55 protein-coding genes, 6 tRNA genes and 1 pseudogene (2 of these 62 running past the window's edge) are annotated in these 56,142 nt (G+C 59.1%); 21 read left to right on the plus strand and 41 right to left on the minus strand.

Going from position 1 to position 56,142, the window contains the following annotated elements:
- The 3 genes in view from dapA to dapD are tightly spaced (at most 39 nt apart) and all read left to right on the plus strand, a layout consistent with a single transcriptional unit that may run on beyond the window.
- Positions 1 to 26, plus strand: partial view of a 4-hydroxy-tetrahydrodipicolinate synthase gene (dapA, locus tag ACTQ1E_RS00820; protein ID WP_441564393.1) — the final stretch only. Its footprint begins 2,284 nt before the window's first position; only the last 26 of its 2,310 coding nucleotides appear in the window; its start codon lies beyond the left edge, outside the window; it ends in the stop codon at positions 24 to 26.
- Positions 19 to 759: a 4-hydroxy-tetrahydrodipicolinate reductase gene (gene dapB, locus ACTQ1E_RS00825; protein WP_441564394.1), complete on the plus strand. Its 741-nt coding sequence runs from the start codon at positions 19 to 21 to the stop codon at positions 757 to 759. Before dapA ends, dapB begins: the two co-directional genes overlap by 8 nt.
- Positions 760 to 798: 39 nt before the next feature.
- Positions 799 to 1,518 (plus strand): 2,3,4,5-tetrahydropyridine-2,6-dicarboxylate N-acetyltransferase, encoded by a 720-nt coding sequence (dapD, locus tag ACTQ1E_RS00830; RefSeq protein WP_441040967.1) that lies wholly within the window; start codon positions 799 to 801, stop codon positions 1,516 to 1,518.
- A gap of 246 nt (positions 1,519 to 1,764) precedes the next feature.
- Here the strand turns inward: dapD and ACTQ1E_RS00835 are convergent, their stop codons facing one another.
- From ACTQ1E_RS00835 to ACTQ1E_RS00850, 4 genes are all read right to left on the minus strand, one after another.
- Positions 1,765 to 2,769 carry a nucleoid-associated protein gene (locus ACTQ1E_RS00835; RefSeq protein ID WP_118377194.1) on the minus strand — a complete coding sequence of 335 codons (1,005 nt, stop codon included), beginning with the start codon at positions 2,767 to 2,769 and terminating at the stop codon, positions 1,765 to 1,767.
- Positions 2,770 to 2,941: 172 nt separating this feature from the next.
- On the minus strand, positions 2,942 to 3,892 hold the full coding sequence (locus ACTQ1E_RS00840; protein ID WP_441563179.1) for an L-lactate dehydrogenase: 951 nt from the start codon (positions 3,890 to 3,892) through the stop codon (positions 2,942 to 2,944).
- A gap of 201 nt (positions 3,893 to 4,093) precedes the next feature.
- A complete protein-coding gene (locus tag ACTQ1E_RS00845; RefSeq protein ID WP_427718501.1) occupies positions 4,094 to 5,257 on the minus strand; it encodes a pyridoxal phosphate-dependent aminotransferase in 1,164 nt (387 codons plus the stop codon).
- 118 nt (positions 5,258 to 5,375) lie between these two features.
- A complete protein-coding gene (locus tag ACTQ1E_RS00850; protein ID WP_441564395.1) occupies positions 5,376 to 7,355 on the minus strand; it encodes an NAD(+) synthase in 1,980 nt (659 codons plus the stop codon).
- A gap of 203 nt (positions 7,356 to 7,558) precedes the next feature.
- Between ACTQ1E_RS00850 and ACTQ1E_RS00855 the strand changes: the two genes are divergently transcribed.
- Both ACTQ1E_RS00855 and ACTQ1E_RS00860 read left to right on the plus strand, forming a co-directional pair.
- Positions 7,559 to 8,521, plus strand: coding sequence for a hypothetical protein (locus tag ACTQ1E_RS00855; RefSeq protein WP_441564396.1), 963 nt, complete (start codon positions 7,559 to 7,561; stop codon positions 8,519 to 8,521).
- 138 nt (positions 8,522 to 8,659) lie between these two features.
- Entirely contained in the window at positions 8,660 to 9,973 is a 1,314-nt protein-coding gene (locus ACTQ1E_RS00860; protein WP_441564397.1) for a hypothetical protein, read from the plus strand.
- A gap of 59 nt (positions 9,974 to 10,032) precedes the next feature.
- Here ACTQ1E_RS00860 and ettA read toward each other — a convergent pair whose 3' ends face one another.
- From ettA to ACTQ1E_RS00875, 3 genes are all read right to left on the minus strand, one after another.
- Positions 10,033 to 11,712 (minus strand): energy-dependent translational throttle protein EttA, encoded by a 1,680-nt coding sequence (ettA, locus tag ACTQ1E_RS00865; protein ID WP_055251458.1) that lies wholly within the window; start codon positions 11,710 to 11,712, stop codon positions 10,033 to 10,035.
- A 184-nt stretch (positions 11,713 to 11,896) separates the two neighbouring features.
- The gene (locus ACTQ1E_RS00870; RefSeq protein ID WP_427718513.1) at positions 11,897 to 12,598 is read right to left on the minus strand and encodes an SdpI family protein; all 702 of its coding nucleotides are present in this window, start codon (positions 12,596 to 12,598) and stop codon (positions 11,897 to 11,899) included.
- Complete coding sequence (locus tag ACTQ1E_RS00875) at positions 12,591 to 12,869, minus strand: autorepressor SdpR family transcription factor (protein ID WP_154517353.1); 279 nt, start codon at positions 12,867 to 12,869, stop codon at positions 12,591 to 12,593. Before ACTQ1E_RS00875 ends, ACTQ1E_RS00870 begins: the two co-directional genes overlap by 8 nt.
- Before the next feature lie 298 nt (positions 12,870 to 13,167).
- On the opposite strand from ACTQ1E_RS00875, the gene ACTQ1E_RS00880 reads away from it, so the two are divergent.
- A complete protein-coding gene (locus tag ACTQ1E_RS00880; protein WP_441564398.1) occupies positions 13,168 to 13,965 on the plus strand; it encodes a tRNA threonylcarbamoyladenosine dehydratase in 798 nt (265 codons plus the stop codon).
- 14 nt (positions 13,966 to 13,979) lie between these two features.
- Positions 13,980 to 14,762: a TatD family hydrolase gene (locus ACTQ1E_RS00885; protein WP_441564399.1), complete on the plus strand. Its 783-nt coding sequence runs from the start codon at positions 13,980 to 13,982 to the stop codon at positions 14,760 to 14,762.
- Positions 14,763 to 14,822: 60 nt separating this feature from the next.
- Here the strand turns inward: ACTQ1E_RS00885 and ACTQ1E_RS00890 are convergent, their stop codons facing one another.
- Together ACTQ1E_RS00890 and ACTQ1E_RS00895 are read right to left on the minus strand one after the other, a co-directional pair.
- Positions 14,823 to 15,482, minus strand: coding sequence for an HAD family hydrolase (locus ACTQ1E_RS00890; protein ID WP_338404326.1), 660 nt, complete (start codon positions 15,480 to 15,482; stop codon positions 14,823 to 14,825).
- Positions 15,483 to 15,546: 64 nt separating this feature from the next.
- Positions 15,547 to 16,389, minus strand: a complete 843-nt coding sequence (locus ACTQ1E_RS00895) for a Cof-type HAD-IIB family hydrolase (protein WP_427747959.1) — start codon at positions 16,387 to 16,389, stop codon at positions 15,547 to 15,549.
- 489 nt (positions 16,390 to 16,878) lie between these two features.
- Between ACTQ1E_RS00895 and ACTQ1E_RS00900 the strand changes: the two genes are divergently transcribed.
- The 3 genes from ACTQ1E_RS00900 to ACTQ1E_RS00910 all read left to right on the plus strand — a co-directional run bounded on the left by ACTQ1E_RS00900 (position 16,879) and on the right by ACTQ1E_RS00910 (position 19,747).
- The gene (locus ACTQ1E_RS00900; protein ID WP_441564400.1) at positions 16,879 to 17,769 is read left to right on the plus strand and encodes a hypothetical protein; all 891 of its coding nucleotides are present in this window, start codon (positions 16,879 to 16,881) and stop codon (positions 17,767 to 17,769) included.
- Between the two features lie 63 nt (positions 17,770 to 17,832).
- Complete coding sequence (locus ACTQ1E_RS00905) at positions 17,833 to 18,450, plus strand: ATP-dependent Clp protease proteolytic subunit (RefSeq protein ID WP_427718549.1); 618 nt, start codon at positions 17,833 to 17,835, stop codon at positions 18,448 to 18,450.
- Positions 18,443 to 19,747 (plus strand): VirD4-like conjugal transfer protein, CD1115 family, encoded by a 1,305-nt coding sequence (locus tag ACTQ1E_RS00910; protein WP_427718552.1) that lies wholly within the window; start codon positions 18,443 to 18,445, stop codon positions 19,745 to 19,747. The genes ACTQ1E_RS00905 and ACTQ1E_RS00910 overlap by 8 nt, the downstream gene beginning before the upstream one ends.
- Positions 19,748 to 19,888: 141 nt before the next feature.
- Here ACTQ1E_RS00910 and pgi read toward each other — a convergent pair whose 3' ends face one another.
- A complete protein-coding gene (pgi, locus tag ACTQ1E_RS00915; RefSeq protein WP_117817172.1) occupies positions 19,889 to 21,583 on the minus strand; it encodes a glucose-6-phosphate isomerase in 1,695 nt (564 codons plus the stop codon).
- Between the two features lie 199 nt (positions 21,584 to 21,782).
- On the minus strand, positions 21,783 to 22,286 hold the full coding sequence (locus tag ACTQ1E_RS00920) for an iron-containing alcohol dehydrogenase (RefSeq protein WP_441554831.1): 504 nt from the start codon (positions 22,284 to 22,286) through the stop codon (positions 21,783 to 21,785).
- Positions 22,287 to 22,521: 235 nt separating this feature from the next.
- Here ACTQ1E_RS00920 and ACTQ1E_RS00925 point away from each other — a divergent pair, with 235 nt between their 5' ends.
- Positions 22,522 to 24,093 (plus strand): Y-family DNA polymerase, encoded by a 1,572-nt coding sequence (locus ACTQ1E_RS00925; RefSeq protein WP_441564401.1) that lies wholly within the window; start codon positions 22,522 to 22,524, stop codon positions 24,091 to 24,093.
- Entirely contained in the window at positions 24,086 to 24,511 is a 426-nt protein-coding gene (locus tag ACTQ1E_RS00930; protein WP_441564402.1) for a hypothetical protein, read from the plus strand. The genes ACTQ1E_RS00925 and ACTQ1E_RS00930 overlap by 8 nt, the downstream gene beginning before the upstream one ends.
- Positions 24,512 to 24,531: 20 nt before the next feature.
- On the opposite strand, the gene ACTQ1E_RS00935 is transcribed toward ACTQ1E_RS00930, so the two are convergent.
- The 6 genes from ACTQ1E_RS00935 to ACTQ1E_RS00960 all read right to left on the minus strand — a co-directional run bounded on the left by ACTQ1E_RS00935 (position 24,532) and on the right by ACTQ1E_RS00960 (position 30,329).
- Positions 24,532 to 24,750: a heavy-metal-associated domain-containing protein gene (locus tag ACTQ1E_RS00935; protein WP_427747961.1), complete on the minus strand. Its 219-nt coding sequence runs from the start codon at positions 24,748 to 24,750 to the stop codon at positions 24,532 to 24,534.
- A gap of 175 nt (positions 24,751 to 24,925) precedes the next feature.
- On the minus strand, positions 24,926 to 25,678 hold the full coding sequence (locus tag ACTQ1E_RS00940; protein ID WP_022094423.1) for an amino acid ABC transporter ATP-binding protein: 753 nt from the start codon (positions 25,676 to 25,678) through the stop codon (positions 24,926 to 24,928).
- Positions 25,679 to 25,690: 12 nt separating this feature from the next.
- Complete coding sequence (locus ACTQ1E_RS00945) at positions 25,691 to 27,052, minus strand: ABC transporter permease subunit (RefSeq protein WP_441564403.1); 1,362 nt, start codon at positions 27,050 to 27,052, stop codon at positions 25,691 to 25,693.
- A 116-nt stretch (positions 27,053 to 27,168) separates the two neighbouring features.
- Positions 27,169 to 28,029: an ABC transporter substrate-binding protein gene (locus ACTQ1E_RS00950; protein ID WP_118345556.1), complete on the minus strand. Its 861-nt coding sequence runs from the start codon at positions 28,027 to 28,029 to the stop codon at positions 27,169 to 27,171.
- 147 nt (positions 28,030 to 28,176) lie between these two features.
- The gene (locus ACTQ1E_RS00955; RefSeq protein ID WP_441015815.1) at positions 28,177 to 29,043 is read right to left on the minus strand and encodes a deoxyribonuclease IV; all 867 of its coding nucleotides are present in this window, start codon (positions 29,041 to 29,043) and stop codon (positions 28,177 to 28,179) included.
- Between the two features lie 95 nt (positions 29,044 to 29,138).
- Positions 29,139 to 30,329, minus strand: a complete 1,191-nt coding sequence (locus tag ACTQ1E_RS00960) for an aldo/keto reductase (RefSeq protein WP_441564404.1) — start codon at positions 30,327 to 30,329, stop codon at positions 29,139 to 29,141.
- Positions 30,330 to 30,491: 162 nt separating this feature from the next.
- On the opposite strand from ACTQ1E_RS00960, the gene ACTQ1E_RS00965 reads away from it, so the two are divergent.
- Together ACTQ1E_RS00965 and ACTQ1E_RS00970 are read left to right on the plus strand one after the other, a co-directional pair.
- Positions 30,492 to 31,262 (plus strand): cyclase family protein, encoded by a 771-nt coding sequence (locus ACTQ1E_RS00965; RefSeq protein ID WP_441564405.1) that lies wholly within the window; start codon positions 30,492 to 30,494, stop codon positions 31,260 to 31,262.
- Positions 31,263 to 31,378: 116 nt separating this feature from the next.
- Positions 31,379 to 32,293, plus strand: a complete 915-nt coding sequence (locus ACTQ1E_RS00970) for a ketopantoate reductase family protein (protein ID WP_441031659.1) — start codon at positions 31,379 to 31,381, stop codon at positions 32,291 to 32,293.
- Between the two features lie 97 nt (positions 32,294 to 32,390).
- Here the strand turns inward: ACTQ1E_RS00970 and ACTQ1E_RS00975 are convergent, their stop codons facing one another.
- From ACTQ1E_RS00975 to ACTQ1E_RS00985, 3 genes are all read right to left on the minus strand, one after another.
- Positions 32,391 to 32,603: a hypothetical protein gene (locus ACTQ1E_RS00975; RefSeq protein WP_427795948.1), complete on the minus strand. Its 213-nt coding sequence runs from the start codon at positions 32,601 to 32,603 to the stop codon at positions 32,391 to 32,393.
- 185 nt (positions 32,604 to 32,788) lie between these two features.
- On the minus strand, positions 32,789 to 33,565 hold the full coding sequence (locus ACTQ1E_RS00980) for a hypothetical protein (protein WP_441564406.1): 777 nt from the start codon (positions 33,563 to 33,565) through the stop codon (positions 32,789 to 32,791).
- A 312-nt stretch (positions 33,566 to 33,877) separates the two neighbouring features.
- Positions 33,878 to 35,188 carry an O-acetylhomoserine aminocarboxypropyltransferase/cysteine synthase family protein gene (locus ACTQ1E_RS00985; protein WP_441564407.1) on the minus strand — a complete coding sequence of 437 codons (1,311 nt, stop codon included), beginning with the start codon at positions 35,186 to 35,188 and terminating at the stop codon, positions 33,878 to 33,880.
- Positions 35,189 to 35,462: 274 nt separating this feature from the next.
- Between ACTQ1E_RS00985 and ACTQ1E_RS00990 the strand changes: the two genes are divergently transcribed.
- The 5 genes from ACTQ1E_RS00990 (at position 35,463) to ACTQ1E_RS01010 (ending at position 39,073) form a co-directional block, all read left to right on the plus strand.
- On the plus strand, positions 35,463 to 36,410 hold the full coding sequence (locus ACTQ1E_RS00990) for a LysR family transcriptional regulator (RefSeq protein ID WP_427718589.1): 948 nt from the start codon (positions 35,463 to 35,465) through the stop codon (positions 36,408 to 36,410).
- A gap of 141 nt (positions 36,411 to 36,551) precedes the next feature.
- Complete coding sequence (rnhA, locus tag ACTQ1E_RS00995; protein ID WP_427727777.1) at positions 36,552 to 37,037, plus strand: ribonuclease HI; 486 nt, start codon at positions 36,552 to 36,554, stop codon at positions 37,035 to 37,037.
- A 74-nt stretch (positions 37,038 to 37,111) separates the two neighbouring features.
- The gene (locus tag ACTQ1E_RS01000) at positions 37,112 to 38,218 is read left to right on the plus strand and encodes a Gfo/Idh/MocA family protein (RefSeq protein WP_154517400.1); all 1,107 of its coding nucleotides are present in this window, start codon (positions 37,112 to 37,114) and stop codon (positions 38,216 to 38,218) included.
- A gap of 2 nt (positions 38,219 to 38,220) precedes the next feature.
- The gene (locus ACTQ1E_RS01005) at positions 38,221 to 38,631 is read left to right on the plus strand and encodes an acylphosphatase (RefSeq protein WP_427795950.1); all 411 of its coding nucleotides are present in this window, start codon (positions 38,221 to 38,223) and stop codon (positions 38,629 to 38,631) included.
- Positions 38,632 to 38,692: 61 nt separating this feature from the next.
- Positions 38,693 to 39,073 (plus strand): Fur family transcriptional regulator, encoded by a 381-nt coding sequence (locus ACTQ1E_RS01010; protein ID WP_154517406.1) that lies wholly within the window; start codon positions 38,693 to 38,695, stop codon positions 39,071 to 39,073.
- A 77-nt stretch (positions 39,074 to 39,150) separates the two neighbouring features.
- Here the strand turns inward: ACTQ1E_RS01010 and ACTQ1E_RS01015 are convergent, their stop codons facing one another.
- From ACTQ1E_RS01015 to ACTQ1E_RS01025, 3 genes are all read right to left on the minus strand, one after another.
- Complete coding sequence (locus ACTQ1E_RS01015; RefSeq protein ID WP_427747975.1) at positions 39,151 to 39,948, minus strand: HAD-IIB family hydrolase; 798 nt, start codon at positions 39,946 to 39,948, stop codon at positions 39,151 to 39,153.
- 83 nt (positions 39,949 to 40,031) lie between these two features.
- The gene (locus ACTQ1E_RS01020; protein WP_441564408.1) at positions 40,032 to 40,610 is read right to left on the minus strand and encodes an urease accessory protein UreE; all 579 of its coding nucleotides are present in this window, start codon (positions 40,608 to 40,610) and stop codon (positions 40,032 to 40,034) included.
- A gap of 3 nt (positions 40,611 to 40,613) precedes the next feature.
- Complete coding sequence (locus tag ACTQ1E_RS01025) at positions 40,614 to 41,042, minus strand: FKBP-type peptidyl-prolyl cis-trans isomerase (RefSeq protein WP_055286916.1); 429 nt, start codon at positions 41,040 to 41,042, stop codon at positions 40,614 to 40,616.
- 120 nt (positions 41,043 to 41,162) lie between these two features.
- Between ACTQ1E_RS01025 and ACTQ1E_RS01030 the strand changes: the two genes are divergently transcribed.
- The gene (locus ACTQ1E_RS01030; RefSeq protein ID WP_441564409.1) at positions 41,163 to 42,176 is read left to right on the plus strand and encodes a dipeptidase; all 1,014 of its coding nucleotides are present in this window, start codon (positions 41,163 to 41,165) and stop codon (positions 42,174 to 42,176) included.
- A 74-nt stretch (positions 42,177 to 42,250) separates the two neighbouring features.
- Positions 42,251 to 43,027 (plus strand): M48 family metallopeptidase, encoded by a 777-nt coding sequence (locus ACTQ1E_RS01035; RefSeq protein ID WP_441564410.1) that lies wholly within the window; start codon positions 42,251 to 42,253, stop codon positions 43,025 to 43,027.
- Positions 43,028 to 43,033: 6 nt separating this feature from the next.
- Here the strand turns inward: ACTQ1E_RS01035 and folB are convergent, their stop codons facing one another.
- The 18 genes and pseudogenes from folB to ACTQ1E_RS01125 form a co-directional block, all read right to left on the minus strand.
- Positions 43,034 to 43,519, minus strand: a complete 486-nt coding sequence (gene folB, locus ACTQ1E_RS01040; RefSeq protein WP_022094401.1) for a dihydroneopterin aldolase — start codon at positions 43,517 to 43,519, stop codon at positions 43,034 to 43,036.
- Positions 43,520 to 43,562: 43 nt separating this feature from the next.
- Entirely contained in the window at positions 43,563 to 44,144 is a 582-nt protein-coding gene (locus tag ACTQ1E_RS01045) for an HD domain-containing protein (RefSeq protein WP_195838586.1), read from the minus strand.
- A 2-nt stretch (positions 44,145 to 44,146) separates the two neighbouring features.
- Positions 44,147 to 44,704 carry a GTP cyclohydrolase I FolE gene (gene folE / locus ACTQ1E_RS01050; RefSeq protein ID WP_441564411.1) on the minus strand — a complete coding sequence of 186 codons (558 nt, stop codon included), beginning with the start codon at positions 44,702 to 44,704 and terminating at the stop codon, positions 44,147 to 44,149.
- 67 nt (positions 44,705 to 44,771) lie between these two features.
- Positions 44,772 to 45,353, minus strand: a complete 582-nt coding sequence (gene nrdG / locus ACTQ1E_RS01055) for an anaerobic ribonucleoside-triphosphate reductase activating protein (protein WP_427727760.1) — start codon at positions 45,351 to 45,353, stop codon at positions 44,772 to 44,774.
- Positions 45,354 to 45,779: 426 nt separating this feature from the next.
- On the minus strand, positions 45,780 to 48,002 hold the full coding sequence (gene nrdD / locus ACTQ1E_RS01060) for an anaerobic ribonucleoside-triphosphate reductase (protein ID WP_427718616.1): 2,223 nt from the start codon (positions 48,000 to 48,002) through the stop codon (positions 45,780 to 45,782).
- Positions 48,003 to 48,564: 562 nt separating this feature from the next.
- Positions 48,565 to 48,759, minus strand: coding sequence for a hypothetical protein (locus ACTQ1E_RS01065; RefSeq protein WP_195838587.1), 195 nt, complete (start codon positions 48,757 to 48,759; stop codon positions 48,565 to 48,567).
- Positions 48,760 to 48,963: 204 nt separating this feature from the next.
- Positions 48,964 to 49,038, minus strand: a tRNA-Val gene (locus ACTQ1E_RS01070).
- Positions 49,039 to 49,041: 3 nt separating this feature from the next.
- Positions 49,042 to 49,117 (minus strand) — tRNA-Gly (locus ACTQ1E_RS01075).
- Positions 49,118 to 49,150: 33 nt separating this feature from the next.
- Entirely contained in the window at positions 49,151 to 49,417 is a 267-nt protein-coding gene (locus ACTQ1E_RS01080) for a hypothetical protein (RefSeq protein WP_427727887.1), read from the minus strand.
- Positions 49,418 to 49,449: 32 nt separating this feature from the next.
- Positions 49,450 to 50,049 (minus strand): annotated as a pseudogene (locus ACTQ1E_RS01085) (alpha-amylase family glycosyl hydrolase); the annotation flags it as partial.
- A gap of 154 nt (positions 50,050 to 50,203) precedes the next feature.
- A tRNA-Gly gene (locus ACTQ1E_RS01090) sits at positions 50,204 to 50,279 on the minus strand.
- A 42-nt stretch (positions 50,280 to 50,321) separates the two neighbouring features.
- Positions 50,322 to 50,395, minus strand: a tRNA-Cys gene (locus ACTQ1E_RS01095).
- A 35-nt stretch (positions 50,396 to 50,430) separates the two neighbouring features.
- Positions 50,431 to 50,506 (minus strand) — tRNA-Gly (locus ACTQ1E_RS01100).
- A gap of 105 nt (positions 50,507 to 50,611) precedes the next feature.
- Positions 50,612 to 51,358, minus strand: a complete 747-nt coding sequence (locus ACTQ1E_RS01105; protein ID WP_154517428.1) for an anti-sigma factor antagonist — start codon at positions 51,356 to 51,358, stop codon at positions 50,612 to 50,614.
- Positions 51,359 to 51,439: 81 nt separating this feature from the next.
- Entirely contained in the window at positions 51,440 to 53,785 is a 2,346-nt protein-coding gene (locus ACTQ1E_RS01110; RefSeq protein WP_441564412.1) for a GAF domain-containing SpoIIE family protein phosphatase, read from the minus strand.
- A 59-nt stretch (positions 53,786 to 53,844) separates the two neighbouring features.
- A tRNA-Leu gene (locus ACTQ1E_RS01115) sits at positions 53,845 to 53,934 on the minus strand.
- Between the two features lie 596 nt (positions 53,935 to 54,530).
- A complete protein-coding gene (locus tag ACTQ1E_RS01120) occupies positions 54,531 to 55,559 on the minus strand; it encodes an ABC transporter ATP-binding protein (protein WP_427795958.1) in 1,029 nt (342 codons plus the stop codon).
- On the minus strand, positions 55,560 to 56,142 hold the 3' portion of the coding sequence (locus ACTQ1E_RS01125) for an ABC transporter ATP-binding protein (protein WP_154517437.1). The gene runs 509 nt beyond the window's last position; the window shows 583 of its 1,092 coding nt (coding positions 510-1,092); its start codon lies off the right edge, out of view — the gene reads right to left on this strand; its stop codon occupies positions 55,560 to 55,562.

Here is a 56,142-nt window from a genome sequence, read left to right on the forward strand (position 1 = left end):
TGAAGGGAGCTGGTCTACTTGATTAAGACCGTCATTATGGGAACGGGCCGCATGGGCTCGCTCATCCGCACTACCGCCGAGGGTATTGTCGACGCTGCCGGAGAGCCCGTTTTTGACATCGTCGCCCAGATCGGCTTCGACTTGTCCGAGCTCGAGAACGCTCCGGCAGCCGACGTCATCATCGACTTCTCGAACGTTGCGACCTTCGACGCCGTCGTCGCCTATGTCGAGCGCACGGGCGCGGCGTTGGTCTCGGGCACCACAGGCTATACGCCCGAGCAGATGGATCGCCTGCGCGAGCTGGGTCAGAGCACCCGCGTCATGCACTCCGGCAATTACTCCATCGGTATCGCAGCCCTGCGTCATCTGGTGGCACAGGCCACGCGAGAGCTGCCCGGCTTTGACTGCGAAATCGTCGAGACGCACCACAACCAAAAGGTCGACGCCCCCAGCGGCACTGCCAAGTTGCTGCTCGACGCCGTCGTCGAAGCCGAACCCGAGGCAGGCTACCACCCCGTCTATGGCCGCGAAGGCATGTGCGGAGCGCGCGACCCCAAGGAGATCGGCGTGCACTCGCTGCGCGGTGGCACTGTCGCCGGCGTGCACGAAGTGAGTTTCTTTGGCCAGGACGAGGAGGTCACGCTCACGCATCGCGCCACGAGTCGTCAGATCTTTGTCAACGGCGCCTTGGCAGCCGCGCAGAAGCTCGTCACCCGCGAACCCGGCTTCTATACGTTCGACCAGGTCATGTTTGCCTAACCAGGCATCAACCGGATCCACCCAAAGGAGAGACCGCAAATGAGCAACGCAGCCGAAATGGATGCACAGGAGATTATCAACTATATCGCCACCGCGCCCAAGAAGACGCCCGTCAAGCTGTACGTGCGCGAAAAGCCGGGCATGAAGGTCCAGTGGGGCAGTGCGCATGTCTACGGCGGCCGCCGTGGCAAGACCGTCTTTGGCGACTGGGATGAGCTCAAGGCAATCCTCGACGCCAACGTCGATTCCATCGACTACTACGATGTGGAGAACGACTGCCGCAACTCCGCCGTGCCCATGCTCGACCTCAAGGGCATCAACGCCCGCATCGAGCCGGGTGCGATCATCCGCGACCGCGTCGAGATCGGCGACCGTGCCGTCATCATGATGGGCGCCATCATCAACATCGGCGCCGTCATTGGCGAAGGCTCCATGATCGATATGGGCGCCGTGCTGGGCGGTCGCGCCACCGTGGGCAAGAACTGCCACATTGGCGCCGGCACCGTGCTGGCAGGCGTCGTGGAGCCCGCCAGCGCCACGCCCGTCATCATCGAGGACGACGTTATGATCGGCGCCAATGCTGTGGTCCTGGAAGGCGTGCGCGTGGGCAAGGGTGCTGTCGTTGCCGCCGGCGCCGTGTGCGTCGAGGACGTCCCCGCCGGTGCCGTCGTGGCCGGTGTCCCCGCCCGCGTCATCAAGATGCGCGACGAGAAGACCGACAGCAAGACCGGTCTCGAGGAAGGCCTGCGCCAGCTGTAGGGTTACGCGGTTTTACCAAACCGCGTAACGGCTCGACGCTCCAAACGACCCAGAGCGGCAATCTGACGTTCAATCGTCGGGCATGGCCAGAAGGTCAATGCCCTCCTCTTTCACGTCACCTTGCTCGCTCTGGGTCGTTTTCGCTGACTTATGCGCAACCTGCAACGTGATTAAGCCCCAAGTAAAAAGGCCGAAACCCCATCCAGGGCTTCGGCCTTTGCTTTCCCGCTGTAGGCGCAACGCAACTTATCGGTTCTCGATGCTGCCGATGTTTTTGAGCTCGATGGAGATGAGGCCGTTGGGCTCGTTGACAAACTCGATGTACTCGGAATTCGAACCCATCTCGGCCGGGAAGCTGATCTCGATGCCCGTGTCGGTACGAATCTTGTGATTGCGTACGGCCGCGCGTTCGACCTGCTTGCGCTCCACGGGCACGCGCTCGGGCACCTTCTCCTCGGTCAGCGCCGCACGCACGCTCTCCTTGATAACCGGCTCGTCCTCAAAGACCTCATCGACGATATCCCAAGGCGGCAGCTCCTCGTCGTCTTCAACCTTCTCGGCAACGGCGGCTTTGACCTTGGCGAGCGCTACGGCCGTGTTGGCGCCGTGCTCTTCGGCGACTTCCTCGACCACGCGCGTCACCGTGTCGATGACCTCCTTACCCGAAACCCCCGTGTCGCACTGCAGCAGGCCGTCGGGAATGAGCATGCGATCCTCGCCGGCAATCTTGCGCTTCTTGTCCACGTAGCCGATCTCCATGGTGCTCGCGCGCACGATGGCATAGCTCGGCACCTTTTGCGAGGGGTTTGGCAAAATGGCGTAGTGGCGCGCGATGTCGTTACGAACCTCGCCCTCTTCGCGACCCACCTCGTGCATGAATGCCTGCTTGGAGCCCAGCAGCATCACGGCAAACCAGCGGGCATCTTCATCATCGTCAAAGTCCGCCACCAGCACGTCGGTGGACTCGGCTTTCTCGGCCTTGGTGAGCTCGGAGGAAATAAACTCCGCAATCTGCTGAGACAAGTCCACGAACTCACGCTCACCAAAGAAATAGCCCTTGAGCTCGCCGCCAAACGCAGAGTTCTCCGCAAACGTGGCGCGCTTATTATCGGCCGAGGTACGTGCGCGGCGCAGATGCGTGGTCACAAAGCTGCGCACGGTACGGCTTTCGATATCCAGCTCGCGCTGGCTCATGACGTTGACGGCAGAGTCAAAGTCCAGGATATGCAGAATCGCGTGATTGATTTTCATATACGGCATTCCGTTCTAGATCGCTTTTGGCACGAACCAGTATAGCGGTCGAGTCCGACCCAGGCGCATCGAAGATTGGTGCAAACAAGCCTGTCCCCTTTGCATAAAAAAGCGCCCGGGTCACATGGGCCCGGACGCCTTCGTTGTAGCCTGTTGCTTATACGAGCCGAATTTAGCAGGAAAAGTCGACGCTGTCGATAATGTCCTTGAGGGCCTTTGCGGAGGCGGTGAGCTCATGCTGCTCGTCATCGTTCAGCGGCACGGGAACGCGGCAGATGACACCGTCGCGACCGACGACCGTCGGCATGGAGATGGCAAGATCGGACAGGCCGTACTCGCCCACCATGAGCGAGGAGACGGGCAGAACAGTCTGCTCGTCACGCATGACGGCAGTGCAGATGCGCTTTACCGCCATAGCGACACCGTAGTAGGTGGCGTGCTTCTTCTCGATGATGGTGTAGGCGGAGTTCTTGACGTCCTCGGCAATGCGCTTCTCGGCAGCCTCATGCTCCAGATGGCCGTGAAGCTCGCAGAAGGTGTTCAGCGGCACGCCGGCAACCTGAGCGCTGGACCAGGCGACAAACTCGGAGTCGCCGTGCTCGCCCATGACGTAGGCCTGAACGTCGCGCGGGTCAACCTCGACGTGAGCGCCGAGCATCTGCTGCAGACGGCCGGTGTCGAGCACGGTGCCGGAGCCGATGACATGGCCCTCGGGCAGACCGGACATCTTGATGGCGGCGTAGGTCAGAACGTCGACCGGGTTGGAGACGATGAGCAGAATGCCGTCGAAGCCAGACTTCTTAATCTCGGGAATAATGGACTTAAAGATGCTGACGTTCTTGTTGACCAGGTCCAGGCGGGTCTCACCGGGCTTCTGAGCAGCGCCAGCGGTGACGACGATCATGGCGGCGTCGGCGACATCAGAATAATCGCCGGCGTAGATCTTCATCGGCTCGGCAAACGTCATGCCGTGCGCAATATCCAGGGCCTCGCCCTCGGCGCGGTTCTTGTCCACGTCGATGAGAACCATCTCGGAGAACAGACCACTCTGCATCAGCGCGAACGCCGAAGACGAACCGACGAAACCGCAGCCGACAATAGCGACCTTCTTCTCGTTAACCATTAGAAACTCCCATCTCTCTCCACAAACAAGCCGCCCGGGAACGACCCGAACGGCTTGCCGTGATCCCAATACATCCAATCGGGACTTTGATTATGCTCCTATACGCAGCCAAAAATCGACCGTTTACCGAAATTGTTTGCAGGATTCGTAAAATAACTGCACGAAATCGGTTTCGGGCTATTGACGAGCCCAAATAGTCTTCTAATACAGGCCCGCCTCACGGATGGCCTCGACAGCCAAAGCGATCTGATCGGGCGGCAGGACCAGCGCCATGCGCACGTGCCCCTCGCCCGAAGGGCCAAAGCTCGCGCCCGGCGTCACCACAACGCCGGCCTTCTCCATAAGCTCCTCGCAAAACGCCATGGAATCGGTGCGGCCACCGGGAAGCTTGGCCCACACAAACATAGAGCCATGCGCGTTGGGACGCTCCCAGCCCAGGTCCTCAAGACCGTCGCACAGGGCATCGCGGCGCTCCTGGTACTTCAGACGTTGCGCCTCGACCTCATCGCGCGGACCATTGAGGCAGGCGATGGCGGCCTTCTGAATCGGGAAGAACATGCCAAAGTCGATCTGGCTGCGCAGCTTGGCAAAGGCAGAGACCACATCCTCACGGCCGACCAAAAAGCCGATGCGCGCACCGGTGACGTTAAACGACTTGGAAAGCGAGAAGAATTCCACGCCCACCTCGAGCGCGCCGGGATACTGCAAGAAACTGCCGCCGGGCTCGCCGTCAAACACGATGTCGGAGTACGCGTTGTCATGGACGATCAGCAGGTCGTGCTCGCGGGCGAAGGCGATGATCTCCTCGTAGACCTCGGGCGTGCCCACCGAGCCCACCGGGTTGGCGGGCAACGACACGATCATGTACTTGGCACGATCGGCCACCTCGGGATCGATGCCCGCCACATAGGGCAGGTAATTGTGCTCCGCCACCAGCGGATAGTACTCGAGCTTGGCATCGGCGATCTTGGCGCCCGCCTCAAAGACCGGATAGCACGGATCGGGAACCAGAATGGTGTCACCCGGATCGAGCAGGGCCAGGCCCAAATGACCCACGCCCTCCTGCGTGCCGTTGCACGACTGCACCATGGACGGCGTAATGCCCGAAACGCCAAAGCGACGCTCATAGTAATCGCACACGGCCTGCTTAAGCTCGGGCAGGTCGCGCAGGGAATACTTCCACATCTCGGGATTTTGGGCGGCCTGCGTGAGCGCGTCGACCACGTGGTCGTACGGCTTAAAGTCGGGCGTTCCCACGCTCATGTTGTAAATGGTCTTGCCCTGAGCCTTCAGCGCAAGAAGTTTGTTGTTGAGCGAGGCGAAGACCTCCGCGCCAAAGCGGTCGAGACGCTGCGATGCCTGCATGGTGCCACCTTTCGATATAAAAAATACGGCGCTCCGACAAGAGCGCCGCGCGATACGGGCCATCAGATTGCAAAAGTGTAACGCTTGCAACCCCCGTATTGGTTCAATTTAGCCAACCTTAGTCAATTGGATTGAGCGCGTCGATCCGCGCAAGCCACAGACGCGAGCTGGCGTCACTCGGCATACGCCAATCGCCGCGCGGGCTGAGCGTCACCGAGCCCACCTTGGGACCATCGGGCAGACAGCTGCGCTTAAACTGCTGGGCAAAGAAGCGACGATAGAACGTACGCAACCACGTGTGGACGGTCTTGGCGTCATAGACACCCTCAAAGCTCTTGAGCGCCATACGGTAGATCTTGCCCGGCTCAAAGCCAAAACGCAGCAGGTAATAGAGGAAGTAATCGTGCAGCTCGTACGGGCCCACCAAATCCTCGGTCTTCTGAGCAATCTCACCGTCGCCCGTCGGCGGCAGAAGCTCGGGGGACACCGGCGTATCGAGGATATCGAGCAAGACCTCGGCAATACGCCCGCCAAAGACATCAGCGGCATAACGTACCAGATGGCGCACAAGCGTCTTGGGCACGCTCGCGTTGACGGCGTACATGCTCATGTGGTCGCCGTTATAGGTAGCCCAGCCGAGCGCCAGCTCTGACAGGTCGCCCGTGCCGATAACAAAACCGCCAGCCTGGTTGGCCAGATCCATCAGAATCTGCGTACGCTCGCGGGCCTGGCTGTTCTCGTAGGTCACGTCCTGAACTGCCGGGTCGTGCTCAATGTCCTTGAAGTGCTGCTCCACGGCCGTGTGGATCGAAACCTCGCGGAAGCTCACGCCCAGGTCGCGAGCGAGCGACTCGGCATTGGACTTGGTGCGATGTGTCGTGCCAAAGCCGGGCATGGAAACCGCCGTGATACCCGTGCGCGGCAGCCTCAGCGCATCGAAGGCACGCGCGGTCACAAGCAGTGCCAGCGTGGAATCCAGGCCGCCCGAAAGGCCGATGACCGCAGCCTTGGTACCCGTGTGGGCAAGGCGGGTCTTGAGGCCCGCAGTCTGCAGATCGAGGATCGTCTCGCAGCGCCCGGCCAGGTCACCATGGTCGGCCGGCACAAAGGGCGCGCGGGGGAAGACACGGTCGATGTCGAGCGCATCACGCAGGACAGGTTCTTCGGCCAGCACGCCCTCAAACGAAAACTCAACAATCGTGGCCTCCGGCCCATCGTCCGCGCGTCTCCACGTGGTCGAACGACGGCGCTCGGCAACCAGACGGTCGAGGTCAACGTCGGCCACCGCCATATCGCAGGTGAGGAGCTTCGTGGCGGCGAGCTTCGAGCCGTTTTCGTAGACGAGGTTCTCGCCTGCAAAGACCATGTCGGTCGTGGACTCGCCCTCGCTCGCGTCTGCATAGGCATAGGCACAGTACAGGCGCGCACTCTGATTGGAGATGAGGCTGCGGCGATAGTCTGCCTTACCGATAATCTCGTCCGAGGCCGACAGATTGAGGATCACCGTCGCACCGGCAAGCGCCATCTCGGTCGAAGGGGGCGCCGGCACCCACAGGTCCTCGCAGACCTCAATACCGAGTACCAAATCCTCGGCGCCCTCATCACAGCAGCGGTAGACAAGCCCCGAACCCAGCGGAACCGGACCCTGACCGGCAAACTCAACCCACACGGGATCGGCGGGCGCCGGAGCAAACCAACGGCGCTCATAGAACTCGCCATAGTTGGGCAGATACTTCTTGGCCGTGAGGCCCAAAAGCTCGCCCGCACAGCACACGGCGGCACAGTTGTAGATATTCTCGGCCACCGCAACGGGAAGACCGATGGTAAAGACAATCGGCAGCTCGCGGGTTTCATCGAGAATATGTGCCAGTGCGGTCTCGCAGGTATGCAGTAATGTGCGGTTATGAAACAGGTCGGCCGCGGTATAGCCGCACAAGTTGAGCTCGGGCAGCACCAGAGCACGGACACCGCGCTCGACCGCCTCGCGAACAGCCGCCAACGCAACCTCGGCATTGCCCTCGACATCGGCCACGCGAATCCGCGGCGAGGCCGCCGCCACACGCAAAAAGCCATCAGACTGAGAAAGGTGAAGATTCATAAGAATGCTCCCGTGCGTAGACGCCATTCACAACAATTAGCAAGCCCTATTGTAGTTCAACCGCCGGGTGTAACCGCATCCCACCAATTTGGTGAGCTATTGATGAGTTGATGGTATCTGTTAAATGTCACGTACGATTCACATCTGGTGGGTACCCTGATGGCTACACGAAACGAAGCAGATTTACACCGGGAGGGCCCCGTATGACAACCAAGTACACCGACGCGCCGCGCACGCGCGTCATGACACCGGCCGCGCTCAACAACGGCGTTCACGAAAACCATTCCATCGGACAGACCATGGCCATCGCGCCCAAAAAGGGCCTGTTCGACGACATTTCCATTCCCCAAATCATCGCCGGCGCCGCAGCTGCCGCCACGAGCGTCGCACTTGCTTCCAAGATCGGCATCGCCGGATCGGTGATCGGTGCCGCCGTGAGCTCGGTCATCACCGTTGTGTCCTCGCAGGTCTACCGCCACTTTATCTCTGCCAGCGCTAACGCCCTCAAAGGCACGCACGCCGCCGTCGACTACCCTGCCGGCGCCTATGAGCCCGTTGACCTTAATGCCGAGGAGCACCTGGGCGGCGCCGCGACTACGCAGGAGATGCGCCAGGTTGCGGGGCGCGCGACCACGGCGCGCGTCGCCCCCAACAGTCTGCGTGCCAAGGCGGCGGCAGAGCGCAGCCAGACGCAAAAGAAGGTCATCGTCTTCTCGATCGCCATCGCCATCGTCGCGGTCATCGCCTGCGCCGGCGCCATCCTTATCACCACCGCCGGTGAAGGTCTGGGCGAGCGCCCCGAGCCAATCCTATCGTCGCGCACGACCGAGCACGACGCGGATAGCACTGGTCAATCGCAAAGCCAGCAGGACGACTCGCAGGACACCTCCGCATCCACCGACTCGTCCTCGAACACCCCCGATCAATCGCAGGGCGCCGATTCCTCTGTGAACAACAGCGGCACGCAATCCGGCACGACTGACTCAAGCCAAACGACCGACGGCTCTCAACCGAGCACGGGCGACCAGACGAGCGGCAATACATCGGGCACAAGCTCCACCGACAACAGCAACACCAATAGCTCGAACAGTTCGAACAGTTCGAGCGGATCCGCGTCCGACACGGCATCTGACAGCTCGAGCCAAAGCACGGCATCGGGCAACTAGGCACGTTTGCCTCTCATAGATAACCGACCTGCATAACGGGCGCGAACCGGCAACGGTCGCGCCCGTTTGCCTTGGGCGACGAGATGGCAAGCCCCATGCGATGGTAAGATGCTTTGGTGTGTATAGAGGAGATTTGCCATGAGCAAGACAATAGTTAGGCCCACGCTTTCGCTGGGCAACCACATCTATCTGTATCGCCTGCTGCGCGATGCGATTGGATGCGGCAAGCAAACGTTTATGACGCAGGTCGAGGAGGCGCTCGCCGCTGGTGACATGGCCGCTTATGACCTGGGCTTCGAATCCACGCGCGAGCTGCTCGAGGAGCTCGACGACTGCATTAAGCTGACCGTCTTTAAGGGCGGTCGCCTGTATGCCACCGTCATCGCCAACGAGGCCTGGGATGCCGCCCTTGCCAAGGGCGAGGACAAGCCCAAGGCAGCCAAGGGAGCCAAGCAGTCCTATAAAAAGAAAAAGCGCGGCGAGAAGGACCTCAAGGCCGTGCGTCCCAAGCACGTTAAGCGTCCCGAGCCAGAGCCCGTGGCCGAAGTCGCTCCGGAGCCAGAGCCCGAGCCCGAGGCGGAGATCGAAGTCGCTATTGAGGTAACGGCAGAAGCCGAAACCGAAATCGACGCCACGACCGATCCCGAAGTCATATCAGAGCAGGAAGCCACTGCGGAGCTCGACGAGACTCCCAAGTCGACAACCGAAGAAGCCGCCAACCAACCCGAGGCGTCTGCGTTCCAAAACAGCGATGTCTTTGGCGACGAGCCCGAGGACGATCAGTCCAACGAGCCCGCGGATCAAGACGCTACCGAGTCGACGCCAGAGCCCGAGACACCGCAGCCCGCCATCTCGCTCACGGTCGTCTATGACCCCGAGAACGCAAACGCCGGCATCACCACCATGGCATCCACGCCAGCCGAGGCAAAGCCATCTGTCGAGGCAGAGGATGCCCCGCGAGCCGATGCCAAAACCGAGACCGCAGACACGTCCGTCTCCGTGGAACCGACGGATTTCGCAGTTAAGCCGGAAAAAGCGCCTGAGCCTGAGCCTGCCATCGAGTCCGCATCCGCATCTGCCTGTGACCAGATTCCCGCACCTGCACCGGCTCCGGTCCCCGTTGCAGCACCTGTCACCACACCCGCAGCACCGACCATCCCCGAGGACTTCCCCGTCGATTTCACAACCGAGGTCTTCTGCCCCGGCCCATTGCTACACCAGCTGTCGACCTATCTCCCCTACGGCGCCGACACCCTCGGCATCGTCGGCGAGTACTACTGGATCGCCCGCGAGCGCGGTACCATCGAGGCCGCGCGAAACCGCGCAAGCTTCCCCCTGCGCTACACGCAGGCCGGCGAGCGCCACGAAGTCACCGTGCGCATCCGCCGCAACACCACCGGCGGCCTCGGCGCCACCTGGACCATCGATAAAGTCGAACCTTCTACCAAGTAAAAAAGGGACGATAACCCTCAAGGTTATCGTCCCTTTCTCGTTAGGTCACCTGAGCTCGACTAATCGCGCGTCAGCTTGCGGTGAATACGATGCGGCTGGGCTGCGTCCTCGCCCAGGCGCTCGATGCGGTTGGCCTGATAGGCCTCGAAGTTGCCCTCAAACCAATACCAGTTGCCCGGATTCTCGTCGGTGCCCTCCCACGCCAGAATGTGCGTGGCGACGCGGTCCAGGAACATACGGTCGTGGCTAATGACCACCGAGCAGCCCGGGAACTCGAGCAGTGCCGCCTCGAGCGAGGACAGCGTCTCGACGTCGAGGTCGTTCGTGGGCTCGTCGAGGAGCAGCAGGTTGCCGCCCTGCTTGAGCGTAAGCGCCAAGTTCAGACGGTTGCGCTCGCCACCGGAAAGTACGCCAGCGCGCTTCTGCTGGTCCTGGCCCTTAAAGCCAAAGCTCGCCACGTATGCGCGGCTGGGGACCTCGGTCTCGCCGACCATCATGTGGTCCAGGCCGTCCGAGACGACCTCCCACAGGTTCTTGTCGGGGTCGATGCCGGAGCGGTTCTGATCGACATAGGAGATCTTGACGGTCTCGCCCACCTCGAGCTCGCCCGAAGTCAGCGGCTCCAGGCCCACGATGGTCTTGAACAGCGTGGTCTTGCCCACACCGTTGGGGCCGATGACGCCCACGATGCCGTTGCGCGGCAGGGTGAACGATAGGTCGTCGATGAGCACGCGACCGTCGAACTCCTTGTGCAGGTGATGGGCCTCGAGCACCTTGTTGCCCAAACGCGGGCCCACAGGGATGCGGATGTCGGTCCAGTCGAGCTTCTGGCTTGCGCGGGCCTCGGCCTCCATCTCCTCGTAGCGAGCCAGACGGGCCTTGTTCTTGGCCTGACGGGCCTTGGGGCTGGAGCGCACCCACTCGAGCTCGGCCTCCATGCGCTTGGCGAGCTTGGCGTCGCGGTTACCCTGAGCCTCGATACGGGCGGCTTTGGTCTCCAGATACGTGGAGTAGTTGCCCTTGTAGGGATAAAGGTGGCCGCGGTCGACCTCGCAGATCCACTCGGCAACGTTGTCCAGGAAGTAGCGATCGTGTGTGACGGCAAGCACCGCGCCCTGGTAGTTGTGCAGGAAGTGCTCGAGCCACAGGATCGACTCGGCGTCCAGGTGGTTGGTGGGCTCATCGAGCAGCAGCAGGTCGGGAGCTTCGAGCAGCAGCTTGCACAGGGCCACGCGACGGCGCTCGCCGCCGGAAAGCACGTTGACCGGCATGTCGGAATCGGGCAGCTGCAGGGCATCCATAGCCTGGCCGAGCTTGGAATCGATATCCCAGCCGTCGGCGGCGTCGATCTCGTCCTGGAGCTTTCCCATCTCGGCCATGAGGGCATCCATGTCGCAGTCCGGGTCGCACATCTCCTCGCCGATCTTATTGAAGCGATCGACCTTGGCGATCATGTCGCCAAATGCCATGCGCACGTTCTCGATGACGGTCTTGTCGTCGTCGAGCGGCGGCTCCTGCTGCAGGATACCCACGGTGTAGCCGGGGGTAAGTCTGGCATCGCCGTTGGAGACTTCCTCGATGCCGGCCATGATCTTGAGCAGGGTCGACTTGCCCATACCGTTAGGGCCCACGACGCCGATCTTGGCACCGGGATAGAAGCTCAGGGTCACGTCGTCAAGGATCACCTTGTCGCCATGAGCCTTGCGAGCCTGATACATCTGGTAGATAAACTCTGCCATTTGCCTGTTTTATCCTTTCTACCTGCTGTTTCCCTATTCTTGTTTCGCTTTAGTGGAAACGAGATGAGAAAACCAGCTCTAAAACGTAACGAAAAAGGGGCACGGTTACCCATACCCCCTAATACTACCTGGGAAAAGTCCCCCGGAACATACTATGAACTGCGTACGCTAGTTTTCCGCAACCTTAACGAGCAGCTCGCTGCGATTTGCGCCACAGCAGATACGAGTAGACGTAGACGACTCCGACCGAACCAAACGCCAGAACCGCAATCACCGCGGCGACAACTTCACTTGAAAGCACGCTACCCGCAACGCCCATCACAATCAGACCAACACCCAGCACCATAAAGCAGGCACCGCCAAAACGCTGCGTACGGCGCCAGTTCTCGGGATCGGCAAGCGCCCAGGGCGTCTTGATACCGAGCGTATAGTTCTGCTTCACACGCGGCAAGTAGTTGCCTACGCCAATGAACAGCAAACCGACAGCACCGGAAATCAGCACGTTGACCGAACCGACCGCCGGCACCACGCCCCAGACCGTAAGCTCTCCCAGCCAGCTTATACCACAAATGAACAGGGTGAAGGCGATTACGAAGCCCTGATAGAACTTGCCCGAGGTTCGATATGCCTCACCTTTGGGATCGATGCGCGGCACCACGTAGAACATTGCGAGAAGCACCAGGGGCAGCACGCCGTGCGCGGAGGCCATCCAGCTGGGACCCCAACCGTCAACGCCGTTCGCGCCCCAGTGCGTGGGAATCTGCGCAGGCAAGCTCGGCATCACCATAAGGTGAGCTACGATATTGGCGACGCACAGAGCGACCAGCGCGATCCACACGCGTGGCGATACCCCCGTGGCGTGAATGCCCTTGTTTTCGTTATTCATCCTTATCACCTTCAGTGTTTGTAAAGCCCATAAACCAACCGATCAAGTCCTGCATGACGGTGGTGTTTAAGCTGTAAACGATGTTTTGGCCATGACGTTCATCGGTCACCAACCCGGCGTTTTTGAGCGTCGCCAAATGATGGCTCAACGACGGCTTGCTGATGTCAAAATGCTCGGCAAGCTCCCCAGCCGTGCGGTCGCCCTCGCGTAGTAGTTCCAAAATGCGCCGCCGCGTAGGATCGGCCAGCGCTTTAAAACCCTCTCCCGGCATAGGACCTCCTCTCATCATTTCGTTCGACGCGCACACTATACTCGATATTTAGATATTTGTCTAACTATCTAATCTTGTACTCAAAAAAATAGCCGCCCCGCGTAATGCGAAGACGGCCACTTCTCACGCCATAAACGTGTTTCGGAGTTGGCTAACCCGCGGCAACGGGCGCCATCTGCTTCAATCTTATGCGAATCCCGATCCCATTTCAACAAGCTCCAAGGGCTCAAATGGAATCGCAATAATACCTATAATGGCGATAGCTAAAACACGACCGAATCCCCATCGGAGGATATCTATGACCGAAACCGCTGCCGCAGCCGCCATCGAGACACGCGACACCAAGCTCGAGATCATCATGGGCCGCGAGGCACTCGATAAGCTCGCCGATGCTACGGTGCTGGTGCTCGGCTGCGGAGGTGTGGGCTCCAATTGCTGCGAGGCACTCGCCCGCGGCGGCATCGGTCATTTCGTCATTCTGGACAAGGACATCATCGCGCCCAGCAATATCAATCGCCAGGCCATCGCCTTCCACAGCACCGTCGGCAAGCGCAAGGTAGACGTGATGGAAGCCATGATTCGCGATATCAATCCCGCCGCCACCGTTATCAAGCGCACCGAATACCTGTTGAGCGACAACATCGACGAGTTCTTTGCGAGCGTTTTTGAGCAGACGAGCGGCAAGCTCGACTACGTCGTCGACGCCATCGACACCATCTCGGCCAAGCTCACTATTGCCAAATATGCTCAGGACCACGACATTCGTTTGGTTAGCTCCATGGGCGGGGCCAACAAGCTCCATCCCGAGTGCCTCCGCTTTGCCGACATCTTCGATACGGTACGTGACCCCATGAGCCGCATTATGCGCAAAGAATGTAAGAAGCGCGGAATCAAGAGCCTACATGTATTGTTTAGCTGCGAGGAATCGGTTAAGACACAGCCCCGCGACCCTTCCAACATCCACGAGCGTACCGAGCTCGGAACCGCCAGCTTTATGCCGCCCATCATGGGTCAGATGATTGCCGGCGAGGTTATCCGCCAGATCAGTGGGCGCGGCACCGAGCGCGTGCGCGCCGATGGCCAGCGCCTGGACTAGCGGAGTGCGCCGAGATGGAGCCCCGGTTATTTGATGCACACTGCCATCTTGATTTGATGGCTTACCCGAATGCTGTTGCCGACGAAACTGCGGCTATAGGGTTGGGGGTCTTTGATTGCGGGGTCGACCCACGCGACTTCGCGGCAGCAAAAAAGCGGGCCAGCCGTTACCCAAACATTATCGCGGGCGTCGGGCTCCATCCCTGGTGGCTCGCCGACGGCCGCTGCGGTCCTGCCGAAGTCAATCTGCTTTGCAAAGTTGCTGCCCAAGAGCGCTACATCGGCGAGGTGGGACTCGACTTTTCCGCGCGCTTTGCCGGAAGCGAACCGCTGCAAATACAGGCACTTGACCGGCTCTGCGATGCGCTCGTGCAGTGTCCTCTTGCCGGGCGCGTGATATCAATTCACGCCGTTCGTTCGGCAGGAACCGTACTGAACGTCCTCGAATCGCATGGTCTACTCATCCCAAGCCCCGACTCCCCCGCTATCATCTTCCACTGGTTTAGCGGCACTTCGGACGAACTCGTCCGCGCGCGTAATGTGGGCTGCTATTTTTCTGTCAACGAACGCATGCTCGCGTCTAAACGAGGACGCGAATACGCACGACAGATTCCGCTCGACCGCTTACTGCTCGAGACCGATGCGCCAGCCGAATCAAACACAGAAACAAGCACGCAGTCGCTCATCAAATCGCTCACAAGGACCTCGATGCGCATCGCCTCGCTCAAAAATTGTGACGCAAAGCGCATCGAATCGGCAGTTTTAGCAAATGCGCACTCTATTTTTGGCCTTCGCTAACCCCTGTATGCAAAAAGACGACAACGATACCATTATGACGGTAGACGTGCCGTCCAAGTCCTACGCAAGCTCCAGCAGCTCCGGCAGCTGGTCGATAATCTTGTCCGCGGCATCTTGGCTAAAGCCGAAGCGTTCCTCGCGCTTGGCAATGACTGTCAGGCCGGCTCGCTTGCCGGCAGTGATACCAGGCACCGAATCCTCAACGCAGCAGCAGCGATTCGCGGGCAGTCCCAGCAGGTCCAGCGCATGCAGGTAGATGTCGGGCTCGGGCTTGCTCTCCTTAAACTGCTCGCCGCTCACCACATACTCAAAGGCATCCGACAGCCCGCACGCATTGAGCACTTCCTCGATGCTATCCATGGGAGACGAGCTGGCAAGCGCCACGCGAACGCCGCGGCGCGGCAGCTCTCGAATCGTATCCACGGCGCCTGGGTTAATCAAAGCCTGATAGTCGCGCGGACGCTTATGCGCCCACTCGTCCCAACGGGCCAACGCTTCCTCGCCAGTGAAATGCCCCTTACCGGCGCGCTCAAACCAATCGACCAGCATATGCAGGAAGAACTGATGTGAGGTACCGACCTGTCCGTTCAACTCCTCTTGAGTCAGGTTAAGCCCAAGCTCCTTGGCAAACGCGGCAGTCTCGCCCAGGTAGTAATACTCGGTATCGACAATGACGCCGTCCATGTCAAAGATAACGGCGTCGAACGGAAATGCGGACACGGCACCCTCCCTAACAAAAGGGCGCCTGTAAGCAGGCGCCCGAACCATGCATTAATCGGCGATTCTAACCCAGCAGCTTATCCAGCGCCACCGCAATGCCGTCCTCGTTGTTATTGGCAGTCACCATCTGGGCCACGGCCTTAACCTCGTCAACCGCGTTGCCCATAGCAACACCGGTGCCGGCCCACTCAATCATGGACTTGTCGTTCTGGCCGTCGCCAAACGAGACGACCTCGCTGGCATCGATGCCGAGCTTGGGCAGGGCACCCTCGAGCGCGCGGGCCTTGTCGATACCGGACGCCGTAAACTCAAAGTACCAGTCGGCCGTAAACATACCCGAAAGCGTCTGAGTAAAGGGCGCATACATCTCCTCGTGATGCGCTTGCAGATAGGCCGGGTCGCCCGCAGTGAGCAGCTTGTCCACGGGATAAGTGTCCACGACCTCATGCAGGCTCTCCACCTCGCGAATCTTAAGATCGCACGCGTCGCGCTCATACTTGACGATATTCTTCTGCGAGCCATCCGGCAGCGTAATCATGCAGCGGTACGAGTCCTCGACGTGCAGATCGCGACCAAGCGAAATCATAGGGATCACGTCAAAATTACGCAGATGATCAATCAGACGGTGCAGTTCGTCAGCCGGCATGGCCTGGTCAAAAAGGACCTCATCGGTCTGAGCGTCGACCACATGCGCGCCATTAAAGGCCACCAGCAGACCGTCATGGTTATGAAGGTCGAGCTCCTGCGCCAAGGCGTGCAGCCCCCATGCGGGACGGCCCGAAGCCAAAATGAGCTTAATGCCCGACTCCTGCGCCGCGAGCAGCTTCTCGCGCGTACGCGGGCTGATGACCTTTTGGTCGTTGGTGAGCGTACCGTCGATATCCATTGCGATGGCTTTGATTGCCATATAAGCCTCCTTGCATCGTTTTTATCGCGCACTATCTTATCCGAGCCGGGGCACGTTCGCACAGCGCACGTATGACGGTTGCAAAACCACCCCATTTGAAACAAAGGCAAAAAAGTACTTGCAAAGACGCGTTCCGACATATAAGTTGATAAAAGACCGCCGTTGCGGTTTTAAGTAGATCGAGCATATGAAGTTTGAGTTTTAGCGTGTAAGAGAAGGAAGATCGGCAAAGTACAACCCCAAACGTAATGACAACTTAATGAGGTAACTGCCACATGTGAGGCACCCAGGGCATTGCTGTCTCGATTTTGAGCACGATGCCTTCCGCCTTGCATGGGCCGTTCCATCCCGCCCCTGCAGCAACTGTCTCACGGGCTCATTGAAAACCGCATAGCACCCCAACGTCAGCACATCACCCACGGCAAGCACATTACTCACGACAACCAACACATCAACAAACAGCACGAACATCAACCGATTGGAGAAGCTATGACAAACCACCACGCTGAAGACGGCGATAAGAAAAGCATTCTGGATGCCCGCATTGAGCGAGCATATGCAAACGAATATGACGCCGCCTTTGCCGCCGCGACCATCAAGAACTACGCGTCGCTACCGCTCGCGACGATCTTGGCCGACCACCCTCAACTGCTGAAGCGCTGCACAAAGATCATGGGCGACCCCGACATTCGCAAGCTGACAGGCCCCTATGCCCCAAAACGCGGCAACGATTCGTACGTTCTTGCCGTAGGCTGCCTAGCCCATATGCTTACGGCGCTCGACACGAAACTCAAGCTCGAATGGGAACCCGACGAGCGTCATGAACTCGAAAGCAAGCGGAACACCCTGCGCACCGCACTGTTCCTTCCGTTGGACGGCCTCAAGCGCTGCAACGTCGAGCTCAATACACAGGCGCGGCAAAAGCCCGGGACCACGGGGCAGAAAACTCCAAGACCCCATGCGGCCATCGTCGACCGCAACCGATATAACCGCATGACCGCGCACTTTTCCGCCGAGGGAGCAGCCATAAGGACGCTGATCGACCTGCTGTGCCTCCTGAGCATCAACGAGCTATTTGAGGGCTATCTCGCCCTTGTTCCCGCGACGGCACCCAAGTCGGTAGCAAAGATCATCGAGACCTGCAGACGCCAGTTTGAGCGCCATCGCAATGGCAGCGAGATGAACGCCAGCATCGCGCAGTACTACGCGGCTCATTACAAAAATGACGGATGTGCCCCTGTCGAGCATCAGCTGCGGCTCGCCTACACCACGCCCGTCGCAACGCTCCATCGCTTTGGAGCCCTTGGCGCTTGCGAGCCGTACGAACAGGCAGCCTGCCCCACAACCGAGCTCGATCTCAGGCTCGGACGAACCCTGTAGCCCGCCAGCCCCTCCGCGGGCAACAATCCTATTCCACAACACAACCAACAGAAAGGAGTCCTCATGGACACCAATCATTCCCCCATCATCAGCCCCCTCACCATGCGTGAATCCGCCCGAGGTATCACGCTCACCAGCATTTACGATGAGATGCTCGCCCGTCGCGAGCTCTCCGTCATGGGAAACATCGAAACCCCGATGGCCCACGACCTATGCCAGCAGATCCGCCTGCTCGATGCCGCCGACCCCAGCCGCCCCATCACCATATTTGTCGCCAGCGCCGGCGGAAGCGTGCGATCGGGTCTTGCGATCTATGACGCCATGCGCCTCGCATCGTGCCCCATCCGCACCGTCTGCCTGGAATTCGCCGCGTCCATGGGCGCCGTGATCTTTATGGGCGGCGACGATCGCCGTATGGCGCCCCATGCAGAGCTCATGATTCACGACCCGCTGATCCCCCAGGGGGCAGGCGGCTCGGCACTTGCGCTGCAGGAAACCAGCCGGCGTCTCATGCAGACCCGCAAGACCCTCACGCAAATCCTCTCGGACCGCAGCGGCCTCACGCCCAAGCGCATCCAGTCCCTCACCGCAAAAGACACCTACCTTTCGGCCGAGCGCGCCGTCGAGCTCGGCTTTGCCCACGAAATCCTCTCGACCACCAAGGAGGTCGCCCATGTCTAACCTCACCAGCCGCCTCGCCGCATCTGAGTCCGCATCGTCCACCATCCTCGCCAAGGATCGAATGCTTTCCTGCGACACCCGCCAAACGGGACTCAACAACAACGCACTTGTGATCGGCCCCTCGGGAGCCGGCAAGACCCGAAACGTCCTCAAGCCCAACCTGCTGCAAATGAACGCAAGCTACATCGTGCTCGACACCAAAGGCACGCTCTGTCGCGAAGTGGGACCCGTGCTGGCAGCCCACGGCTACCGCGTGCAATGTCTCAACTTCGCCGACCTCAACACCGTCCCGGCCCTTGCGCCCGGCATCGAGCGCTGCGGCTACAACCCCCTGAGGCACATTCGCCGCAAGGCGGACGGCAGGCCCAACCAGCAGGACATCCTCTCGGTGGCAAAGGCCATCTGCCCCATCGAGGACAACAACCAGCCTTTTTGGGATCATGCGGCGGCAAACCTGCTGTCGTGTCTTATCGCCTACGTCACCGAACAGCTACCCGCCGACGAGCAGACGATCAGCTCGGTCATCAAGCTGATCGAGCACCTGCAGGACGGTGCCACGGGTCGATTGTTTGACGACCTGATCACGATCGACCCCCAAAGCTATGCCCTCTCGCTATGGCGGCGCTACGCCATTACGCAAAATGCCGAGCGCATGCACGCGAGCATCGTCGGCATCCTTGCCGAAAAGGTCATGTGTCTGGGATTCGACGGTGCGGCACAGCTCTATCGTGAGTGCCATCAGGTGGACTTCGCTTCCATGGGACACACCCCCTGCGCCCTATTTGTAACCGTGAGCGATATTGACCGCAATCTCGATCCGCTGACCGGCCTCTTTATTTCGCAGGCGTTTATGGGCCTCATTCGTGAGGCCGATAGGCAGCCCGACGGCAGCCTGCCCGTGCCCGTGCGCTTTATGCTCGATGACTTCGCAAATCTGCAGATCCCCCAGATCGACAACGTGCTCTCGATTATCCGAAGCCGCAACATCTGGGCAACGCTGCTGCTGCAGTCGACCAACCAGCTCGATGCGCTCTATGGCGAGGCACGCGCACGCTCCATCATGGGCAACTGCGACACGCATCTGGTGCTGGCGTTCCAGGATCCCGAGAGTGCCCGGGTGTTTTCCGAACGCGCCGACGCGCTGCCCAGCACGCTCATGGCGACGCCGATCGATCGCTCGTGGCTCTTTGTGCGCGGCCACACTCCCGAACAGGTCGAGCGCTTTAGGCTCGAAGACCATCCACTCTACGGGGAGCTGCCCGAGGCGCAGCGAGACCATGCGGAGGCCGAGATCTAGGCGCAGGGTTCTCGCGGCGCGCGGCGCCCCGGCGATGTTCCACAAAGGCCGTGCGCCCCGGGACTACGGCAAAGCAAAGGGGCCCGCATCCGATAGGATACGGGCCCCTGACTATAAGGCGCGATGCGTTAACAGCAGCGACTACTTACGATGCGCGCGATAGAACTCGATGAGCGCCTGGGTCGAAGCGTCCTGCTCGGCCTTGGCGGCGTCGTCGTGGAAGGCCGGGGTAATCTGCTTGGCAAGCTGCTTGCCCAGCTCGACGCCCCACTGGTCGTAGGAGTCGATGCCCCAGACCGTGCCCTCGACAAACGTGATGTGCTCGTACAGGGCGATGAGCTCGCCGAGTGCGAACGGGGTCAACGTATCGCCGAAGATCGAGGTCGTCGGACGGTTGCCCTCAAAGCAGCGGGCCGGGACGATCTGCTCGGGCGTGCCCTCGGCGCGCACCTCATCGGCCGTCTTACCAAAGGCGAGTGCCTTGGTCTGGGCCAGGAAGTTGCCCAGGAACAGCTCGTGAACATCCTGGCCGCTGTCGGTTGCGGGGTTGGCAGTGTTGGCGAAGGCGATGAAATCGGCCGGGACCACCACGGTGCCCTGGTGCAGCAGCTGGTAGAAGGCGTGCTGACCGTTGGTGCCGGGCTCGCCCCAGAAGATCTCACCGGTGTCGGAGGTCACGGCGCTGCCGTCCCAGCGGACGTGCTTGCCGTTGGACTCCATGGTGAGCTGCTGCAGATAGGCCGGGAAGCGGTGCAGGTACTGGCAGTACGGCAGCACGGCGTGGCTCTTGGAACCGAAGAAGTTGACGTACCAGACGTTGAGCAGGCCCATCAGCGCGACGGCGTTGTTCTCGAGCGGGGTATTGCAGAAGTACTCGTCGATGGCGTGGAAACCCTCGAGGAACTGCTGGAAGCGCTCGGGACCGAGCACGACGATCAGCGACAGACCCACGGCGGAGTCGACGGAATAGCGGCCGCCGACCCAGTTCCAGAAACCAAAGGCGTTAGCGGGGTCGATGCCAAAGGCCTCGACCTTGTCGAGTGCGGTGGAAACGGCAACGAAGTGCTTGGCCACGGCCTCGGCGTTCTGCTCATCGGAGCCGTCGATGGCACCCTGAGCCTTGAGCTGCTCGAGCATCCAGGTCTTGACCTCGCGAGCGTTGGTGAGGGTCTCGAGCGTGGTGAAGGTTTTGGAGACGATAATCACGAGCGTGGTCTCGGGATCCAGGCCCTTGAGCTTCTCGGCTTGGTCGTTGGGGTCGATGTTGGAGATATAGCGGCAGTCGATACCGGCGTCGGCGTAGGGACGCAGGGCCTCGTAGGCCATGACCGGGCCCAGATCGGAGCCACCGATGCCGATGGACACCAGATGCTCGATCTTCTTGCCGGTAACGCCCTTCCACTCACCGGAGCGCACGCGCTCGGCAAAGGCGTACATGCGGTCGAGGACCTCGTGCACGTCGGCGACGACGTCCTGGCCGTCAACGATGAGCTGGCCCTTCTCGCTTGCCGGACGGCGCAGCGCGGTGTGCAGGACGGCGCGGTCCTCGGTGGTGTTGATGTGCTCGCCGGAGAACATGGCGTCGCGGCGCTCCTCGAGCTTCACCTCGCGGGCAAGATCGCACAGCAGCTTGACGGTCTCATCGGTCACCAGGTTCTTGGACAGGTCGAAGTGCAGGTCACCGGCGTCAAAGCTCAGCTTGTTCACGCGCTCTGCATCGGCAGCGAACCAGGCCTTGAGGTCGATACCTTCGGCCTCGAGCTTCTCCTGATGAGCCTCGAGCGCCTTCCAAGCGGCGGTCGACGTAGCGTCGATAGGTGCGGCAACAGTTGCCATAAAGTCCTCCTCAACATACGGGCGCAAACCTCCATGCACCCGGATAATCAGATGCCCCTATTCTAGCGCAGGTCAAGACCGTAATCAGCCAGTGTTGCCAATCCGCCCCCAAACGGCGACCGACCAAAAAGGGACAGGTTTATTTTGGCAGGTCAAACGCTTTACCTACCAAGAATAGCCCATCTCTTTATGGCAGACATTAGGCCGCAGCGCACACGCTGCCGAGCAACTCACGCAGAGGAGACCCAATGCCCTCAAGCAGTTCGGGCGCGATGATGGCAAAAACGGGAACCTCACCGGCCCCCACGACGGCAGGCACTTTGCCCTCCGAGACAATACATCCATAAGGGACAAAACCGTCTTCGCCGGCATCGAGCGCCGCCATGCGACGCGCGAGTTCGCGCGCAAAGCCAGCAGTATCGGCATCGCCGATCGCCAGGACAAAGTCCACGCCTTCGTCGGTCGCCAGGGCCACAGCTTCGTCGATCAGATCGTCTCCCCCGTCGCCCTCAACCGAGCCGCAACGAAAAAGCACGCGCTCGAGCAGAGCTCGGTCAAGCGAGCCGAGCGCCGCCGAGACAAGCTCATCGCGCGTATGTTTGTCGCCACCCAGCACCACCAGCGCCTTGGTGCCGCCGTAGTGAGCGACCAATCGTCCACACCAGCGAGCCACGTCTCCATCCGCAACAAGGCGCGTCGGCATACCAAACCCATAGTTGACCATTATCCCCACAACCCTTCCGTGCTTTATGGTGGTATCGATCGTTAGGCTCATGCTACGAAGCGAGGTTTTCCGAGCTGTTTCGCGCTCTTTAGAGCTGCGTTAAAACCCGATGCAACCGCCCGACCATACCTGCCAAAAAGGGACAGGTTTGTTTTGGTCGGTCAAGCGTTTTACCTACCAAAATAAACCTGTCCCTTTTTGGCAGGTTTTGACGATGTCCGGACGAGCGGGTATTATCGAACATGTATTCGATAAGAACATGTGTTTGATGGGAGGACGCGTGGGGCACGGGTGTCACACCTATATCTGCATCGACCTCAAGACGTTTTATGCCAGCGTCGAGTGCGTCGACCGCGGGCTCGATCCGCTCACCACCCACCTGGTCGTTGCCGACGAATCACGCGGGCGTACGACCATCTGCCTCGCCATTACCCAGGCCATGAAAGACCTCGGGATACACAACCGCTGCCGCCTGTTTGAGATTCCCGACGGCATCGACTACATCAAGGCCGTACCGCGCATGCAGCACTACATGGAGGTGTCGGCGCAGATCTACGGTATCTACCTGGAATACGTCAGTCCGCAAGACGTTCACGTCTACTCAATTGACGAGTGCTTTATCGACGTGACACCCTATCTAGAGCTCTACCATACCAATGCCAAAAGCTTTGCCTGCATGCTGCGCGATGAGGTCCTCGCGCGCACCGGCATCACGGCGACAGTCGGCATCGGCCCCAACCTATTCCAGGCCAAGGTGGCGCTCGACATTACCGCTAAGCACGTACCCAGCCGCATCGGCATACTCGACGACGAGACCTTTCGCAAGGAGATCTGGCCCCATCGCCCCATCACCGATATCTGGGGCATCGGCCCCGGCGTGGCAGCCCGCCTCGAAAAGTACGGGGTATACGATCTGATGGGCGTCGCCGCGCTCGACGAAAACCTGCTTTACGACGAACTCGGCGTCAATGCCGAGTATCTCATCGACCACGCCTTTGGGCGCGAGCCGACAACTATCGCCGATATTCAGGCCTATCGCCCGCAGGCAACTTCAACCACCACAGGACAAGTGCTCTCGAAGGGTTATGCCTACGAGCAGGCCTACACCGTCTTGCGCGAGATGGTCGATGCCGCCGTACTGGACTTGGTCGATAAGCACGTGGTCTGCGACAGCATCTCGCTCTTTGTGGGCTACGCGAGCGAGCGCGCCGACATACGCCGCCTCGACGCCAGCGGCACAGCGCAATATGTAGACGGATGCGGACATTTGCGTTCGAGCACGTCGAGCATCGAACCCGCCGCAACCGCCGGCCCCGAGCTCACACCCCGTGCACCCAAGCCCGTCCAGCGCGATGACGAACGACGCCGTCTGGTGCGCGAGGCACAGGCAATCGACGGCATCTTTGTGGGAGAGCATGGCGGCAAACCGCGTGGCGGCTATGCCGCGCTCTTTGCGCACTCTAACGCTTCGCGCAAGCTGCCCGAGCGCACCAATTCGTTTAAGAAGATCATGGGCCATTTCGATGAGCTCTGGGCGCAGACCGTCGATCCCAAACGACCGGTCAAGCGCATCAATTTGGGCTTTGGCAACCTCATGCCCGAGGAATTTGCCACCATCGATCTGTTTAGCGATGTTAAGGCCGATGAACGCGAGCGCGACCTGGCCCGCGCCGTTCTGGCCGTGAAGGGCAAGTACGGCAAGAACGCCCTGGTCAAGGGATTAAGCTTTACCGCCGGCGCCACCGCACGCGAACGCAACGATCAGGTAGGAGGACATCGTGCCTAAGTCCCAACAACAGCCGATGCGGCCACCGACGCCTTTTGAACGCCTGGCGGACCCCGATGGAAGGCGTCGCGCCGCCGACCCCAGGCTCACCGCTAACGGTGCCGTTCGCGCCAACCGCGCCGCGCAGTTTATGCCCTTTGCCGCCCTCACGGGATACTATGAGCTCGTGCGCAAACAAGAGATCTCTGTTGAGCCCAAATGCGAACTCACGGAAGAAAAAGCCCTCGAACTTTCAAAAAAGCTCGAGGGCCTCAAACGCGGCGACTTGGTGCGCGTCACTTATTACGATACATACGGCTATCGTAGCCGCACCGGCATTCTCGACGAAGTGCTCCCCGCGTTCAAGCTGCTCAAACTCCGAGACATCGCCATCGGCTTCGACGATATCCAAAACATCGAGCTGCGCGGCCGAGCCTAGGCGCAAGCGCACGCCCGGCCCTACGGCTTTATGACGTAATAGCCCGCATCCCTCACGGCAGCCTCAAGCACCTCACGATCGATCGGGTTTTTAGAACGGATGCACGCCGTGTGGTCTGTATACGTCACCGTGGCCCAAATGCCATCGAGAGCGTTGAGGGCGTTCGTCACATTTTGCGCGCAGCCGCCGCAGCTCATACCGCCAATAAGCAGCTCATCGCTATAGGGGTAGTGAGACACATCGGTGTCCGCGACCGCGACCCTCTTGACCTTCTTTCTGCCCGCCCCATCGCCGCAACAGCATGTGCCATGCGTCGATGCGACAATACGCCGGAATCCAAAAAATAAGCCGGCGGCAATTACGGCAAGCACAATGATGTTTACAGTTTTCTGCTATGTCAGCCACATAAAGCAGCTACGAGATGTTGCCCAAAAACGCCTTGGTGCGTTCGCTCTTAGGATGGTCGAAGACCTCGCTCGGCGTGCCCTCCTCCACGATAACGCCGCCGTCCATAAAGACGACGCGGTCGGCGACGTCGCGGGCAAAGCCCATCTCGTGCGTCACCACGATCATCGTCATGCCGTCACGCGCAAGATCGCGCATGACGCCAAGGACGTCGCGGACGAGCTCGGGATCAAGCGCCGACGTAGCCTCGTCAAAGAGCATCACGTGCGGATTCATCGACAGGGCGCGGGCGATGGCCACGCGCTGCTGCTGGCCGCCCGAAAGCTGGCTCGGCATAAAATCGATGCGCTCGGCCAGACCGACCTTGGTCAGCTCCTCGACGGCAATCTTCTCGGCCTCTTCTTTGCTGCGCTTGAGCACCTTTTGTTGCGCAAGCATGACGTTCTTTTTGACCGACAGGTGCGGGAACAGATTGAACTGCTGAAACACCATGCCCAAGTGCGTACGCACCTTATTGAGGTCGACGCCCTTGGCGCACACATCCACGCCCTCGACGACAATCGAGCCGCTCGTGGGCTCCTCAAGACGGTTAATGCAGCGAAGCATCGTCGACTTACCCGAGCCCGAGGGGCCCAGGACCACGACGACCTCACCCTTGTGCACATCCAGATCGATGTCGCGCAGGACCACGTTATCGCCAAACGCCTTCTGGAGATTCTTGATGCTGACGACGACCTCGTTCGAGTTATTGGTTTCGCTCATAATAGAACCTCCTTACAGACCTGCAATATGATCGGCGGGTGTCGCGACAACCTGTCCGGCGCTCTTGGTGGGACGCTTCTTTTTGGTTTCGGCCGTCCCCAGAAGTCTCGCCTCAAGACCGCTCACCAAGCGCGCAAGCGGCAGGGTAATGACCAGATAGAACAGGGCGGCAACCACATACGGCGTGATGGAGCCCGTCGTCGCCACGATGGTGCGGGCGTTCATGACGATCTCGACCACGCCCACGGCGGCGAGCAGCGACGTATCCTTGTAAAGCAGGATAAACTCGCTGGTCAGCGTAGGCAGGACATTGCGGAACGTCTGCGGAATCATAACGTAGAGCAACGTCTGGAAAGCATTCATGCCCAGCGAGCGGGCAGCCTCGTTTTGGCCCTTGGGGATTGACTGAATACCGGCACGGAAGATCTCGCACAGGTACGCAGACGAGTTCATGGCCATGACGATAACGCCCAAGACGTAGTCGTCAACCTTGACGCCGGCAAGTGGCAGGCCAAAGAACGCGATATAGATCTGCAGGAACGCCGGCGTACCACGGATGATATTCACGTAGATGCCGGCAAGACAGCGCAGGATGCGCGACTTGGAGATGCGCATGAGCGACAAGGCAAAGCCAAAGGGGATTGCCAGCGGAAACGCCACAAGCACGATCGAGAGCGACATAAGGAAGCCCTTAAATACGACCGGCAGGCTCTGGACCAAAATGACCGGGTTCAAGAACAGACGCAGGAACATATTGGAATTCCAAGCCTCGACCCACGGCTGTTCCTTAAGATCGGCCTGGAAGTTATCGAAGGCCGTCACGCCCTTAATCTCGACGGAAGGAATCTTGGAAATCTTCTTGGTCGAACCGTCGGCGAGCGTATAGGTGCCGCTAAAGGCCTCGTCGCCGCCTTCGACGGGGAAGGTCACGCCGTACACCTCGACACGGAAAAAGCCGCCGGCAGGCGCCGTCTCGCCAAAGTCGATCTTGAGCGTCTGGCCATCAGCCGTGCACGTGGGCTTCATGGGTGTGCGATCCATGAGGTCCTCGCCCGAGAGCATCGTCAATCGCGTGTCATCGGTACCAAACGTCGTGCCGTCGACAAACGTCAGCGAAAGACCGCTCAGCTCCTCGTCGGCATCGGCCTGAACTTCCCAGGTAATGCGTGTCTCGGTGCCGCCGACCACATCACTGCCCGAACCGGTGTTGGGTCGGGCGGTAATCTTTGCGGTCTCAAGCGCTTGGGCAGTCGAGGGCGCAGATGCCCCCACGCACACCAGCGCGAGCGCCACGGCCATGACACGGGCTAGCTTTTGGAGCAAGGCGGGTAGTGAAGAACGCTGCTCCGCGGCCCCTTTGTTCAGTCGAGACAAGGTGGCTCCTATCGTAGAAGTTGCCGGCAAAAAGAGACGGAAACACTCTCCGTCGAGAGAAGCGCAAAGGCCCTTTCCGCTAAACGGAAAGGGCCCACACGCAATCTAGTATCTGTTTACTTGATGTTGTACTTAGCCATGAGGGCGTCAACGGTACCGTCGTCGGTCAGGTCCTTGATGGCCTGGTTGATGTCGTCCTTGAGCTTGGTATTGCCCTGGTTGATGGCGATGGCATACTCCTCGCCGGTGCTGATCTGCTTAACCGTATGGCAGGTGTTGAACTGCTCGGCGGTCAGCTGGCTCGCAACGGAGCGGTTGGTGACCACGGCGTCACCCTTATCGGACTGCAGGGCGCTGAAGCACTCGGTAGCGTCCTTGTAGGGGACGATCTTGGCCTTGGGGAAGTTCTCCTGGGCAAAGGCCTCGGCGGTCGAGCCAGACTGGACGATGATGGTAGCGTCGGCGTTGTTGAGCTTCTCGCTGTAATTGTCGGCCGTGATGTCGGTGTTATCGACCTTGGTCACGATAGCCTGATCGTCCATGTAGTAGGAGTCGGAGAAAGCGACTTCCTTCTCACGCTCGGGCGTGTCGGTGATAGCCGCAATGGAGACGTCATACTTGGTGCCCGAAGCGACGCCGGGGACGAGCGTGTCGAAGTCGTTGTTGACGTACTCGACATCCAGGCCCAGCTTGTCGCCGATAGCCTTGATGAGCTCAAGGTCAAAGCCCTGATAATCGCCGTTGTCATCCTTGTACTCAAACGGAGCGTACTCGGCAGAGGTGCCGACGGTCAGCGTACCGTCCTTGACGAGCGCGTACTCCTTGGAGCCGTCGACCTTCTCGACCTTAGCGTCGTCAGAGCTGCTGGAACCGGCATCAGAACCAGAGGTGGCGTTGGACGAGCCGCAGCCCGTCAATGCGAGGGCGAGCGCCATGGCGCCCGTGGCGGCAAATGCGCCAAGCTTCTTCAGCTTCATAATCAGTCTCCTTCCAATGGCCCCATGTGATTCAGGGGCCTGCAAAAACTGAGGGCTATTATGCACCCGCGTGAGAGAATCTGCAATTAGAAAACTGATTGAAACAAACCCATAACGTGAATGGAACACTCCACTTTATGACAGTCATTACTGCTGCAATGACCTTAACAGTTTAATTTCAGCCGCATAACCTGCAAGTTCGTTCGGCGTTTCCAAAATGAATGGCAATGATCGCAGGCGGCTATTCGATACAATATTCTGCATAACCTGCATTCCACCGCCAAGTTCCTCGCTGCCGAGGTAACCCTTGCCGATGCACTCATGCCGGTCCTTATGGGCACCGCGGGGATTCTTGGAATCATTGATATGCACAGCGCGCAGGCGCTCGATACCCACCACACGATCGAACTCGTCGAGCACACCGTCAAGATCTTGGACGATATCATAGCCGGCGTCATTTACATGGCAGGTGTCCAGGCAAACGCCCAGCTTGGCCGACAGCTCGGGGCGCCTGTCAGCAACGCCCTCGATGATGATCGCCAGTTCCTCAAAGCTGCGGCCCACCTCGGTGCCCTTGCCAGCCATGGTCTCGAGCAGCACCGTCGTCTGCTGGCCCTCAAACATCACCTGGCACAGGGTGTCGACGATCATCTGAATGCCGGCGTCGGAGCCCTGTCCCACATGCGCACCGGGATGGAAATTGTAGTAGTTACCGGGCAGCGCTTCCAGACGCTGCAGATCCTCAGCCATGGCCTCCAGGGCAAACTCGCGCGCCCGCTCTTTGGCCGAGCAGGGGTTATAGGTATACGGAGCATGGGCCACGAGGGGACCAAAATCGTTTTGTTCCATAAGCTCGCGCAGGGCCGCCACGTCATCCATGTCAAGGTCTTTCGCCTTGCCGCCGCGCGGGTTGCGCGTAAAGAATGCAAAGGTATTGGCGCCAATGGATAGCGCCGTCTCCCCCATCGCCCGATAGCCCTTCGTCGTGGATAGGTGACACCCAATCGTCAGCATCCCCAGCTCCCCCTCATCAGTTACGGTGAAATAGTTCCTGTTGATGCCTTATTCTGCCGCAAACAGGAACTATTCCACCGCAAGTTATAAAAGGGTCATGAGGAGCGCGTTTTGCCGAAGGCCTTAAGCGCCGCCGTCACGGGGCCAGGCTGGAAACGTCGGCGCACATCGTCGAGACGCTCGGGAATATCGATGTGTTGCGGGCAGTGGCGTGCGCATTTGCCGCACTTGACGCAATTGCTCACCAACTTGGGCTCGCTTGTGCGCACCGCGCTCGCCGTAAAATACTGCGATAGACCCGTAAACCAGCTGTGCGCATAGCTTGCGTTGTAGGCGGCAAAACACCCAGGAATGTTGATGCCTTTAGGACACGGCATGCAATAGCCGCATCCCGTGCAGGGCACGCGATTCGATTTTTCAAACTCCGTCAGCACGTGCGCGATGGCATCGAGCTGAGTAGCTGTCATCGAATCCGGCAGGGCCCGATCGGCCAACGCCGCGTTCTCATCCACCTGCGCGGTATCGGTCATACCCGAAAGCAGCATCGTCACCTGAGGATGATTCCACACCCACGAAAGGCCCCAAGCAGCCGGCGTCTTCAGGTACGGATCGCGTACGTCATCGAGCACGGCGCGGGCCCGCGGAGGCAGCTTGCCCGCCAGGCGTCCACCCAAAAGCGGTTCCATTACAAACACCGCAAGCCCGCGTTCAGCAGCCGCCATGAGCCCCGCCGTCCCCGCCTGATAGCGCTCTCCAGCGTAGTTGTACTGGATCTGGCAAAAGTCCCAGTCATACGCGTCAAGCATCGTCAGGAAATCCGCCGCGCTGCCGTGATACGAAAAACCAATCTGGCGAATGCGCCCCGCCGCCTTTTGACGCACAATCCAATCCTCGATACCCAGTGCCACCACGCGTTCCCACTGGGCGGGCGAGGTGATGTTGTGCATGAGGTAGTAGTCGATATGGTCAGTCCGCAGGCGGCGCAGCTGCTCATCAAAGAAACGGTCGAAATCCTCCGCGCACTTGCACGAGGCGTGCGGCAGCTTGGTCGCGAGCAAAACCTGGTCGCGCAGGCCCAAGCGCTCAAGCGAAGCGCCTACGCAAGCCTCGTTGCCGGGATAAAGATAAGCCGTATCCAGGTAATTTATCCCCTGCTCCACGGCGCGGGAAACGATAGCATCGGCTGTCTTCGCGTCGGGGCGTCCCGGCGCACCGGGAAACCTCATGCACCCCAGCCCCAGCGCCGAGATACGGTTGCCGCTTTTGGGGTCAACGCGATATTGCACTGCCCCTCCTCTCCCCTCGAAGCCCTAATGAGGCGAAACACAACGGCCACGCCATCGAAACACATTGGAATCGCAATCGAGAACGTATCGTAACGCAGCAGAAATCGAGCTGTCACGGCACCGCTTTAACATCAGCAAAAAGCCCGATGAAAGGAGTCGCCTATGCCCGCGCTCGACCTTTGGAACCTCGCATCCCAGCTCAAAAGCACCGATTATCGCTGGATCGACCTCACCCACACGCTCTCGTGCGACACCCCGCACTGGTTTGGCTTTAAGCCATTTGAGTCCACCAAGCTCTTCGACTACCTGCCCGGCACGCCCGAGGATATGCTCGCGCCCATGCGTTGCTTCCAGTATTCGGTCGCCTCGCAGTACGGCACCCACGTCGATGCGCCGCGCCACTTTCATGTTGACGGCCGCTCCCTCGGCGAGATCGAGCCCGTCGAGTTTATGCATCCGCTCTGCGTGATCGATAAGCACGAGGAGTGCGCCGCAAACCCCGACTTTATCCTGACTATCGATGACCTCAAAGCTTGGGAGGGCGAGCACGGTCGCATTCCCGAGGACGCTTTCGTCGCCTTCCGCTCCGACTGGTCCAAGCTCGCCGACCTCGAAAACAAGGATGAGGACGGCCAGCCCCACTACCCCGGCTGGGACCTCGACGCCATCAAATGGCTTGTAGAAGAGCGCAACATCGGCGCTATCGGCCACGAGCCGGCAGACACCGACCCCGCATCCGTGACCACGCGCGAGGGCGCCTACCCCTACCCCGGCGAGCAGTACATCCTCTCGGTCGACCGCTATCAGATCGAGGTCATGGACCATCTGGACGAGCTTCCCGCCACAGGCTCCGTCATCTTCTGCACCTTCCCCAAGGTGCGCGATGGCGTTGGTTATCCCGCGCGCGTTTTTGCCATCTGCCCCGCGGCATAAGTTCCCATGCATTTGTTCTTCTAAATTCAGCCTCCGGTGTACGCCACACGCCCCAGCGGCATACAATCCATCAGGCGCCCCGCACGCGGGCGCCTTTTTGTGAGGAGATGATTCACATGCAGATCAACAAGGTCGCCTTTATCGGCAAGGGCGGCGTCGGCCTGCTCTACGGCAGCATGATTGCCAAGACCCTCGGCAACGATGCCGTCGAATACGTCATGGATGACGCGCGTTTCGAGCGCCACGTGGGCGATGCGCTCACCGTCAACGGAAAGCCCTGCACGCTCAAGTCCGTCCGCGCCAGCGAGGCAACGCCCGCCGATCTGGTCATTCTCACGGTCAAGACGACGGGGCTCAACCAAGCACTCAAGACTATGGAGCGCGTCGTGGGACCCAACACGCTCATCGCCTCGTTGTGCAACGGCATTACGAGCGAGCAAAAAATAGCCGAGCGCTTTGGCTGGAAGCACACCGTCCTGGGCATCTGCCAGGGCATGGACGCCGTATTCCTTAACGGCGCGCTCACCTTTACCAATGCGGGCGAGATTCGCTTTGGCGCGGCAGCAGGCACCGAGCCCGCAACCGTCACCGCCATCGATGAGCTCTACACGCGCTGCGGCATCGCCCATACCGTCGAGAGCGACATTGCGCACCGCATGTGGGCCAAACTCATGCTCAACGATGGCATCAACCAGACCTGCATGGCCTACGGCGGCACGTACGGGAGCGCCACGGAACAGGACTCCGAGCAGCGTCGCTGCTTTGTTTCCGCCATGCGCGAGACACTTGCGGTCGCCAACGCCGAGGGCGTTGAGCTTACCGAGGCAGACCTGACGCAGATGGTGCACCTCATCGAGGGAATCGACCCCGCCGGCATGCCCTCGATGGCGCAGGACCGCATCGCACAACGTAAAACCGAAGTCGAGGAGTTCGCGGGCACCATTTGTCGCCTGGCCGCCAAACACGATATCCAAGTGCCGCAAAACGATTGGCTCTACCAGAGGATTCGCGAAATAGAAAGCAGCTGGTAGCCTCGTCCGCACGGCGACGCGCGCAATGTAAGCAGACAGGCCTTCGCGAGGATTCCATCGCTCGCGAAGGCCTGTCGCATTTAGGCCGAGGCTAAAACTAAGGCTCGTTTTGCGACTCCGGGACCTCGTCCTCGTCATCGCGGCAAAGCACCACGCCGGCGCTTCCCAACAGCGCCGCTGCAATCAAGGCGCTCACAACCACAGGAGCAGCACCCGTAGTGGACTGCAAGCCGGCAACTAACGCCGCCGTCGGACCAAGACATCCGATCAAAAGGGCAACGACGGCAATAGCGACATCTCGAGCGTTCATGGGATCACTTCCTCCACGAGAAAGACCTTGTTTCTCATGACTTAGTGTGCCCCGCGCCCATATGCCCAACGTAGTGCCACGGTAAGGGCTCTGTTAACCCAAATGCATATAAAAACGGGCGACTTTACATTGCCCGAAAGCTCAGTAAAGACGCCCGTCCATCATGTGCAATCGATGCCGACAGATTACCAACCGGTGTAGTAATCGGTAGTTCCGGCTGCGCAACCCGAATCGTAGACCTTGCACTCGCCCTTAGAGCCCGTAAAGGTCGAGCCCTGGGACTTATCGCTCGCAGCCACCACGTAGTAGCCGTCGGAATCACGCCAAAAGCCCTCGGAATCCAGCGTCCACTCACCCGTGCGGTGGTGATACAGCACGTTGCTGCTGTAATAGGTCTCGCGACGACCGTTGTAGTTATTGACACCGCTCGAGCGCGTCAGGCCCGAGCCGTTCGCGTAATACGCAGCAGACGCGTAAGACGAGCCGGAGCCGGCGTTGTAATACGAAGCCTGAACGGCCTCGGCAGCTTCTGCCTCGGCGGCCGCAGCCTCGAGCGCCTCGCGCTTAGCATCCTCGAGCGTGGAGCGAAGCTCGTCGAGCTCGGCCGACTTCGCGTCGACCTCCTCCATCGTCAAAAGACTGCCCGCACCGTCGATACAACCCTGCAGTACAGCGCGCTCGTCATCGGTGGCATAGTCACCGTACATGTTCATGATGATCTGCGCGCGGACCTCTAGGGAATCGCGCTTGGCCCCCATCGAGGCGTTCCACTCCTGCATGGAGCCAAAGCCGTCGCCACGATAGTCGACGGGCTGCATCAGGGTCGCCTCGGACGGCGTGGATCCGACCGCGTCGGGCAGTGTTGCCGCGTGGGCATCGGTTACGCCGGCACCCACTAAAAGCGCCACGGCAAGCGTGGCAGAAAGGGCGGCGGCCTTCGGTTTTCGTGAATCGATCCTCATGTAGCTGGAAACCTCCGTAGTGAGTTTTTGCTGCGTTTAAGCTGCGTGTGATTCGATCGCGCTGCATAGTACCCCGAGTAAATCGCGACCTGCGGTTTTTCTCAAAAGGTGCACGTCATTTGCGTAAAACTCACATCCTCTCAACAGGAGTTTTCCACAACTCGCATGCATAAAGCATGCCAAAAACCCTGTAATAGCGCCCTTCCTATGCAAAAAAGGCGCCTGCGCAACCATTGTTCGCGCAGGCGCCTTGAGCAGGCATTTTATGCAGTTATACCTATCGAGTCGCAAGGGGCCCTTGCACAAGTCGCCTTACTCGTCCAGCGCAGCAAAGGCCTGCTTCAGATCCCAAATGATGTCCTCGGCGTTCTCGGTACCAATGGAAAGACGGATTGTAGAGGGCGTAATGTTCTGCTCGGCAAGCTCCTCGGCAGAGAGCTGGGAGTGCGTGGTGGTAGCCGGGTGCACGACGAGCGACTTGACGTCGGCTACGTTGGCGAGCAGCGAGAACACCTGCAGGTGGTCGATGAACTTCCAAGCAGCCTCCTGGCCGCCCTTGATCTCGAAGGTGAAGATCGAGGCGCCGCCACGGGGGAAATACTTCTGGTACAGCTCATGGTCGGGGTGCTCGGGCAGGCTCGGGTGGTTCACCTTGGCAACATGGCCGTCACCGATCAGGAACTCAACGACCTTCTTGGTGTTCTCGACATGGCGGTCAACGCGCAGCGACAGGGTCTCGGTGCCCTGGAGCAGGACCCAGGCGTTAAACGGGCTAATGCAGGCGCCCTCGTCACGCAGCAAGATAGCACGGACATAGGTCGCGAAGGCAGCGGGGCCGGCGGCCTCGGCAAACGAGACGCCATGGTAGGAGGGATTGGGCTCGGCGATCTGCGCATACTTGCCGCTCGCCTTCCAGTCAAAGTTGCCGCCATCGATAATCACGCCGCCCAACGAGGTGCCGTGGCCGCCAATAAACTTAGTTGCAGAGTGAACGACGATGTTGGCGCCGTGCTCCAGCGGACGGAACAGATACGGGGTGCCGAAGGTGTTATCGACAACAACCGGAAGACCATGCTTCTTAGCGACCTCGGAGATAGCGTCGATGTTGGGGATATCGGAGTTGGGGTTACCGAGCGTCTCGAGGTAAATGACCGTGGTGTTGTCCCTGATGGCGCCCTCGACCTCGTCCAGGTTGTGGGCATCGACGAAGGTGGTCTCGACACCAAACTGGGAGAGCGTGTGCTCCAGCAGGTTGTAGGAACCACCGTAGATGGTCTTTTGGGCCACCACATGGTCGCCGGCCTGAGCGAGGGCCTGCAGGGTATAGGTGATGGCGGCGGCGCCAGAGGCGACGGCAAGACCTGCAACGCCGCCCTCGAGCGCGGCAATGCGGTCCTCAAAGACGCCCTGGGTGGAGTTGGTCAGACGACCGTAGATATTACCGGCGTCGGCAAGGCCAAAGCGGTCAGCGGCGTGCTGGGAGTTGCGGAACACATAGCTCGTGGTCTGGTAGATAGGCACGGCGCGGGAATCGGATGCGGGGTCGGCGCTCTCCTGGCCAACGTGCAGCTGCAGGGTGTCGAAACCAAAGGTGTGCTCGGGGTTGTTGATAAACTGGGTCATGATGATCTCCTTGATCGAACAAAAGTAATAAGAGTAAGAGAAGTAAGTCGCCGTCTCCTGATCACGCCGACGGGCGCAAGCAGGAGCCCGGCATTCGTCTTAGTAAGCAGTTCATATGCGGTCCTCCTTTTGACATCCCGTTCTCGTGGTCGGCTTAATTACCTACCGCCTTTGTGTGTTTTGAATAGTACGAGCATTGTTTCACGCGGTCAATCACTTAAAAGCGCTAACCTGTTATCGGTTTTTTAGATAGCTATCGAAAGGACGGGTGCCGATGACCCTCCAGCAGCTTCGTTTTCTTATCGCCGTGGCAGAATCCGGCTCAATTAACGCCGCAGCTCAGCGCCTCTATACCGCGCAATCCAATATCTCCAACGCCGTCAAAAGCCTAGAGCAGGAGCTCCGTCTGGAAATCTTTACGCGCTCCAGCCGCGGCGTCACACTCACCAACGACGGCACCGAGCTTTTAGGCTATGCGCGCCAGGTCGTAGAGCAGGCCGATATGCTCGAGGCCCGCTACGAGGACGGCGGCACACCCCAGGCACGCCTTGCCGTCTCGGCCCAGCACTACGCTTTTTCGGTCGAGGCCTTTGTCAACGTCGTCGAGCGCTGCCGCGACAGTAAGTTTGAGTTCATCATGCGCGAGACCACCACGTCACAGATCATCGACGACGTCCGCGCATTTCGCAGCGATATCGGCATTCTGTATCTGGATGACTTTAACGCCCGCGTCCTGCAGAAGGCCTTCGCCGACGCCCGCGCAAGCTTCCATCCCCTCTTCGATGCAACGGTCCACGTCTTCGTTAGCGAGCGCCATCCGCTCGCACGCCGCCCCCAGCTATCGCTTGCCGACCTTACGCCCTATACGCGCTACAGCTTTGAGCAGGGGACCTCGAACTCCTTCTATTACGCCGAGGAGCCGTTTAGCTATATCCCCTGCGACCGCAACATCCGCGTTTCCGACCGTGGCACGCTCACCAATCTGCTCATCACGTCGAACGGTTACACTTTGTCGACCGGTGTCCTCTCCAATGAAATGCAATGGGGCATGGCATCGATCCCGTTGGCAGACGCCCCAACGATGCGCGTGGGCTACATCATGCACGATGAGCGCAAGCCCTCTCCCCTGCTGCGGCAATACCTCGACGAACTCGAACGCATCATCCACGAAAACCAACCATTTGGGGACGGGATAGAAATGGCAGATTTAAAAGCCCTCTAGCTCTTGACAATTCAGGTCGCCCATCTTTCTTGGCGACAACGTCTCCACCATCCTTGTGGAGCGGCGCGCCTCGCATAAAACAGGATGGACCGGGCGCTACAATAGACAGCCGCAAGAGAGGAACTCGACGAAAGGAAGTCTGTGAAGGTCATCATCTATACCGACGGCTCGGCTCGATCCAATCCGGGACGCGGTGGCTACGGCGCCGTGCTCAAATACACCAACCCCGCCGGCAAGACCTTCACCTCCGAGCTTTCGCGTGGCTACGCCAAGACCACCAACAACCGCATGGAGCTCATGGCGGTCATCGTGGCGCTCGAGGCACTCAACCGTCCCTGCGAGGTCGAGGTCCACTCCGACTCGCAGTACGTCGTCAACGCCTTTAACAAGCACTGGATCGACGGTTGGAAAAAGCGCGGGTGGAAAACTGCCAACAAGCAGCCCGTTAAGAACCGCGACCTGTGGGAGCGCCTGCTTGCCGCAAAGAGCAAGCATAAGGTGGAGTTCATCTGGGTTAAGGGGCATGCCGGCCACGAGCTCAACGAGCGCTGCGACGAGCTCGCCACCACCGCGGCCGATGGAGTCAACCTCGATATCGACACCGGCTTTAACGAGAGCGACCTGTAATAGCGTTTTCGCGCAGCTTTATATCCCCACGCGCTACACTCATCCTGTAGACCAAAACAACGCAAGGGGGACGTATGCTGCGCATCGCGACCATCGGCACATCCATGATCACCGACGACTTTATCCAGGTCGTCAATGCCAACGACCAGGCTGTATTCGTAGGCACGCTCTCGCGCAACGCCGAGCGCGGCGCCGCCTTTACTGCCGAGCACGGCGGCGAACGAAACTTTACTTCACTTGATGAGCTTGCAGCAGCCGCCGACGTCGACGCCGTCTATATCGGCAGCCCAAACGCACTTCACTACGAGCAGGCCCTTGCCTGCATCGCCAGCGGCAAGCACGTCATCGTCGAGAAGCCCTTCTGCGCCACCGAAGCACAGGCACTGGAAGTCTTCCGCGCCGCCGAGGCGGCGGGCGTCGTAGCCCTCGAGGCCATGCGCCCGCTCCATGACCCCGCTTTCCACGCCATCGAGGACGCCCTGGGCGAGATTGCGCCCATTCGTCGCGCCTCACTGCGCTTTGGCAAGTATTCTTCGCGCTACAACGAGGTTCTCGCGGGACGCGCCACCAATATCTTCGACTGCAATATGGCATCGGGTTCCCTCATGGATATTGGCGTCTACACCGTCGAGCCCATGGTCGAGATCTTCGGCATGCCCTCCGGCCTTACGAGCATGGCTACTCTGCTCGACCCCACCACGCAAGAGCTCACCCATGGCCCCATCGATGGCTGCGGTTCCATCCTCGCCAGCTACGGCGGTGGCCGTATCTCCGTCGAGCTCGCGCACTCCAAAATTACGAATGACCTACTGCCCTCGCAGATCGAAGGCGAGCGTGGCACTATCCAGATTGACCATCTGTCCACGCCCCGCAACGTCCGCATCGACTATCGCGGCGATGTCGTACGCGGCTCGGCGACCGAGGCGCCGCGCGAACAGAGCGACAACGGCCGCGTGCTCGACCTGCCCAAATCGAGCAACACCATGGAATACGAACTCGCAGACTTTATCACCGCCATCGGCGGCATCGATAACGTCAAGGAAGAGATTTGGGAGACCCCGGCGGGACGTCACGAGCTTGGCCACTATCGCGATGTCACGCTTGTCTCGCTGCGCATCATGGATGCCGTGCGCCAACAGACCGGCATTACCTTCCCCGCCGATTCTGTCAAGCAGGCCTAGCGATGGGTATTTTCGACAAGCTTTTCTCGGGCGTCGCCGGCGGCAGCCGCGAGCCCCAAAAGCCCTCTGGCGTCGAGCTCGAGCTGCGCCGCAGGCTTACTGTGCTCGCAAGCGACGAGGCCACTCAAGACACTCCCCTGCGCTATTTCCTGCGCTGGGAGGGACAGGTCCAAGGCGTTGGTTTTCGCTTTACCAACACCAACCTCGCGCAGGCACGCGCACTCACCGGCTGGGTGCGTAACATGGAAGACGGCTCAGTCGAGATGGAGATACAGGGAGCTCCGGCAAACATCCTATCTCATCTCGAGGCGCTTCATGCCTCCTACGAGCGCATGGGAACGCGTTTTCGCCTCGTAGACGCCCAGGTCCGAGCCCCACTTGCCAATGAAGACGGTTTCACTCCTCATTATTAGTATTGTGTGCTAAATACGGTATCATTTACCTACGACCGTTAATAGAAAAGAGGCGAGGCGCATGGCGGTGCAAAGAAGGAATACCAGGCAGCGAAAGCTAGTTCTTGATGCCGTGCGCCAAAGCTACAACCATCCCACCGCCGAAGAGATCTACAACGCTGTGCGCGCGCAGGATGACAAAATCAGCCGCGGTACGGTCTACCGCAACCTCAATCTCTTGGCCGATGCCGGGGAGATTCTCTCGATTAAAACGCCGGGCGGCAGCCGCTTCGATCGTGCCATCGAGCCGCATGCGCATATCATCTGCACCTCGTGTGGCCGCGTCATCGATGTGCCGCTCCCCTTCAATACCCAGCTCGACGCCAGGGCATCCGAACAAATCGGATGGAGCGTCAGCTCGCACTACACCATCTTCGAGGGCCTCTGCCCCAACTGTAGGTAGATTTTTGGGACATGCCTTAAAAACAACTTTTTCACCGATTGCGGCAAAAGAAAGATTTCCAGGCATGTCCAAAATGTCTACTCAGCAAGTAGGCGACGCAGCTCTTCTTCGACCGTGCGCACGTAACGGACGCGGTCGTTGATACCGCGCATACTGGGATTGCAGCTCTCCATCAGATAGGGATGGCCCACCACGTTGAGCATGTCGCGGTCGTTTTCATTATCGCCAAACGCCATCATTTCGTTAGGTGAGATCCCCAGCGCACGACCATAATCGGCAAGCGCGGACCCCTTGCCTGAATCAAAGCCGATAAAGTCGGTCCATTCGGTTCCCGACGTCATCACATCGACCCGGTCGCCAAAGCGACGGACGAAATACTCCAGCGCCGCCGGCTGCTCTGTCTCGGGCGTTTGAAACGCGATCTTAATGACGTCCTCGTCGATGTCCTCGGGACGGTCGACCACCGCCACATCGCAATGGACCTCGTAGCGCAAATGGTCGACGAATGCATCGTTGCCGCTCATGGTGTAGAGGTGCCCCTCGCAGGAAAGGGTCACGTCGGCATGGGGATACGCAACCACGGCATTCGCGATATCCATAGCAAGGTTACGCTCCATGGAACGCTTGACAACGGCACGCCCCTCGCTCATCACGAGGGCTCCGTTTTCGCATACATAGGCAAGCTCATCGGCCACCGGGGCAAACAGATAGCGCAAGCTCGCATATTGACGGCCGCTCGCCGGCATAAACACGATGCCACGACGATGCAGCTCATCGATGAGCTCAAAGGCCTCGGAACGCGGCTCGCACTCCCCCGGATGCAGCAACGTGCCGTCCAAATCGCATGCAATCAGCTTGATTCCCTCAAGACCCATATGCTTTCCCCCACAGCACCTCATCAACAGCAAGACGGACTTTGAATAGCTGCCTCTCAAAGTCCGTCTTACTCATACGCACGTTAAACACGCGCCTTTTTTACGATCGTAAAGTCGGGAGCCATGCTCACGACGACCTCCGCCGCACTCGACGCAAAGCGCCGGTCCGTATCGAGTTCACGGCTAACCACCGAGAGCATAACGCCCTCGACACCCCGGAGCATGCGGCCCAAAACAGGCTGTACCGGCGTATACATGCGTACGGTATGCTCGTCCGAATCGCCTCGGAAAAGCGGCGCGTGCATATTGCCGATCTCCCAGCACGCATGCGCGAGCGCAATCGGATCCATGCGGTCGACTTCGACCAAATAGACCTCGGCGCTGCGCAGGCGCACGACAACCGCCACGGGCACCATGCCCGAACGGTCGATGGCAAGCACGTCGCCGTCGGCAAGACGACTGCCGTCGGCAGTATCCAGCCGAACATCGACCGTGCGCCCCAGCTCCGTCACGCCCGCAAACGCGCATACATCAGCCTGGTCCCAATCGAGCAGCAGCTCGTCAACTTCAAAGATGCCACCCAGCTCCCGACGAAGCAGGAGTTCATAGGACGGATCGTTGAGATTTCCCAAGCATGTCGTCGAAACCAAGCGTTCAGGCATACTCTAACCCTCGACCTCGACGAGCTCGATATCAAAGTTGAGATCCTTGCCGGCCAGCTCGTGGTTAGCATCGAGCGTCACGGCCTCGGGCGTCACATCGATGACAACGGCAGGGACAGGCATGCCGCTCGGCGTGGACAGGAAGAGCTTCATGCCCTTCTCGATCTGCTCGATGTTGGGAACCTGCTCGGCCGGGAAGGTGATAACCATCTCGGGATTGTGCTCGCCGTAGGCATCGGCAGCAGGAATGTGCACGGTCTTCTTCTCGCCCACCTGCATGTCGACAACGGCGGCATCGAAGCCCTTGATCATCTGACCGGCACCGCAGGTGAACTCCAGCGGCTCGCCGCGATCGTAGGAGCTATCGAACTGCGTGCCGTCGTCGAGCGTGCCGCGATAATGAGTCTTGACCTTCTTGCCCTGGTTGGACATGGAAACCTCCGTGATAAGGGCGGCACACAACGCGGGCCGCCATGAACGTATGGCGCTAACTATACCCTAGTCATACAATTCGAAGACAGTTTGCAAAGAAACGCTGCAACCGGAGGAACCATGGCATATCCCGTATTTGACCTACACTGCGACACCGCCGACCGCATCGGCTGGGCCACACTCGATCTCGACCTGCGCTTTACCGCCGGCACCGACGGTTATTTCCCCGGCGACGAGACGCATCCGCAAGATTTCGACCTCATCGAGGGCAATGCCTGCGCCATCTCGCTCGCAAAGATCGGCAACACGCCGTGGGCACAGTGCTTCGCCACGTTTATCCCCGACGAGATTCCCACCGCCCACGCCGCGCGCTTCCAGGCGCAGATCATGGCGCATATGAGCGGCCAGGCCATGCTCAACCACGATCGCATGGTCAACGTGCGCAGCGCCGCTGACATTCGCCCTGCGCTCAAGGACGGCAAGGTCGCCTGCATCCACACCATCGAAAACGCCACGTTCTTTGCCGAGGACCCCGCACTGATCGAGGTGCTCAAGAGCTTGGGCGTACTCATGTCGTCACTCAGCTGGAACGCGCAGGGGCCGCTCGCGAGCGGACACGATACCCACGCCGGCCTCACCGCCGCCGGCATCGAGGCACTTACGCAGATGGAGCACGCCGGCATGGTGCTTGACGTCTCCCATCTCAACGATGAGTGCTTTGACGAGGTCGCCGTCCGCGCCACGCGTCCCTTCGTCGCCAGCCACTCCAACTCCCGTGCGGTTTGCGGCGCCAAACGCAATCTTACCGACGACCAGTTCCGCACCATTCGCGACATGGGTGGCATCGTCGGCCTCAACTACTGCAGCGAGTTCCTTTCCAACGACGCAACCGACAAGACCGCCGCAGACGTCACCTTCGATCAGCTGGCGGCACATATCGAGCATTGGCTCGACCTGGGCGGCGAGGACGCCATCGCGCTCGGCGGCGACTGGGACGGCGCCACGGTGCCCGCTTTCCTCTCCGATGCCAGCAAGATGCCCGAGTTCCAGAACATGCTCTCCAAGCATTTTGGCAAGACCGTGATGCAAAAGCTCTGCAGCGACAACGCGCTTGCCTTCTTTGAGCGTTATTAATTTCACATCCCTTGAGCGGGCCGGCATGCCGAACGGTCGACATGCCGGCCCGTCCCCAATCTGAAGGACCGCTTTTGACGCAGCAGTTTACGATTTCCGTATCCCGACCGGATGGGATGCCCATCCCCGTCGTCGTTACCAAAAAGCGTGTCAAGAACTTCAACCTACGCGTCACATCGAGCGGTGAGGTCCACGCCAGTGCGCCGCTCGGTGCCACCCGCGAGCGTATCGAAGCATTTGTGAAGCGCAACAGCGCCTGGATTATCAGCCGACTTGCCCAGCGCGAGCAACGTCAGGCGACGGAGCGAGAGCCGCTCAGCCCCTCGTCCATCATTGCGCTTTGGGGCAAGCCCATCACGGTACAAGATGCGCTCGATCACAACTTTGCATCACCCGCACCGCGACCCGAACAGGCCACCTTCGCAAGTTTTATGGGTACCGACGAGCCAAGTGGGCGCGCGCAGGCAAAGCAGCGCACGGCCCTCGACGGCCTAACGCCCGATGAGCTCCAAGCCCGCATCGACCAGCTCTATACATCCGAGGTCACCACGGCGCTGCGCGATATGGTGCGCACATACGAAATCGCAATGGGTGTCGTCGCTTCCCGCGCTTCCGTGCGCAGCATGAAAACGCGCTGGGGCTCGTGTACGCCCAAAACCGGTGCCATTCGCATCGCACGCGAGCTTGCCGCCTACCCCGTCGAGTGCCTTGACATGGTTGTCGCCCACGAGCTCGTCCACTTGCTCGAGCCAAGCCACAATCAGCGGTTTCACGCCCTGCTCGACACGTACTGCCCCAACAATAGAGCTCTGTCGCAGCGGCTCAAGCAGCCACCCATAGAGACGTATTAGAACCGGTTAGCGCACGCGCTCGATCTCGACACCGCAGCTTGCCAGGGGAAGACCGACGGGCGCCCAAGGCTTATCGAGCTTAACACGCACGCCGAGCAGCAGAGGGTAACGACGTAGCAGCATCTGGGCCACGCCCTCGGCTGCGGCCTCGATGAGCTTAAACGTATGCTCGCGCAGATAGCCATCGACATCGTGGCACACCGAGCCGTAGTCAATCGAGGCATCCAGGTTATCGTGCTCCCCTGCTGCACGCAGGTCGGCATAGAGCACCAAGGACACGATGAACTTCTGGCCCAGGGCGTTCTCCTCGGGATACACGCCGTGGTTGGCAAAGACCTCAAGACCTTCAACGGTGATGCGATCGGCATGGCGCAGATCGTCATAGCTCACGTGGGGCACCGCCGTTGCGGTGGATATTTCGCCCCTTCCACGGCGGGCGAGCTCGGCGCCTTCAGTCTTGGTTGCATTCTCGGGCAGTTTCTTGTTACTCATCGCGATCGTCTCCTTCGTTTAGAACCCCGACCGCGCAAACCAACTACACGCGAATCGACAGGTTCTTTTTATCATCGCTCCAGTTGCAGGCATTGCGCGCGGGGCATGCAAAGCAGGCGCGCGACGCTTTGTCGGCTGCATAGAGCAGACGCTCAAGCGGTTGGCTGTTCACGCGCAGCTTTCTATGGCCTAAAATGGCCGTCTTAATGGCCGCAGCATCGGCCGGATCAAATGCCACGTCATCGGGCATGCCGCCAAGAATCGCATCAGCGACGCGCTCGCTTGCAACATCATGGGATATACCCGATTCATACTGTTCATCTTTGCCGATATCGTGAAGAAGTGCCGTGGCGTATATGACCTCGCGATCAAATTCGAGCTGTTCCTCAAGATTCTTAATCCACATAATGCGCGCGACATCCAGCAGATGGTCAATACCGTGGCGGCAGAAGATACGCCCCGATTCCAACTGTGCAATGTTGCCCAGGTGCCGCCGGAACAGCCCGTTGGCACAAATGTAATCAATGCGAGGCATGGCGCCAAAGGGAGTCAGGCCCGAAGCCATAAAGCCGCGACGCGGCGTCCCCTCATCGGTCTTCGATGTAAAGTCGTTGACGACTCTCATGGTTAGCGGCCCAGCATCCTAAAGAATCGCTCCTCGAGCGCGGGATCGGTCTCAAAGACACCGCGACGAGCAAGCGTTACGGTCTTGGTACCGGGCTTTTGCACGCCGCGCATGGTCATGCACATATGCTCGGCTTCCATCAGCACGATCGCCCCTTGGGGAGCAAGATACTCCATGAGGGCATCGGCAACCTGCGCGCACAGCTGCTCCTGCAGCTGCAGACGACGGGCATAGACCTCAACCGCGCGAGCAAGCTTAGACAGACCCGCCACGCGACCGTTAGGGATATAGCCGATCGCAGCCTTGCCATAAAACGGCAGCAGATGGTGCTCGCACAGCGAGTAAAACGTAATGTCACGCTCGATAACCAAATCGTTCGAAGCGACGGCAAAGGTTTTGGACAGGTGCTCCTCGGCACTCCGGCCCATACCGCCGGCAATCTCGCCATACATACGGGCGACGCGTGCCGGGGTCTCCAGTAGGCCCTCACGAGTTGGGTCCTCGCCTATACCTTCAAGCAGCAGCTTAATAGCAGTCTCGACTTTTTCCTGATCGACCATCTGGGCCTCACTTTTTTCGATTTCGCGTTCGCGCTATGGTACCACGCTGGCACGCAACCTCTTCCAGCTACATAGTATGGGTCGAATAGACCGGATCGTCCCGCCAAAGCTCCACAGCGTCGCAAAGCGCAACGCCCTCGCGCGCAGCACGAGCGCGCGTGGCGTTCATGTCGATCACGCGCTGATTGCTCGAGCCCCTAAAGCGCAACGAGATATCGTACAGATCTTGAACGAACGGACCGTCTACCAGCATGTCGAGACAAGCAAGGATACGGTCCGTCACGTCGGTATGGTGACGGCCACCCGGCATTAGTTCCTCGAGCACGTCACCGGTAAAGCACCAAATGGTCTTCCCAGACTCCACAGGGTAGGTCGCACGCACGCGTTCGATAAAATCAACGAGCCCCGCCTGGTTCTCGGGTTCCATAGGCTCCCCGCCCAGAATCGTCAGGCCATCAATAAAGGGATGATCAAGACTCTCGATGATTTTGTCCTCGACAGCACGATCGAACGGTTCACCCGCGGCAAAGTCCCACGCGACGGAGTTAAAACAATTCTTGCACCCACGACGGCACCCACTCACAAACAGAGAAGTACGAACGCCTTCTCCATCAGCAATGTCGAAATACTTAATGTTCGCGTAGTTCATAGGTAACCTTCCTGGGGGTCTGGAGCATATCATCCCGTCCTCAAACATTCTCGGCCTTCGGCCTGCGAAACTGCGGGCGGGACGATATGCTCCAGATCCCTCGCGAGCGACACTCGGTGAACGAAGCGAACATCGAGTATGGGGTTCGAGGCCCAATAAAAACTGGGTTGCGGCCCAACCGCCATCGCAAGTAAATCGCAGCTGCAGCTCGAATTATTACTGCCAAGAACTTCGAGGAGTGAGCAGGCCGCATACTGCATCTCAGCTACATCAACTTGGCTGCCCCGTAGCGAGGCCCCGGACCTTTGCTCGATATGAGTTCCGCACGAACAGGAGGCGCCAGTGGCGCCTCCGTCGTGAGCCAGGACTGTCCGAAATAGCGAGTAAAGGTCCGGGGCCTCGCTACGGGGCAGCCTGGGATGGTTATTAGAGATGCAGCACGCGGTCGCGAATCTCCTCGGTTCGACCCTGGTTCCAGAACTGGGTACCGATGTAGCCGCACGTGCGACGGGCGACATTCATCTTCTCCTGGTCACGATTGCCGCAATTGGGGCACTCCCACACCAGTTTGCCATCGTCCTCGACAATGCGAATCTCGCCGTCATAGCCGCACACCTGGCAGTAATCGCTCTTGGTGTTGAGCTCGGCGTACATGATGTTGTCGTAGATGTACTGCATTACGCGAATGACCGCCTTGAGGTTGTCCTGCATGTTGGGAACCTCAACGTAGGAGATAGCACCGCCCGGCGAAAGCTGCTGGAACATGCCCTCAAACTTAAGCTTGTCGAAGGCATCGATCTCCTCGGACACGTGGACGTGATAGCTGTTAGTAATGTAGCCCTTGTCCGTCACGCCCGGGATAATGCCGAAACGGCGCTGCAGGCACTTGGCGAACTTGTAGGTCGTCGACTCAAGCGGGGTGCCGTACAGCGAGAAGTCGATATCGCTTTCGGCCTTCCACTCGGCGCACTTGTCGTTCATGTGCTGCATGACGGCCATGGCAAACGGCGTGCCCTCCTTCTCGGTGTGGCTGTGGCCCGTCATGTACTTGACGCACTCATACAGACCGGCGTAACCCAGGCTAATGGTGGAATAGCCGCCCACGAGCAGCTTGTCGATCGTCTCGCCCTTCTTAAGGCGCGCCAAGGCACCGTACTGCCAAAGAATCGGCGCAGCATCCGAAAGCGTGCCCATCAGGCGCTCATGACGGCACAGCAGGGCGCGGTGGCACAGCTCAAGGCGCTCATCGAAGATCTTCCAGAACTTGTCCATGTCCTGATGCGAGCTCAGCGCGACATCGGGCAGGTTGATGGTCACAACACCCTGGTTAAAGCGACCATAGTACTTAGGCTTGGTCGGGTCATAGTTCAGAGCGTTGGCGACATTGTTAAAGCCGTTGCCCGAACGGTCGGGCGTCAGGAAACTGCGGCAACCCATGCAGGTATAGCAATCGCCGTTGCCGGCGGTCTCGCCCTTAGACAGCTTGAGCTCGCGCATCTTCTTCTCGGAGATGTAGTCGGGCACCATGCGCTTGGCGGTGCACTTGGCGGCGAGCTTGGTCAGATAGAAGTACGGCGAATCCTCGCGGATGTTATCGTCCTCGAGCACGTAGATGAGCTTGGGAAACGCCGGGGTGATCCACACGCCGGCTTCGTTCTTAACGCCCTCATAGCGTTGACGAAGCGTCTCCTCCACAATCATGGCAAGGTCGTGCTTCTCCTGGGGCGTACGGGCCTCATTGAGATACATAAAGACCGTCACGAACGGCGCCTGGCCATTCGTGGTCATAAGGGTCACGACCTGATACTGAATCGTCTGGACGCCGCGACGAATCTCATCGCGCAGGCGTTCCTCAACGACCTCGCGAACCTTCTCGGCAGATGCCGAAACACCGAGCTCCTCAAGCTCGCGAGCGACCTCGCCGCGAATCTTTTGACGGCTCACCTCAACGAACGGGGCGAGATGGGTCAGCGAAATAGACTGACCGCCGTACTGGGAGGAAGCAACCTGGGCGATAATCTGCGTCGCGATGTTGCAGGCGGTCGAGAAGCTGTGCGGCTTCTCGATCAGCGTGCCCGAGATAACGGTGCCGTTCTGGAGCATGTCCTCCAGGTTCACCAAATCGCAGTTGTGCATGTGCTGGGCAAAGTAATCCGAATCGTGGAAATGGATCAGGCCCTCATTATGGGCATCCACGATCTCCTGGGGCAGCAGCACGCGTTGGGTCAGGTCCTTGGAAATCTCGCCGGCCATATAGTCGCGCTGAACGGAATTGACGGTCGGATTCTTATTGGAGTTCTCCTGCTTAACTTCTTCGTTATTGCACTCGATCAGCGACAGGATCTTGTCGTCGGTCGTGTTCTTTTGGCGCTTCAGGCTCTGAACATAACGATAGATGATGTAGCGGCGAGCGACCTCATAGCAATCGAGACGCATGATCTCGTCCTCGACCAGATCCTGGATCTCCTCGACCGATACGGTATGGCCGGCCTTCTCACATGCCTCGGCGACGTTTTGCGCCGCGTAGATCACCTGGCGGTCGGTAAGACGAGAGCCCTCCTCGACCTCCAAGTTGGCGGCGCGAATCGCATTGACGATCTTATCGATGTCAAAGGCAACCTCGGTGCCGCTGCGCTTGATGATCTTCATCCTCTTGCCTCTTTCGCGTCGTAATCCCATTGCGCTTCAGAGCCAAACGATGCCTGGCAGGGCTTGTCCCTGTCTTGCGGCGCCGTCGCGCAATCTGTGTTCTCGATAAACCATAGGTCCTCATGCGGACAATCCTCGCGGCCGATCAAGCGGCTCAAAGGCGTGTCCAAATGGGACGAACAAGGTCTTCGTTCTCTGTCCGCCATCTATCATACGACAAAGACGCCTCTATATCCTGTATTCTTTTTTTATGTCAAACACAACATATAGTGTTTCAGCAGGTCAAAGCAATTGGTCATTTTACAGACACATTAATTATGAGGGTTTCTTGGCAAGTCGGTAAAACGTTACCAACGCGGCTACCTGCAAGGCAGTTATAAAACCCCCTCGTCAAGCCGCCGACAAATCCTACCAAAACCAAGCCGCTCACGCGAAAAGAATCCAAAAGATTATGCTTGACCAACATGTTGCGGTCGAATGCCGGCGGACGGAGCGACAGGACTGCAAACGCTCGGAAGACTACAGCCCCGGCACCCCGTCCGCCGGCATTCGATAGGCGCTATTAGTTCTCTTCGCGAGCTATCATGCGGCCGAGAGCCGCTGTAAAGGGATCGAGCAGCACGCCGGCGATAACCACAAAAGCCCACCCCTTTGTGACAAGGCCCGCCCAGCGCGCGAAGAACGTACGGCCTTCAATCGTTCCGAATCCTCCCTGGAAGGCAATCTCGCCAAAACCGATCACCATAAAAGATTGCACGGGGGTCAACCATGGAAACGCGGGCGACGTGCACGGTTATGATCAAAATAATCATCTCCCACGAGACCAAGAGGCCAATAACGACAAATTATGCTGGGCAGCAAATGCAACGTGAAAAAGCGACCGAGGTCGATAATTTGACGGCATATTATGTGTGTTTATAACAAAACAGTCCAGAAGCAAAGCCTCTGGACTGCGAACATTTGGTGGGCGTTACAAGATTTGAACTTGTGACCTCTTCCGTGTCAGGGAAGCGCTCTCCCCCTGAGCTAAACGCCCAAATGGAGCGGACAACGGGGCTCGAACCCGCGACCCCAACCTTGGCAAGGTTGTGCTCTACCAACTGAGCCATGTCCGCTTACGGGGAATAATCTTACGTGATGCCTGCATCCTATGCAAGAACTTTTTTTGAAAAGTTTTGCGACGCCCTCGCGAACCTCACGAAGACATCAGCCACCTCAAAAAGGCCGAGCTCCTCACCCTGATACACGTATGCCGAACCCGGAAGCGCCAGCTCAAGCAAAAGGGCCGCCCGCGCGCGGCGCTCGCCGAGTTCACGGTCCTCGTCATAAGACGACCCGTCGCGTAAGAGCCAGTCGAGCGCAATCTGGTGGTAGCGCGTCGCCTTGATTTGCGGCAGGGCATAGCGCGTCGCCACGCGCGATAGATCTCGTGGACCTCGTTGCGGTCCCACAGCGGATGGGTGCCGTCGTCAACCATGTCATCGCCCTCGGCGAGATGCCACCGGTCGAGGTCATCGCGGTCGAGGTCCTTGGCGAGACCGTGCGCCACATCAATGCGAAAGCCATCAACGCCTCGATCGCTCCAAAACGTCAGGACGTCGCAAAAGAACGCATGAACCTCGGGGCATGACCAGACAAAGTCCGGCCGCTCGGGCGTAAACATATGCAGCTACCACTGACCGTCCGCAACACGCGTCCAGGCGGGGCCGCCAAAGTTGGCATTCCAATTGGTGGGAGGCAGCTCGCCATGTTCGCCGCGACCATCGCGGAATATATAACGGGCGCGCTCGGGCGATCCAGGGCCGGCGGCAAGAGCGGCTTTGAACCAGGGGTGCTGGTTGGATGAATGATTGGGCACGATGTCGACGATGACCTTGATGCCGCGCGCGTGAGCCGCAGCGACCATGTCATCGCAGTCGTCAAGCGAGCCGAGACGTGGGTCGACATCGCAGTAGTCCGCCACATCATAGCCACCATCGACAAGAGGCGATGGGTAAAACGGGCTCAGCCAGATGGCCTCGATGCCCAGCCGCTCAAGATAGTCCATCTGCTGGGTAATACCCACGATGATACGCCCAAAGCTGTTATTCGCGGCAAACAACGCCACGGCCACGCCCCAAGACGCTCGCTCCCTCTCGGGTTCGGGCCTCTGCAATGGGTACGAAAAAGCCCGGCTACCGTGGTAGTCGGGCTGTTGTACTTGGAGCGGACAACGGGGCTCGAACCCGCGACCCCAACCTTGGCAAGGTTGTGCTCTACCAACTGAGCCATGTCCGCATATGTAAAACAAAACGGGCGCCGGAGCGCCCGGATGTTGCCTGGAGGCGAAGCCCGGATTCGAACCGGGGGTAAAGGCTTTGCAGGCCTCTGCCTTACCACTTGGCCACTTCGCCGAAAAAGGACCGTTAAGAACGGTCCGGAAATGCAATGGAGCGGACAACGGGGCTCGAACCCGCGACCCCAACCTTGGCAAGGTTGTGCTCTACCAACTGAGCCATGTCCGCTTGCGGGTTATTAATTTACGCGAGTTATCCAAAAGACGCAAGTACTTTTTTCAAAAAAGTTGCCCAAAGCAAGTTCACGCAGGGAAATCATGTCGATTCAAGGCGCTAAGCGCACGATTCCAATGCCGAACTAAACAGCTTCACCATCCGAACGCGTGTGCCGGCACCATCCGTGCGACGGGCAACCTCCACATTATCGACGAGCATGCGCATAAGCTTGATACCGCGTCCGCGTTCCTCGGATGCCATCGGTTCGCTCGCCCCATCGATAGAATAGCCAGCGCCTCGATCAAGCACCTCAAGCACAACACGGTCCCCATAGGCCTGAATCGTCAGGATGCAGCCAACACCGCCCGCATGGTCATATGCGTTACCCAATGCCTCCCCCAACGCTAATGCGACGTCATAGCGCTCATCACGCCTCAGGGGAAGTGATTCGAGAAGCTCGGCCACACGGTGCCGATAATACGGGAGATTCTCGATGCCTCGCTGCACCTTGACGCTCTTGCTCCATCGCGGCAACTCCCCCACCGGAATGGCGGGAATCGACTCCCGCACCGGACCCGCAACATGAAGGATGTCGACAAGTCGGGCAATCTCCAAAAAGCGAACGACCTCATCGGAGGCGTTAACAAGCGAAAGCAGCCCTTCTCGTCTCATAAGCTCTCTGGCACGCGTAAGCAAAAACGCCAAACCCGTCGAGTCGATAAAAGCCACGGTCTGGCAATTGATGACAACACGGCGCACCCCCCGGTCGATTAAATTATCCAACCGTCGGCGCAGCTCGGGCACCGAGGCGATATCGATATCGCCCGGTGGCGTCAAAACCGCTATGTCATTCCACTCATTCATGCGACCATGGTTCCCCAAAAGAGCTCGCTCGATGCACACTTTTCTGCAACCGTTAGGATTCTGTATGCCCAACGTCGCGACCTACGATCGACCCCGTAAAAACTCAAGGGACACCAATGCAATGTCATCGTCCAGCGCCGAGTCGGTAAAGCGGTCAAGCTCGCCCAAGACCTTACCGCAGATGCCCGATACGCCCTCACCCGAAACAGAGAGTAGAAGGTCGCGCAGGCGTTGCTCGCCAAAGAAAGCACCCGAGCGGTCGCGTGCTTCGATCGTTCCGTCGGTATACATAAACAGCATGTCACCAGGATCGAACGTAAACACGCCCGTCTCGTACACCATGCTCTCAAAGGCACCGATCACGCCCGATTGGCACCCAAGGAGCTCCACTTCTCCCCCGCAGGTCTCTCCTCCGCCATGCGGCGTCGACGACGGCCTAATGACCATAGTGGGAGGATGTCCCGCAGAGCAATAGGTAGCGCGGCCCGCTTTAAGATCAATCTTGGCGATAAACGCCGTCACAAACGTCTCGACCCTCGAAAAGCCCATGAGCATGCTATTGAGCGAGCGGGCCATGCGAGCGGGTCCCGCACCCTCCCAGGCATAAGCCGTCAACGCCGTCTTGACGAGCGCCGACATCGACGCCGCCTCAATTCCTTTGCCGGAGACATCGCCCAATATCATAACGGCGCAATCGTCGGGAAGACGGATAAGCGTATAGAAGTCACCACCGACCAACGCCGAATTCGTTGCCGACAGGTATACCGAATCGGTTGCGATGCCCGGAACGTCGCTGAGCGAATTTCTCATGCCAATCTGAAGCGTCTGAGCGATATGACGCTCTTCACGCTTTTGAGACTCGCCCTCATAGATCAGCTCAAAGTCGTGTGCCAAATGCACCATGTAGTCGTATTCAAGGTCGTCGATTGGCTCCTGGCTGCCATCACGGAGCAGCAAAACGCGCCTCGTCGGTCCCTTGGCGATATCAGCGGGCACGATTGCATCGTTGCTTCGCGTACCATCCGCCTCCGAGTGGCAGCGCCCCGCCTCGATACCGGAGTCGACATAAAGTCCCTGACACGGCAGGCCGTGGGCTCTCAACCATGCGCCCATAGTCGTGGATTCGTCCACGCGCGTAAGGCGCACGTGCTTGAGGTCGTCGGCGCTCGTCCCACCCAGCACCGATGTCTCAAATCCATCGGAAATTGCCCCCAGGCGCGCCGCCGGCGTCGTGACAGAAAAGAAGAGTGACTCCGGATCGCCCGGCAATGCCACACGACTGCCGCCTTCAAAATCGATGACATAGGTTCCGAGGCCCGCATCATACTCCACGGGGCAGAAATGGCAACTGAGCACAGCGCAGATTTCGGTCGACACCGCACGCGAGGCGGCAATAGGATCATCGAGATAGGCAAACAACTCATCGCGCAGCACGTTGAGAGAACGGCCAAGCTCTGCCGTGCGACGTGAACGTAGACTCGATGCCATGCCGACTAGTTGGATGGAGAGGTAATCGCAAATGACCTCGAGCACGTTGACATCATAGGCAAGCGGCGCCTGCGGACGTTTCCAACCGACCTCCAACACACCGAGCACCTGAGTGCCATAAAACACGGGAAGACATATCTCGCTGCGGTATGGAGGCATATCTTGCACGCGTAGCAGGTGCTTAGAACGATTGTCCAGGTCCATAAACATACCCGAGGCAACCCTATCGCCCTCGAGGTCCTGCTGAATCGACAGGCGGCAGGCACGAGCCTCACGGAGCACATACGTCGGGATACCTGCACCATACGGCATAAACTCGGGCAGGTAGCTGTCATACAACTCCTTGGAAACACCGCGAAGCTTAAAACCGCCGCTCTCAGAAAAATAGATGGCAGCACCCGAGGCATCGAGGGTTCCTACAAGCTGGTTCAAAACGGTATCCAACAAACTAGGCAGCTCATCGGAGCCCACCGTGCTCATAATGACCGACAACGTGCCCGAGAGGCGCTTATTCGCCACTCTGAGCTCCGAAAGCGCACGCTTGAGCTGACGGTCATGCGAATACTGCTCTTCGATACTATGGAGCGCCACGAGAACACGCGGCGCACGGCGGCCAAAGATACGAGGCGGCGTAACCGAGCCGGCACAAACTAGGACGGGAATAAAGGAGCCGTCACTTAGCTTAAGCATCAACTCGCTCTCGGTACCATTGGTCTCAAAAGGAAGACGATGTTCTGTCGCGCGTTCAAATGCTGACGAGTACAAGAGATCTTTAACGTCCCCGTTGATCACATCGGAACGTTCCTCGCAGATCAAGTCGAGCAAGCGATTGTTTACATGCAAAATGGTTCCGTCGAGCTCGCAGATAATGACAGCATCGCTCGTAATATCGACCAATTGGGCAACGTCAACCCACTCATTGCGCTCAAGCGTTTCCATCGTGAACCTCACCGTCTATCGGTAACAAAAAAGCCTCCGAAGAGGCTTCTCAAATGCGATGGTGTCGGAGGCGGGACTTGAACCCGCATGACCAAAAAGCGGTCACTAGCACCTCAAGCTAGCGCGTCTGCCAATTCCGCCACTCCGACATGCTATATTGTTGATTCGCAGTTCGTTTTGTTGGACCCGCGCTTTCAACGAGGAAGATAATAACCTATGATTCGAGAACTGTGCAAGCACTTTTTTCAAAAAAGTTTACGAATTTGAAAATGCGCAGGTAGATCTATATGTCCGGGCCGGAATGGGGGCAACTTCCCAACGCGTCCTCGGGCATGCGGTACATTTTGATTCGCGCTTCGCGCTACAAAATGTACCGCCCCCTGCGGAATGCGTTGGGAAGTTGCCCCCATTCCGGCCCTACAGCCACATACTCCAAGTACGATTCTCAAACATATACTGGGGCTGATGCAAATTTGGTGGCTCGGCTTTGCCGAGCCCTTATATAAGGAGGCCGGAGCTAAAGCTCCGGCCTCGCTCAATTTCTTATTAGGTTAAGTGAGCGATCAAGGAATCGCCCCCCCCTGCAGTGGTAACACAGGGCCCGTACTGGACTTAGTTTTCAGAACATTCCGCAGACCAAGAAACCCCCTTATCCGCAGCTCCGAAGGAGCAGGATAAGGGGGTTTCCATGGTCGAGGACGTTCTGAAAACTAAGTCCAGCACGGGCCCGGACGAAAACAACCGACTACAGGTCGATATGCGATTCCTTAATCGGGAACGGCTCGGCGAAGTGGCAGGCGCAGCAGTGGCCCGGAGCAACTTCCCTAAACTCGGGAAGCTTCTCGGAGCAGATGCCCTGCGCGATCGGGCAGCGCGTGTGGAAACGGCAGCCAGTCGGCGGATCCAGCGGTGACGGCGGATCGCCGGCAAGGATGATGCGCTTACGAGACTTTTGGATATCCGGATCGGGAACCGGCACGGCAGACAGCAGCGACTGCGTATACGGGTGGTGAGGCTCGCTATAGAGCGTCTTCCAGTCAGAAACCTCGACTACCTTACCCAGATACATAACGGCAACGCGATCGGAGATGTGCTGAACGACGGACAGGTCGTGGGCGATAAACAGATACGCCGTACCAAACTTGTCCTGCAGTTCCTTAAGCAGGTTCAGAACCTGGGCCTGAATGGACACATCCAGAGCGGATACCGGCTCGTCACAGATAATCAGCTTGGGCTTCAGTGCAAAGGCGCGGGCAATGCCGACACGCTGACGCTGGCCACCCGAGAACTCATGAGGATAGCGGTTGATGTGCTCGGGGTTCAGTCCGACAACGTCGAGAAGCTCGCGGACGCGCTCAATGCGCTCCTCCTTGGTTCCCACGCCGTGAATGGTCATGGGTTCGGAGACGATCTCGCCGATGGTCATGCGAGGATTCAGCGAGGCATAAGGGTCCTGGAAGATAAACTGCATCTCGCGACGCATATCCTTGATCTCATGCTTGCTCATTTCGGCAACATCTTTACCCTGGAAGAACACCTTACCGGCGGTCGGCTTGGTCAGGCGCATGATGGTGCGACCCGTAGTGGACTTACCGCAACCAGACTCACCAACCAGACCAAAGGTCTCACCAGGATAAATCTCAAAAGAGATGTCGTTTACAGCAGAGACGACGCGCTTGGAAAAACGCTTGGCGAACATGCCGGACTCTGCGGAGAACTCCTTAGAGAGGTGCTCGACCTTCAGTAGCGGAGTGCGCTCGTTATTGTCTGCCATTTACGCCTCGCCTCCCTTCTTGGAATCCTTACGCGTGCGGGACGTCTCAGGGGCGTTCTTGAGGAACTCGGGGTCACCGGAATAATGGCACGCAGAATAGTGGCCGGACTCGGTGACAAAACGCTCGGGGCGCTGCTTGCGGCACTTATCGGTCGCATAGGGGCAACGAGGCGAGAACACGCAACCCTCGGGCAGGTTCATGAGCGAAGGCGGGTTGCCGTGAATCGGCGTAAGCGGCTTCTTCTCATCGATGGCCTGCTCCGGGATGGAGCGAATCAGGCCCCAGGTATAGGGGTGACGGCTCTCGTAGAAGATTTCCTCAGCAGTACCGAACTCGACGGGACGGCCGGCGTACATAACCATGATCTTGTCGGCCATATCGGCGACAACACCCAGGTCATGGGTAATCATGATGATGGCGTTGCCGTTCTTCTCCTGCATTTCCTGCATAAGCTCAATAATCTGAGCCTGAATGGTAACGTCCAGGGCAGTCGTGGGCTCGTCGGCAATCAGAATATCGGGATCGCAGGCAAGGGCCATGGCAATCATGACGCGCTGACGCATACCACCAGAAAACTGGTGC

This window comes from Collinsella sp. LCP21S3_C7, from assembly GCF_052118485.1.
Classification (GTDB): Bacteria; Actinomycetota; Coriobacteriia; order Coriobacteriales; family Coriobacteriaceae; genus Collinsella.

Excerpts from the sequence above, each read along its gene's own strand:
- dapD (WP_441040967.1), top strand. The coding sequence starts at position 799 with ATGAGCAACGCAGCCGAAATGGATGCACAGGAGATTATCAACTATATC.
- ACTQ1E_RS00835 (WP_118377194.1), bottom strand. The coding sequence starts at position 2,769 with ATGAAAATCAATCACGCGATTCTGCATATCCTGGACTTTGACTCTGCC.
- ACTQ1E_RS00840 (WP_441563179.1), bottom strand. The coding sequence starts at position 3,892 with ATGGTTAACGAGAAGAAGGTCGCTATTGTCGGCTGCGGTTTCGTCGGT.
- ACTQ1E_RS00845 (WP_427718501.1), bottom strand. The coding sequence starts at position 5,257 with ATGCAGGCATCGCAGCGTCTCGACCGCTTTGGCGCGGAGGTCTTCGCC.
- ACTQ1E_RS00850 (WP_441564395.1), bottom strand. The coding sequence starts at position 7,355 with ATGAATCTTCACCTTTCTCAGTCTGATGGCTTTTTGCGTGTGGCGGCG.
- ACTQ1E_RS00855 (WP_441564396.1), top strand. The coding sequence starts at position 7,559 with ATGACAACCAAGTACACCGACGCGCCGCGCACGCGCGTCATGACACCG.
- ACTQ1E_RS00860 (WP_441564397.1), top strand. The coding sequence starts at position 8,660 with ATGAGCAAGACAATAGTTAGGCCCACGCTTTCGCTGGGCAACCACATC.
- ettA (WP_055251458.1), bottom strand. The coding sequence starts at position 11,712 with ATGGCAGAGTTTATCTACCAGATGTATCAGGCTCGCAAGGCTCATGGC.
- ACTQ1E_RS00870 (WP_427718513.1), bottom strand. The coding sequence starts at position 12,598 with ATGAATAACGAAAACAAGGGCATTCACGCCACGGGGGTATCGCCACGC.
- ACTQ1E_RS00875 (WP_154517353.1), bottom strand. The coding sequence starts at position 12,869 with ATGCCGGGAGAGGGTTTTAAAGCGCTGGCCGATCCTACGCGGCGGCGC.
- ACTQ1E_RS00880 (WP_441564398.1), top strand. The coding sequence starts at position 13,168 with ATGACCGAAACCGCTGCCGCAGCCGCCATCGAGACACGCGACACCAAG.
- ACTQ1E_RS00885 (WP_441564399.1), top strand. The coding sequence starts at position 13,980 with ATGGAGCCCCGGTTATTTGATGCACACTGCCATCTTGATTTGATGGCT.
- ACTQ1E_RS00895 (WP_427747959.1), bottom strand. The coding sequence starts at position 16,389 with ATGGCAATCAAAGCCATCGCAATGGATATCGACGGTACGCTCACCAAC.
- ACTQ1E_RS00900 (WP_441564400.1), top strand. The coding sequence starts at position 16,879 with ATGACAAACCACCACGCTGAAGACGGCGATAAGAAAAGCATTCTGGAT.
- ACTQ1E_RS00905 (WP_427718549.1), top strand. The coding sequence starts at position 17,833 with ATGGACACCAATCATTCCCCCATCATCAGCCCCCTCACCATGCGTGAA.
- ACTQ1E_RS00910 (WP_427718552.1), top strand. The coding sequence starts at position 18,443 with ATGTCTAACCTCACCAGCCGCCTCGCCGCATCTGAGTCCGCATCGTCC.
- pgi (WP_117817172.1), bottom strand. The coding sequence starts at position 21,583 with ATGGCAACTGTTGCCGCACCTATCGACGCTACGTCGACCGCCGCTTGG.
- ACTQ1E_RS00920 (WP_441554831.1), bottom strand. The coding sequence starts at position 22,286 with ATGCCGACGCGCCTTGTTGCGGATGGAGACGTGGCTCGCTGGTGTGGA.
- ACTQ1E_RS00925 (WP_441564401.1), top strand. The coding sequence starts at position 22,522 with ATGTCCGGACGAGCGGGTATTATCGAACATGTATTCGATAAGAACATG.
- ACTQ1E_RS00940 (WP_022094423.1), bottom strand. The coding sequence starts at position 25,678 with ATGAGCGAAACCAATAACTCGAACGAGGTCGTCGTCAGCATCAAGAAT.
- ACTQ1E_RS00950 (WP_118345556.1), bottom strand. The coding sequence starts at position 28,029 with ATGAAGCTGAAGAAGCTTGGCGCATTTGCCGCCACGGGCGCCATGGCG.
- ACTQ1E_RS00955 (WP_441015815.1), bottom strand. The coding sequence starts at position 29,043 with ATGCTGACGATTGGGTGTCACCTATCCACGACGAAGGGCTATCGGGCG.
- ACTQ1E_RS00965 (WP_441564405.1), top strand. The coding sequence starts at position 30,492 with ATGCCCGCGCTCGACCTTTGGAACCTCGCATCCCAGCTCAAAAGCACC.
- ACTQ1E_RS00970 (WP_441031659.1), top strand. The coding sequence starts at position 31,379 with ATGCAGATCAACAAGGTCGCCTTTATCGGCAAGGGCGGCGTCGGCCTG.
- ACTQ1E_RS00975 (WP_427795948.1), bottom strand. The coding sequence starts at position 32,603 with ATGAACGCTCGAGATGTCGCTATTGCCGTCGTTGCCCTTTTGATCGGA.
- ACTQ1E_RS00980 (WP_441564406.1), bottom strand. The coding sequence starts at position 33,565 with ATGAGGATCGATTCACGAAAACCGAAGGCCGCCGCCCTTTCTGCCACG.
- ACTQ1E_RS00985 (WP_441564407.1), bottom strand. The coding sequence starts at position 35,188 with ATGACCCAGTTTATCAACAACCCCGAGCACACCTTTGGTTTCGACACC.
- ACTQ1E_RS00990 (WP_427718589.1), top strand. The coding sequence starts at position 35,463 with ATGACCCTCCAGCAGCTTCGTTTTCTTATCGCCGTGGCAGAATCCGGC.
- ACTQ1E_RS01000 (WP_154517400.1), top strand. The coding sequence starts at position 37,112 with ATGCTGCGCATCGCGACCATCGGCACATCCATGATCACCGACGACTTT.
- ACTQ1E_RS01005 (WP_427795950.1), top strand. The coding sequence starts at position 38,221 with ATGGGTATTTTCGACAAGCTTTTCTCGGGCGTCGCCGGCGGCAGCCGC.
- ACTQ1E_RS01010 (WP_154517406.1), top strand. The coding sequence starts at position 38,693 with ATGGCGGTGCAAAGAAGGAATACCAGGCAGCGAAAGCTAGTTCTTGAT.
- ACTQ1E_RS01015 (WP_427747975.1), bottom strand. The coding sequence starts at position 39,948 with ATGGGTCTTGAGGGAATCAAGCTGATTGCATGCGATTTGGACGGCACG.
- ACTQ1E_RS01020 (WP_441564408.1), bottom strand. The coding sequence starts at position 40,610 with ATGCCTGAACGCTTGGTTTCGACGACATGCTTGGGAAATCTCAACGAT.
- ACTQ1E_RS01025 (WP_055286916.1), bottom strand. The coding sequence starts at position 41,042 with ATGTCCAACCAGGGCAAGAAGGTCAAGACTCATTATCGCGGCACGCTC.
- ACTQ1E_RS01030 (WP_441564409.1), top strand. The coding sequence starts at position 41,163 with ATGGCATATCCCGTATTTGACCTACACTGCGACACCGCCGACCGCATC.
- folB (WP_022094401.1), bottom strand. The coding sequence starts at position 43,519 with ATGAGTAACAAGAAACTGCCCGAGAATGCAACCAAGACTGAAGGCGCC.
- ACTQ1E_RS01045 (WP_195838586.1), bottom strand. The coding sequence starts at position 44,144 with ATGAGAGTCGTCAACGACTTTACATCGAAGACCGATGAGGGGACGCCG.
- folE (WP_441564411.1), bottom strand. The coding sequence starts at position 44,704 with ATGGTCGATCAGGAAAAAGTCGAGACTGCTATTAAGCTGCTGCTTGAA.
- nrdG (WP_427727760.1), bottom strand. The coding sequence starts at position 45,353 with ATGAACTACGCGAACATTAAGTATTTCGACATTGCTGATGGAGAAGGC.
- nrdD (WP_427718616.1), bottom strand. The coding sequence starts at position 48,002 with ATGAAGATCATCAAGCGCAGCGGCACCGAGGTTGCCTTTGACATCGAT.
- ACTQ1E_RS01105 (WP_154517428.1), bottom strand. The coding sequence starts at position 51,358 with ATGAATGAGTGGAATGACATAGCGGTTTTGACGCCACCGGGCGATATC.
- ACTQ1E_RS01110 (WP_441564412.1), bottom strand. The coding sequence starts at position 53,785 with ATGGAAACGCTTGAGCGCAATGAGTGGGTTGACGTTGCCCAATTGGTC.
- ACTQ1E_RS01120 (WP_427795958.1), bottom strand. The coding sequence starts at position 55,559 with ATGGCAGACAATAACGAGCGCACTCCGCTACTGAAGGTCGAGCACCTC.